Here is a 49,364-nt window from a genome sequence, read left to right on the forward strand (position 1 = left end):
CCCTAGACCCTAGACCCTAGACCCTAGACCCTAGACCCTAGACCCTAGACCCTAGACCCTAGACCCTAGACCCTAGACCCTAGACCCTAGACCCTAGACTCTAGACTCTAGTGCCTATACGCCTTTGACGCTTTCACCACGTTGTTCATTTCATCGACCAGCTCGTACAATTCGGGTTCAATGTCCTCGATGGTTGAGTTGGCTTTAAGCTGCGTCTCTATGGTATGGCAGAGGTTTTTTAGGCGCGGTACGCCACTGTAAGCACAGCTGCCATGTAACTTGTGAATAGACGACCATAAATCGATATCTTTGCCGTCTAAGGCTTCATTCACCAGCATTTCCACTTCGGGCATGAAATCGAGCAGCATTTGCAGCATGTCTTTCGCCAGATCTTCTTTTCCCGCGGCTTGTGCCAGTGCCAATTCCCAGTCCCAGCTGATATTTTGGTTCACTGCTACAGTCTGTTCAGGGGAGGGGGCTTCAGTGACATCAGCGGCAATGCCGCCTTCAGCTTCTGTTGGAATCGCTTCATGAGAACTCGTTGTCCACTTAGCCAGTATTTGTTGCAGGATGCGCTCTTCAATCGGCTTGGTGAGGTAATCATCCATCCCGGCATTGATCAACCGTTCACGTTCGCCGGCCATCGCATGGGCGGTAACGGCAATCACAGGTGTAGTGTGGTTCAGATCCGTTTTGTGGATCTCCTGACAAGCTGTTACACCATCCATTTCCGGCATTTGAATATCCATAAAGACTAAATCAAAGGCTTTCTGATGAGAGTACTCCACGGCCTTTCTACCGCCCGTTGCGGTAATCACCGTTTCTACCCGCTCACCCAGCAGTGCCGCGATGAGCTTCAGGTTCGCCGGATTATCATCAACCGCCATAACGGTCAGAGGCTCGATGGTTTGTGCCGGCTCTGGTAGCAGCGGTGCATCCAGCTCAAGTAGATCGTCTGGGCCACAGCTTAGCGCTTCAAACAGTTTACGGTGTGCCAGCGGCTTGCCTAAACAGGCCGAAACCCCGGCATTGATGAGGCGCTCAGACAATGCCAGCTCTGTGGTTGGCAGGCTGACTATCACCTTTTCTGTTATTTGTTCAGCTTTGAATACCCGGTCGAGTAATGTGGCAATGGGTGGCTGCTCGCCCGGCGTTAAGCACAATAGCGCAAAGTGGTGATGCTCGGTATCTTCCGGCATGCTCGAGCGGTAAGTCACTTGCATACCTGCGTTAATTAAGCGCTGTTGAACGACGGAGGCGGCCTGCATGTTCGGTTCGATTAACAGTAGTTTTTTACCGATAAGCGAAGAGGTATCAATCGGCTGAGAAACCGGCAGATCCGTTTTTTGCATTTTTAATGAGAACCAGAAGGTCGAGCCTTGGTGTAGTCGGCTGGTCAGGCGAATTTCACCGCCCATCTGGGTCACCAGTTTCTGGGTGATCACCAGGCCGAGTCCGGTACCGCCGTAACGGCGGGAAATGCTGGCGTCGGCCTGGCTGAATGCCTGGAATAACTGTGCCTGCTGGCGCTCAGAGATCCCGATACCCGTATCACGTACCATAAATTGCAGTTCGACATTTTCATCTTTATCGGTTTTCAGTTCGACCGAGACGTCAATATTACCGCGTTCGGTAAATTTAACGGCGTTACCGATGAGGTTAGTGATCACTTGCTGAATACGCAGCGGATCACCAATTAAGCCTGCGGGGATCCGGTTATCGATTTTCAACGTGAGTTCAAGCCCTTTTTCGTGCGCGCTTGGTGCCAGCAGGCGCATCACTTCATCCAGTGACTCGGTAAAATCAAACGGGATATTTTCCAGCAGTAACTTACCGGCTTCCAGCTTCGAGAAATCGAGGATGTCGTTGATGATAGTCAGCAGGTTATTTGCCGATTTTTCGATGGTTAGCAGGTAATCCTGCTGGCTCGAACTGAGGCGGGTTTTCAGCATCTGACGGGTAAAGCCGATAACACCATTTAGCGGCGTTCGCAGTTCGTGCGACATATTCGCCAGGAATTCGGACTTCACCCGCGCGGCCTCCTGGGCTCGCTTCTTGGCGATATCCAACTCAACGTTCTGGATTTCTAACTGCTCTAACGTTTCGCGCAGATCGGATGTTGCCTGATCGATGCTCTGCTGCATTTCAATGTGGTATTCAGACAGCGAGATCGCCATGGCATTGATACCATTTTTCAAGGTATCCAGTTCACCAAGCAGTTCACCTTCGATACGAATATCTAAGTGACCGCGCCGGATCCGATCGACCACACTGACCATGTGTGAGATCGGCCGGGTAACATCCTGCATTAAGCGGTAAGCAAACAGTGAAGATAGCGTTAATCCCAACAGTAGCACCATCAGTGCGGTGAAAACTTCCTGGTACTGCTGGAGGCGCAGGGTACTTAAGTCTAATTCGAGGGCGATGTACCCTAATGCCTGGCCCTGGGAATTCGACTGTGCGCCACTACCAAATAGACCTTCGGTTAAAATAGGGGCGCGCAGGATCAGCGCATTATCATTGAGCCGGGTATCGAGCAGCAACGGGATCGGTTGATCATCCGGATACATCAGGGTTTCAAAGTTACGATGAAAGTTCGAGGTGACAAATAATTGATTGCTGGCATCAAAGACGGCAATGCTGCGGATGATCTGGGAATGCTTACGGTGGGCATAACTGATCAGGCGACGAACCGCCTCCCGATTTTTATCGGTCATGCCATATTCAGTCGAAATTGCCAGCGGCTCAATGATACTGGCACCAGTAGAAATCAGCTGGTGTTCCAGATCCCGGTAGCGGCTCATCGTGAAAAAGGCGCTCAATAATAGGCCTATAATCAATGTCGGTGCTAATGTCAGGGTAAAGACCCTGGCACGAAGTCCATATTTGGTCATGGTTCTCTTAATTACAAGAATGCGATTCTGTGGGAGAATTGTCGTCCACCTGTGGCCTTTAGCTTAATGAAACTAGGGCTACTCGACAATCAACCAATGTCTTTTCAGTGAGTCAAAACACTATGGCACGCTTTTTTAAGCCTCAAAAACGTAAAATAACCGACACCAAGCATAAAGAAATTACAATCAGCCGATTAGATCACCTTGGCTCAGGTATTGGTCATATTAATGGTAAATCTGTCTTTGTTGATGGTTTATTGCCGGGTGAAAAAGCATTGGTTCAGTTTACTGAAGACAAAAAGCAGTATGCCCGTGCCAAAGTCATCAAGCGTCTTACCGATAGTCAGGCGCGTATTAAACCGCATTGCCCGATCTATGACCAGTGTGGTGGATGCAACTTACAACATTTATCCCATCCAGGACAGGTTGAGGCTAAGCAACAGGCGCTAACAGATCTAATGAGCAAGTTTGCCGTCACTGAGCAGCAAACATTTTCCCAGGTCGCTCCGATTGTTGGCAGTGAGCTGCATTACCGCCGCTGCTCCCGATTCAGTATTAAGCCGGGAGCGGGGAAATTGCAGTTTGGCTTTCGCAAGAAACAGAGCAAAGAGATTGTCGATGTTGAGCAATGTCCGGTGTTGGCGCAATCACTGAATGAACTTTTACCGCCATTACGCAGACTGTTAACTCAGTTGAAAGGGCAAAAGCACCTCGGGCATGTTGAACTGGTGGAAGCGGATAACGGGCGGGTGGTCTTAATTCGTCATTTAAAGCCGTTTTCTGACAAAGATATGACGTTAATTCGCCATTTCGCTCAAGAGCATAATGTTATTCTATTCTTAGCGCCGACATCGGATGACATCGAGCTTGTTCATGGTGATACGCCGTATTATGAACTGGAAGAACTTAAGCTGTATTTTTCACCAAAAGACTTTATTCAAGTTAACCGTGAAGTGAATAAAAAGATGGTTCGGCAAGCCGCCGATTGGCTGGATATTCAGCCAGATGATCGTGTACTGGATCTGTTTTGTGGGTTAGGCAATTTTAGTTTACCGCTGGCAAAACGAGCAAAAGCACTGGTTGGTGTTGAAGGTATCGAAGAAATGGTTCATCGTGCCACAGAGAATGCGATGTGCAACAAGCAGACTAATGCCGCCTTTTATCAGGCGAACCTGGATGATGATGTCACTAAGCTGCCATGGGCGCGTGAACCCTTTAATAAAATATTATTGGATCCGGCGCGTGCAGGTGCTGCGGGTGTGATGCAGCATGTAGTGAACCTTAAGCCTGAAAGGGTAGTATATGTATCATGTAATCCGGCTACGCTCGCGCGCGATAGTCAGGTATTACTGCAAAAAGGTTATCAGTTGGAACGCTTAGGAATGCTGGATATGTTTCCGCATACCGGACACCTGGAGTCAATGGCCTTGTTTAGCAAAAAGAGTCCGGCCACCCAAAAATAGTGTTTCCTTAACAGAGAAAAACAGGATTGAAAAATGGTCGCAGTTCGCGGTGCGCATTTAAAGGAAAATGATACATTTGAGCTTTCATCTTGGGTTGAGAGTTTGCAGCAAGACGCCAAGGTGTCAGGCCGCATTCAAAAAACCTATCAGCGATGTATCGATCTAACGACTGAGGAAGAGTCTGCGCCATTACTGCTATGGCGTGGCCGCGAAATGGTAGAGATCCTTGTTACCCTGAGTATGGACAGGGATACGCTGATTGCAGCGCTACTGTTCCCGCTGGTGGAAGCGGGCGTTTATGACCATGAGCAGGTCAAGGAAGATTACAACAGCACGATTTTGCAGATGGTGACTGGGGTCGAGCAAATGGCGGCAATCGGGCAGCTTAATGCGACCACTGAAGGTGCGGCGCAATCAGCGCAGGTTGATAATATCCGCCGCATGCTGTTATCGATGGTGGATGATTTCCGCTGCGTGGTGATCAAGCTGGCTGAGCGTATCTGTAACCTGCGTGAAGTAAAAGACGAGCCTGATGAGGTGCGTCGTGCAGCTGCACGTGAGTGTGCCAATATCTACTCGCCACTGGCTAACCGTCTGGGTATTGGTCAGCTTAAGTGGGAAATCGAAGATTACGCTTTCCGCTATCAGCATCCTGACACCTACAAGCAGATTGCCAAACAACTCTCTGAGCGCCGTATCGATCGCGAGCAATATATCGACTCTTTTGTCTCAGATCTTTCCGAATCAATGCAAGCTTACAACATTAAGGCTGAAGTGCATGGCCGCCCGAAGCACATCTACAGCATCTGGCGTAAAATGCAGAAGAAGAATCTGGCCTTCGATGAGCTGTTTGACGTACGTGCCGTGCGTATCATTGCAGATCAGCTCCAAGACTGTTATGCCGCATTAGGCGTGGTGCACACCAAGTATCGCCATCTGCCGAAAGAATTCGACGACTATGTCGCCAATCCGAAACCCAATGGCTATCAGTCGATTCATACCGTGGTACTGGGGCCTGAAGGCAAGACAATTGAAATTCAGATCCGTACCAAGCAAATGCATGAAGAGTCTGAACTCGGGGTTGCCGCGCACTGGAAATATAAAGAAGGCTCGTCTGGCGTTGCAAAATCATCCTATGACGAGAAGATTAACTGGCTACGTAAATTACTGGTGTGGCAGGAAGAAATGTCAGATTCCGGCGAAATGCTGGAAGAGTTACGCAGCCAGGTCTTTGATGACCGCGTTTATGCGTTTACGCCTAAAGGGGATGTGGTTGATTTGCCGCTTAATGCGACACCACTCGATTTCGCCTACCACATTCACTCGGAGGTCGGCCACCGTTGCATTGGTGCCAAGGTCGAAGGCCGGATTGTACCTTTCACCTATCACTTGCAAATGGGTGAGCAGGTCGAAATTATCACTCAGAAAGAGCCTAACCCGTCTCGTGATTGGTTGAACCCCAACCTTGGTTTTGTTACTTCAAGCCGTGCCCGCGCCAAAGTACATGCCTGGTTCCGCAAGCAAGATCGTGATAAGAATATGATTGCCGGGCGTGAAATGCTTGAAGTTGAACTGAACAAGGTCGGCGCAACATTAAAAGACGCTGAGGCATACGCATTAAAGCGCTTCAATGCTAAATCACTCGATGAGTTGTTTGCTGGTGTCGGCAGTGGCGATCTGCGTATTAATCAGGTTATTAACCATATCAACACCATGGTTAATAAGCCAACCGCAGAAGAAGAAGATCAGCAGCTGTTAGACAAACTGACAGAGGCGGGAACGAAAACCAGCACCAGTGCGAAAAAACCGCAACGTGATGCTGTTGTGGTTGAAGGGGTGGATAACCTGATGACCCACCTGGCTCGCTGTTGCCAGCCGATCCCGGGCGATGAAATCGTTGGTTTTGTTACCCAGGGCCGAGGTATTTCGGTGCACCGTAATGACTGTGAACAGCTGGAAGAACTTCGCCACCATATACCAGAGCGTATTATCCATACCGTATGGGGCGGGGGATTTGTCGGTAACTATAATATCACCGTGCGGGTGACCGCTTCTGAGCGCAATGGTTTGATCAAAGATCTGACCAATACCTTTGCCAATGAAAAAGCCAAAGTGGCCGGAGTGAAGAGCCGGATCGACTATAAGAAACAGATGTCGGTCATGGACTTTGATTTAGAGCTGACCGATCTTGACGTGTTGAGCAAGGTTCTGAAGCGGATCGAGCAGGTGAAAGATGTCGCTGAGGCTAAACGGCTGTATTAACGAGAACCTAGAACCTAGAATCTAGAAACTAGAAACTAGAAACGGGAAGCCATTGTGCTTCCCGTTTTTGTTTCTGGTAATCTGAGGCGAATAGGGTCTGTTTATCTTCCAACATAATTGCTGCTGGAAGATAAACAGACCCTAACCTAACCAATATTGATAGCGACGAATTATGAGTGATAACAAGCCGGCACCACTGGAAACCTTATTAGAAATCATGAAAACTTTGCGTGATCCAAACCAAGGATGCCCCTGGGATCTTAAACAGACCTTTGCTTCGATTGTGCCGCATACCATTGAAGAAGCTTATGAAGTCGCTGACGCGATTGAACAGCAAGACTGGAATGATGTGCGCGAAGAGCTGGGGGATTTATTGTTCCAGATTATTTTTTACAGCCAGATGGGTAAAGAGCAAGGGTTGTTTGATTTTAATGATGTGGTCAATGGCCTAAATGAAAAGCTGACCCGCCGTCATCCCCATGTGTTTGGTGAGACTGATTTTGCTGATGATGCGGCGATCAACGCTAACTGGGAAGCGGAAAAAGCCAAGGAGCGTGATGCGAAAGGCCAGGATAGCAGCGTACTAGCCAATATTCCGCTGGCACTGCCGGCGCTGAGTCGTGCTGATAAAATTCAGAAGCGTTGCGCAAAGCACGGTTTTGACTGGGATTCTGTGGGGCCGGTCGTTGATAAAGTGAAGGAAGAGCTTGATGAAGTGATGGATGAAGTCATTCAGGTGTCGGTTGATCACAATAAGGTTGAAGAAGAAATGGGGGATTTACTGTTTTCGGTGGTGAATTTGAGCCGTCATTTGCAGGTCAAACCCGAACAGGCACTGCAGCGAGCCAATAAAAAATTCGAGCGACGCTTTCGCGAAGTTGAAAAAAGTGTGCTAGAACAAGGAAAGCGCTTTGATGAATGTTCTCTGGAAATGCTTGATGCCGAGTGGGATAAAGTCAAGAAACGAGAGCGATAATGCACTGAAAATAGGTGCAACAGGCATGATCTTGACGTTTTATCATGGTTTTGGTGATGTGATTCAATGGGTTCACTTTTAAGCGATAAGCTTGTGCAATCGGTATAATTGATTTGAAACAAAAAAAAACGATGAATGCTGTGATAGTTTTCACGTTGTGGAATAAAATGTGTCTGGTATACTAATTTCCCGTCCAGATAGTTTTTAAATCCTCTATAACCAATCTTCCAGGTCAAACATGACAACGAATTACATTTTTGTTACGGGCGGGGTCGTATCCTCACTAGGTAAAGGTATTGCTGCAGCATCTCTGGCAGCTATTCTAGAAGCGCGTGGTCTTAAAGTGACCATGATGAAGCTAGACCCTTACATCAACGTTGATCCAGGCACAATGAGCCCGATCCAACACGGCGAAGTATTCGTTACGGAAGACGGTGCAGAGACCGATCTCGATTTAGGTCACTACGAGCGTTTCATTCGCACTAAAATGACCAAGCGTAATAACTTTACGGCTGGTCGTGTTTACGAAGAAGTGCTGCGTAAAGAGCGTCGCGGTGACTACCTTGGCGCAACCATTCAGGTGATCCCACACATCACGAACGAGATCAAAGATCGTGTGATTGCTGGCGCCGAAGGCCATGACATCGCTATCGTTGAAGTGGGCGGTACTGTTGGTGATATCGAATCTCTACCATTCATGGAAGCGATTCGTCAGCTCGCTGTACAGCAAGGTCGTGAACATACTATGTTCATGCACCTGACTTTGGTTCCTTACCTGGCTGCTGCTGGTGAAGTGAAAACTAAGCCGACTCAGCACTCAGTAAAAGAGCTGCTTTCTATCGGTATTCAGCCAGATATTTTAATCTGTCGTTCAGACCGTGTCATTCCGGCTAATGAGCGCGCTAAGATCGCACTGTTCTGTAACGTGCCGGAAAAAGCTGTAATTTCGATGAAAGACGTAGATTCAATCTACAAAATCCCTCAGCTAATCAAAGCACAAGGTCTTGATGATCTGGTATGTAAACGCTTTGGTATTACAGCCCCTGAAGCTGATTTGGCTGAGTGGGAACAGGTGATCTACGAAGAAGCGAACCCAACTGATGAAGTAACAATCGGTATGGTAGGTAAGTACATCGAACTGCCTGACGCTTACAAATCGGTTAACGAAGCACTGAAACACGCTGGCCTTAAAAACCGTCTGTCTGTGAAAATCAAGTATGTTGATTCACAAGACGTTGAATCTAGAGGCACAGAAGTGCTTGAAGGTCTGGATGCCATTCTGGTTCCTGGTGGCTTCGGTAGTCGTGGTGTTGAAGGTAAGATCCTCACAGCACAATATGCTCGTGAAAACAAAATTCCTTATCTGGGCATTTGCCTGGGTATGCAGGTAGCACTGATTGAATTCGCACGTAATGTTGCGGGTCTTAAAGATGCACACTCTACTGAATTTAACGCTGAAACTAAGAACCCGGTTGTTGGTCTAATCACCGAGTGGGTTGATAGCGAAGGTCAGGTAGAGAAGCGTACTGAGACATCTGATTTAGGCGGCACAATGCGCCTTGGTTCTCAGCTATGCCACCTGAAAAATGGTTCTAAAGTGCGTGAGCTTTACGGTAATGCGACGATTCATGAGCGTCACCGTCACCGCTATGAAGTGAATAACAATTTGCTTCCAAAACTAGAAAAAGCTGGATTGAAAATTTCTGGTCTGTCAGCAGACAAGAAATTAGTGGAAATTATTGAATTGCCTAACCACCCATGGTTTGTGGCTGCTCAATTCCACCCTGAGTTCACCTCAACTCCTCGCGATGGTCACCCTCTATTTGAAGGTTTCGTGAAGGCAGCAGGACAAAACCTGCGTGGTGAGCTTAAATAAGTAAGGATTACGGATAGCTGTAGAAATAAACCCCTACAGCTATTTTTTAGCTTTTAAATTGAAGATAAAGCAAGAGGAAACACAATGTCTAAGATCGTTAAAGTTCTAGGTCGTGAAATCATCGATTCACGTGGTAACCCAACAGTAGAAGCTGAAGTTCACCTAGAAGGCGGTTTCGTAGGTATGGCTGCTGCTCCATCTGGCGCATCAACTGGTTCTCGTGAAGCTCTTGAACTACGTGACGGCGACAAGTCTCGCTTCCTAGGTAAAGGCGTTCTTAAAGCTATCGAAGCTGTGAACGGTGCTATCGCTGAAGCTCTACTTGGTAAAGATGCAAAAGACCAAGCTGCTATTGATCAGGTAATGATCGACCTAGACGGTACTGAAAACAAGTCTAAGTTTGGTGCTAACGCAATCCTAGCTGTTTCTCTAGCAAACGCTAAAGCAGCTGCTGCAGCTAAAGGCATGCCTTTATACGAGCACATTGCAGAACTAAACGGTACTGCTGGTCAGTTCTCTATGCCTCTACCAATGATGAACATCATCAACGGTGGCGAGCACGCTGATAACAACGTTGATATCCAAGAGTTCATGATTCAGCCAGTTGGCGCGAAAACGCTTAAAGAAGCACTACGTATCGGCGCTGAAGTATTCCACAACCTTGCTAAAGTACTTAAGTCTAAAGGCCTAAGCACTGCAGTTGGTGATGAAGGTGGTTTCGCTCCTAACCTAGAATCTAACGCTGCTGCACTAGCTGCAATCAAAGAAGCTGTTGAAGCTGCAGGTTACGTGCTAGGTAAAGACGTTACTCTAGCAATGGACTGTGCTGCATCTGAGTTCTACGACAAAGAAGCTGGCAACTACAACATGAAAGGCGAAGGCAAAATCTTCACTTCTGAAGAGTTTAACTTCTACCTACAAGACCTTGCTAACCAATACCCAATCGTATCTATCGAAGACGGTCTTGACGAATCAGATTGGGATGGCTTCAAGCACCAGACTGAACTTCTAGGCGACAAGCTTCAAATCGTTGGTGACGATCTATTCGTTACAAACACGAAGATCCTTGCTGAAGGTATCGAGAAAGGCGTTGCTAACTCTATCCTTATCAAGTTCAACCAAATCGGTTCTCTTACAGAGACTCTAGCTGCAATCAAGATGGCTAAAGATGCTGGTTACACAGCTGTAATCTCTCACCGTTCTGGCGAGACTGAAGATGCAACTATCGCTGATCTAGCGGTAGGTACAGCTGCAGGTCAAATCAAGACTGGTTCTATGAGCCGTTCTGACCGTGTTGCTAAGTACAACCAGCTAATTCGTATCGAAGAAGCTCTAGGCGCGAAAGCACCTTTCAACGGTCTTAAAGAAGTTAAAGGTCAAGCTTAATTATTAAGCAATGACTTTGGGTGAACAACCCTTATTCTTCTGAAACCGCCTCTTTTGAGGCGGTTTTTTTATGTCTGAAGAACTTTTTACATCTGAATAACGCAGACTAAAAGCCTAACGCTAGTCACCAACTATGGTTTGTGGGATTATTACAAGTTAGATATTTTTAAAGAATATCCATTCCCCTGATTAGTTGCCCTTATGGGGGGGAGAGTAACGAGTGGAATGAATATTTACCTACATACGACTGGTATAACGTATTTAACGCGAAAGTGGGGACATGCATGCGTCTGTTAACCGTGCTGCTGCTGGCTGTTTTAGGTTGGCTACAATATGATTTCTGGCTCGGTAAAAATGGCCTGATGGATTATTTAGCAGTAGAAGGCAATGTAAAAATACAACAGAAAGCGAATGCTGAACTCGTACAGCGCAACCAGCAGATGTATGCTGAAATCCATGATCTTCACCGCGGTCAGGAAGCGGTAGAAGAGCGTGCAAGAAATGAACTTGGCATGATTAAGCCGAGTGAAACTTTTTTTCGCATTGTGGGTGAAAGCAGCCCAAATTTTTAACTCTTAACGAAACCTAGCCATGACCCAACAACTCACTGCCGTCGTACCTGCTGCCGGGGTTGGTAGCCGTATGGCAGCTGACCGGCCTAAGCAATATTTACACATTGCGGGTAAAACGATTTTAGAACACACCATCGATCGCCTGTTCAGCCATCCGGCGATTGAACGAATAATTATTGCGATCAGTAAAGGTGATCCCTACTTTCCTTCGTTGCCGCTCGCCAGCGATCCTCGCATTCAGGTGGTTGACGGCGGCGCAGAGCGAGCCGATTCAGTTTTTGCAGGATTGGCCGCTATTGAAGATAAGAACAGCTGGGTGCTGGTGCATGATGCTGCAAGGCCATGTGTACGGTTAGCGGATCTAGAGCGGCTGGTGACGGCTGCGCTGCAAAGCGAAGATGGTGCGATTTTGGCGGCACCTGTACGCGATACCATGAAGCGCGGCTGCCGGTTGCAAGCTAATAAACAGCAAAGTCATGATCTGCATAACAGCGGCCTGCAAGGTATCACTGAAACCGTCGATCGTGACAACCTCTGGCATGCACTCACCCCGCAGATGTTTAGAGTGAAGCAATTACGGGAGTCATTGCAACAAGCACTCAAAGAAGGTGCTGTCATTACCGACGAAGCGTCGGCGCTGGAATATTGTGGGTATACCCCACTGCTGGTTAAAGGGCGGGCCGATAACCTGAAAGTAACCCAGCCTGAAGATTTAGCCCTTGCCGGCTTTTATTTGGAACAACTGATTAAGGAACAGCCCTGATGCGAATTGGACACGGTTTTGATGTGCATAAGTTTGGTGGCGAAGGCCCGGTGATCATTGGTGGTGTCGCTATCCCTTATGAGCAGGGTTTAATTGCACATTCTGATGGTGACGTTGCTCTTCATGCTGTGTGTGATGCTTTGCTGGGTGCCATTGGTGCCGGGGATATTGGCCGCCATTTCCCGGATACCGATGCTGAGTGGAAAGGGGCTGATAGCCGTCTCTTACTGCGTGACGTCTACAGTAAAGTAAAAGCAAAAGGTTATCGGCTGGGTAATCTGGATGTCACTATCATTGCCCAGGCACCGAAAATGGCACCGCACATTGATGCGATGTGCCAGGCAATTGCCGACGTTCTGGAAACAGAAATTGAGAATATTAATGTTAAGGCGACAACCTCTGAACGTCTCGGTTTTACGGGGCGTAAAGAAGGTATTGCTTGTGAAGCTGTGGTCTTAATTCAAAAGGTATAACGATGTCTAATGTCATGGACAACTTTTGTTGGTTATATGAAAAACCAACGTGTCAGGGGCGGATCAAAGCTCAGCCTGAACACTTTGTCGTCAAAGAAAATTTAGGCTTTGATTTTGCCGGGCAAGGCGAACACTTTATGGTGAAGATCCGTAAGACGGGTGAAAACACTAAGTATGTGGTCAATGAACTGGCGAAAGCGTGCGGTGTCAAATCTCGTGATGTGAGCTGGGCCGGCCTCAAAGATCGTCATGCGGTGACGGAGCAGTGGTTAAGTGTTCACCTGCCCGGTAAGCCGGATCCTGATTTAACCCAGTTTGTGGCAGAGCATCCGGGGATTGAAGTATTAGAAACTACCCGTCACGATAAAAAATTGCGTCCGGGCGACTTAATCGGTAACTGGTTCCAGTTACGTTTGCTTGAGCTGGATAAGCCGGATGAACTAACCGCGAAATTAGAACAGGTTAAGCGCCATGGCGTGCCAAACTATTATGGTGAGCAGCGATTTGGCCATAGTGGTAATAACGTGGTGAAGGCGCGTAGCTGGGGCAATGACGAATTTCGAGTTCGTGACAAGAGCAAGCGCAGCTTTTACTTATCAGCGGCACGTTCTTGGCTATTTAACATGGTACTGTCCGCGCGTATTGAGCAGGGTAACGTTCACTCGCTGATGCTGGGTGATAGTTTGCAAAATACGGGTGAAGACAATTGCTTCCTGGCTGAAACGATTAGCCCTGAACTACAAACGGTCATTGATGAAGGGCGCGTAAATATTACGGCACCATTAGTGGGTGATAATGCCTTACCGACTCAGGCCGATGCTGAAGCATTTGAATTAGCGGTGATTGAGCAAGAGCCATTGCTGCTTAAACTGATCCGTGATAACCGTATGCGTCATGAGCGTCGTTCGTTGTTGTTAAAACCACAAGATATGGAATGGCAGTTTGATGGTAATGATCTCGTGTTGGGTTTTTCCCTGCCCGCGGGTTGTTTTGCAACCTCTGTGGTACGAGAGCTAATAATTGAGCTAGAGGATGGCGACCATGCGAATTTTAATCAGTAATGATGACGGCATTTTTGCTGAGGGTATCAATACACTTGCCTGTGTATTGAGTGAGCTGGGTGACGTTACCGTCGTCGCACCGGATCGAAATCGTTCCGGTGCTTCAAACTCTTTAACACTCGATAACCCGCTGCGTATCCGCAAAGAAGGACCAGGCAGGGTCTCTGTTGAAGGTACACCGACCGATTGTGTCCACTTTGCTCTGAATGAGTGGCTGGATCAGCGCCCGGATATCGTGGTGGCAGGCATTAACCACGGTGCCAACCTGGGTGATGATGTCTTGTATTCCGGTACGGTAGCGGCTGCTACTGAGGGACATTTCCTCGGTGTACCGGCAATCGCGGTATCACTGGTGGGTACTGTATACTTTGACACTGCGGCGCAGGTGGTCAAAGAGCTGGTCCGCAATTTGATTGATAAGCCATTGCTAAACAATCAGATTCTTAATATTAATGTTCCGGATGTTCCTTTGGCTGAGTTAACTGGTTGGCAAGTCACGCGATTGGGAGCGCGTCATCGTGCGGAGCAGATGGTCAGAGATGAGGATCCACGCGGTAAACCTCTTTACTGGCTTGGTCCTCCGGGAGCTGGCCAGGATGCGGGTCCCGGTACGGATTTTCATGCCATCGAGCAAAAATCGGTGTCGATTACCCCGCTGCAAGTTGATTTAACTGCCCATAATGCCATTGAAGGTGTTGAGCAATGGATGAAAGAAGTGGAGATCAAATAAGGATGCGCTATGTGGAAGAACGTCACCGCTTGGTGGCTTTGTTACGACGGCAGGGGATCCAAAATGAGCAAGTGCTGAATGCGATTGAAGCGGTTCCCAGAGAGCTGTTCGTTGATGAGGCATTTTCCCATAAAGCTTACGAAAATAATGCCTTACCCATTGGTAGCGGGCAGACGATTTCACAGCCTTATATCGTGGCTATAATGACGGAGTTACTGGATCTCAGCCCAAACTCCAGTGTGCTGGAAATTGGCACTGGCTCGGGATACCAGACGGCTGTCCTGGCGCACCTGGTTAATCATGTTTACTCCGTGGAGCGAATAAAAGCGCTGCAATGGCAGGCTAAGCGTCGCTTGAAACAGCTGGATCTTCATAATATTTCGACTAAGCATGGGGATGGTTGGCTGGGATGGCATAACAAAGGGCCTTTTGATGCCATTATTGTTACCGCAGCCGCAGAAACCATTCCTGCTGAATTACTTGAGCAGCTGGCTGATGGTGGCCGGTTAGTCATTCCTGTTGGTGATGAGTATCAGGTACTGAAACAGATCACCCGTACCGGTGATACATTCTCTTGTCTGGATATTGAAGCCGTTCGATTTGTCCCCCTGGTGGCAGGAGACTTAGTGTAAAGTCATGGAAGTGCGCGTGAGCAAAAATATATGGCCCCCTTTGTCAATAGCAGCCGCTTGTCTGTTGCTATTGTCTGCCTGCAGCAGTCACGCGCCTGCACCGGTTTCGAGTATCGGAAAAGATTATTCACAACTCGATCGCGGTAGTCACCGCGGCAGTTACTATGAAGTTAAAAAAGGCGATACCCTCTATTTTATTTCTTATGTAACGGGTCGGGAAGTGAAGGAGATCATTGCCCAGAATAAGATGTCATTTCCTTATACCATCTTCCCCGGGCAAAAACTTCAGCTATGGAAACCTAAGTATGTGGCACCGGAATATGGTCATGCCGGCACGGTTGCAGTTGTTAAACCCCCAGTAAAAACAACTAATAGCACTTCTAAGCCAAAACAAAAACCAAAGCCGAAGAGTAACCCTCCGGTGAAGCAGACAAATGCTGAGCAAAAAACAACCAATAAAAATGTTGATCAGGGTCGCACAAAGGAGTACTCTCAAAACACAAAAGACAACAAAGTTGTCACAAATAATACGAAGAATACCAACAAGGTGGCCCGGTGGGCATGGCCAAGCAAAGGTCCGATTATCGCAACCTTTTCCAGCTCTGATAATGGTAATAAAGGTATCGATATTTCAGGCCGGCGTGGACAGTCTGTGAATGCGTCAGCCGGAGGTAAAGTCGTATATGCCGGCAATGCGCTCAGGGGGTATGGCAACCTTGTGATCATTAAGCATAGTGATGATTATCTTAGTGCTTATGCGCACAATGATAAGGTATTAGTTAAAGAGCAACAGACAGTAAAAGCCGGGCAGAAGATTGCTTCGATGGGAAGCTCGGGAGCTAGCAGTGTCCGTTTGCACTTTGAAATTCGTTATAAAGGCAAATCCGTGGATCCTCTGAGGTATTTGCCGAAAAAGTAAAAATGACATAATGAAGTTGTATGTCTTGCTTAGTATTGCTAACTCGCCATCTGGGAGGCGCTATGAGTAGAAGCAACACAGCCACTAATATCGAAACTTTTAATTTTGATGAAGATATAGATTCAGACACCCCTGCTGTGGTTATAAAATCTGAATCTGTCGAAGATGTTAGTAACGAAGATGTCGATATTTCAAAATATGGGACGACGCAAAAAGCACTTGATGCGACGCAGCTCTATCTCGGAGAGATTGGCTTTTCTCCCCTGTTGACGGCCGAAGAAGAAGTGCTGTATGCCCGCCGGGCATTACGAGGGGATGAAGTCGCACGTAAACGCATGATTGAAAGCAACTTGCGTCTGGTGGTCAAAATTTCCCGTCGTTACAGTAATCGTGGTCTGGCTTTACTGGATTTAGTTGAAGAAGGAAATCTGGGGCTGATCCGAGCCGTAGAAAAATTCGATCCAGAACGAGGCTTCCGATTCTCAACCTATGCAACTTGGTGGATCCGTCAAACCATTGAACGCGCGATCATGAACCAGACCCGAACCATCCGCTTACCTATTCATGTTGTTAAAGAACTCAATGTGTACCTCCGAACTGCCCGTGAACTGGCGCAAAAACTGGATCATGAGCCGACGGCCGAAGACATCGCCTTTCAGCTGGAGAAACCGGTTGAGGATGTTAACCGAATGCTGCGTTTGAATGAGCGTGTTAGTTCGGTGGATAACCCTATCGGCGGTGATTCAGAAAAAGCGCTATTGGATATCATTCCTGATGAGAAAGGCGGCAGCCCTGAAACCTCTACTCAGGATGATGATATCAAAACCTCAATTGTCAGCTGGTTACAAGAGCTGAACCCTAAGCAGCGAGAAGTGTTAGCTCGTCGTTTTGGCCTGCTGGGCTATGAAGCATCCACATTGGAAGATGTTGGCCGTGAAATTGGTTTAACCCGTGAACGTGTCCGCCAGATCCAGGTTGAAGGTTTACGTCGACTGCGTGACATGCTGACCCATCAGGGCTTGAATATTGAATCTCTCTTTAATCAGGAGTTGTAATTTTCCACGACAGCTGTTGATTAAAAAAGGACGCCGAGGCGTCCTTTTTCTATGAATAGTGTCGAATAGAGTAGAGAGTAGCTAGGATCTAGGGGCTAGGATCTCTTTACTCGCCCCTAGCGACTTAAGGTTTTATAACAATGCTTTCAGGCGATACAGTTCATCTAACGCCTGACGCGGTGTCATTTCATCGGGGTTCAAGTTGGCTAATGCTTCTTCCGCTTCACTTGGTTCAGGGATCAACGTCAGCTGGTTTTCTTCTTTAGGTACTGCCGATGGTGAGTTTACCGCTTGCTGGTGGCCACTGGCTTCCAGTTGTTGCAACTTCACTTTTGCCCGTTTGATCACCGATTTGGGTACACCAGCCAAACTGGCGACAGCTAATCCGTAGGATTTGCTGGCTGCGCCTTCCTGAACGGCATGCATAAAGGCAATCTCATCACCATGCTCAACGGCATCTAAATGGACGTTGGCCAGCCCTGTAAGCAGTGACGGTAGCTCAGTTAGCTCAAAGTAATGCGTGGCAAATAGTGTCATGGCGGCAATTTTTTCTGCCAGCCATTCAGCACTGGCCCACGCCAGAGATAAGCCGTCATAAGTACTGGTACCGCGGCCTATTTCATCCATGAGTACCAGGCTGTTTGGGGTCGCATTATGCAAGATGTTGGCGGTCTCGGTCATTTCGACCATAAAGGTCGAACGGCCAGAGGCCAGATCGTCCGATGCACCAATACGGGTAAAAATGCGATCTAACGGACCAATCTTCACCGCTTCAGCAGGAACAAACGAACCCACGTGGGCCATCAATGCAATGAGTGCAGTCTGGCGCATGTAAGTTGATTTACCCCCCATGTTCGGGCCGGTAATGATCAACATCCGGCGATCCTGATGCAGTGAGATAGGATTCGCTATAAACGGTTCATTAAGCACCTGCTCAACCACCGGGTGGCGACCTGCGGTAATTTCAATGCCCGTTTCTGCCATTACCTGCGGGCGACAGTAATTGAGTGTATCGGCACGCTCAGCCAAGTTGGCCAGTACATCCAGTTCCGACAGGGCATTGGCTGCATTTTGTAGTTGCTCAAGGTGTGGCAGCAACAGATCAAACAGCTCCTCCCACAGTTTTTTCTCGTGCGCTAAAGCCTTTGATTTCGAGTTAAGTACTTTATCCTCATGCTCTTTTAGTTCTTGGATAATATAGCGTTCCGCATTTTTCAATGTTTGGCGACGAACATAATGGTCTGGGACTAAGTGGCTTTGGCCGCGGCTGACCTGAATGAAAAAACCGTGAACCCGATTATAGCCGACTTTCAGGCTATCAATCTTATGCTGTTCGCGTTCGCGCGTTTCTAAATCATCAAGGTATCTAGTGGCCCCGTCAGCCAGCTCCCGCCATTCATCCAGTTCGGCGTTATAACCGGGGGCTAATACGCCGCCGTCACGGATGATAACCGGCGGGTTTTCAATAATTGCATGCTCTAACAGTTCGCACAGTTCGTCCATTGGTGCGGCATCTTGCGCGAGTTCACCAATGCGGGGCTGTTCCATTTCAGCCAGTAGCTGACCTAATTCAGGTAAGTGCTGCAAAGCGGTGCGCATACGCGCCAAATCTCGCGGACGTGCTGAACGCAATGCGAGACGCGCTAAAATACGCTCTAAATCGCCCATATGACGTAGCACACCCGCAACATCGGTATACATGCCAGTGTCTTTGAATGTAGCAATGGCATCAAAACGATTATTCAGTTGCTGAGGATCACGGATTGGCTGATGTAGCCAACGTTTAAGTAAACGGCTGCCCATCGGGGTGGCAGTCTGATCGAGTACCGAAGCCAACGTATTGTCAAACCCTCCCGCCAGGTTCTGGGTCAGTTCCAGATTGCGACGGGTTGCTGCATCCAGGATTACGGCATGATCTTTTCGATCCAAGGTGATCGCTCGGATGTGAGGGAGTGCGGTGCGCTGGGTATCTTTGACATACTGCAGCAAGCAGCCCGCAGCACATAGGCCACGTTGGGCCTGCTCGACACCAAAACCGATTAAGTCACGGGTGCCAAATTGCATGGTTAGCTGCTGGCGCGCGGTATCGAGGTCAAATTCCCACACCGGGCGACGGCGGGTGCCTTTAATCGGCTCAACGATTTGTGGCTGAGCAAAGTCTTCCGGGTAGAGTAATTCGGCAGGGCTGGTGCGTTGTAGCTCTGCCTGCATGGCCTCTTCCGTATCCGGCTCTGAAAGCATGAAACGGCCAGAGGTGATATCCAGGGTGGCGTAACCAAAGCCCTGGCTGCTGTGGTAAATAGCGGCAATCAGGTTATCCTGGCGTTCATTCAGCAGGGCTTCATCACTGACCGTACCAGGTGTCACAATACGGACCACCTGGCGTTCAACCGGCCCTTTGCTGGTCGCCGGATCGCCAATTTGCTCACAAATCGCGACAGAAACCCCTTGCTGCACCAGTCTTGCCAGATACCCTTCCACAGCATGATAAGGCACACCAGCCATCGGAATAGGCTGGCCGTTGGAGGAGCCGCGTTTCGTCAGAGAAATATCGAGTAACTGAGACGCTTTTTTAGCATCATCAAAAAATAGTTCGTAGAAATCGCCCATACGATAGAACAACAGAATATCAGGGTTTTCAGCCTTAATTCGTAAAAATTGCTGCATCATTGGGGTGTGTGTTTCTAAACCTTTCACTGTCACGATATTGCCTGCTGTTGATGCCGGATTAACCTGCTGTTGATGCTGGGTCAAAAATTGCCGGGTTAAATTCTGATAGCTAAGGATACGTGAATCAGACAGGGTGGCAAAGTAGCAATCGAGATATGAATCGCGAGTGGCGAGGTTCAAGTTTCTCGATTCTGGCTTCTGGTCTCTCTATACTCGATTCTATTGTTAGAAAAGAGGGAAGCGATAAATGAAAAAAATACAGCAGCTTGCAGAGCGTTTGGGCGAAGCGTTAGAACGGAGAGGCTGGGTTGCGACAACGGCTGAATCATGTACCGGAGGTGGCGTGTCGACCGCCATCACCGATATTGCAGGCAGCTCCGGCTGGTTTGATCGCGCTTTTGTCACCTATAGCAATGAAGCCAAACAGCAAATGCTAGGGGTTCAGGCTGAAACACTGGCTGAGCACGGGGCCGTCAGTGAGGCCGTGGTCAGGGAAATGGCCTCAGGGGCACTGATAAATTCTAACGCTACGATCAGTGTGGCGATCAGCGGTATTGCCGGTCCTGGCGGCGGCACCGAAACCAAACCGGTGGGGACGGTCTGTTTCGCTTGGGCGGATAATACCGGATGGCTGCAGCTGGAGACCTGTTTGTTTGACGGCGATCGCAATGCCGTAAGGCAGCAAGCGATTGAAAAATCGTTATCTGGCATGCTGCAGCGCTTACAGGCTCTGGGCTAAGCAAATCTCCGGGGAACGAGGTACAGACAGCAAGATAAAAAATTTTCATACAGCGCTAGACACTGTATGAATAGACAGTATACTAACCCACATAAGTTTACTTCAGTATTTAATTTAAGCATCCGTTGGAGAGTCGAATGAACGACAACAAACAGAAGGCTCTTGCCGCAGCGTTAGGCCAGATTGAAAAACAATTTGGTAAAGGTTCAATTATGAGATTGGGCGATAACAAGACAATGGATATTGAAACTGTATCGACAGGTTCTTTATCTCTGGATATCGCCCTAGGTGCTGGTGGGTTGCCAATGGGTCGTATTGTCGAGATTTACGGTCCTGAATCATCAGGTAAAACAACCCTAACTCTAGAAGTTATTGCCTCCGCTCAGAGAGTCGGTAAAACATGTGCTTTCATTGATGCTGAACATGCTCTTGATCCTATCTATGCGCAGAAGTTAGGTGTAGATATTGACCAGTTATTGGTTTCTCAGCCGGATACGGGTGAGCAAGCATTAGAGATTGTAGATGCACTAGCACGTTCAGGTGCCGTTGATCTGATTGTTGTCGATTCTGTGGCTGCATTGACCCCGAAAGCCGAGATTGAAGGTGAAATGGGCGATAGCCATATGGGTTTGCAAGCTAGGATGTTGTCGCAAGCCATGCGAAAACTCACTGGTAATTTAAAGAATTCCAATTGCATGTGTATCTTCATCAACCAGATCCGAATGAAGATTGGTGTGATGTTTGGTAACCCAGAAACCACAACAGGTGGTAACGCCCTGAAATTCTACGCTTCTGTTCGTCTTGATATTCGCCGTACCGGCGCGATTAAAGACGGCGATGAAGTGGTGGGTAACGAAACGCGTATCAAAGTGGTTAAGAACAAGATTGCTGCACCGTTTAAGCAAGCAGAAACTCAAATCCTGTACGGTAAAGGCTTTAACCGTAATGGTGAGCTGATTGATTTGGGTGTGAAGAACAAGCTGGTAGAAAAAGCGGGTGCTTGGTATAGCTACAAAGGCAATAAGATCGGCCAGGGTAAAGCAAACTCATGCAAACACCTGGTTGAAAACCCAGCTATTGCAGAAGAAATTGAAAAGCTACTGCGTGAGATGTTATTAACACCGGCAACATTAGAATCTGCTGATAGTAAAGACGATGCAGTTGTAGAAGAGGCAGCTGTAGAAGAGAAAGAAGCGTTTTAATTGCCTTGAGCTAACTGATTGCTTTGAGTAACCATCTATCTTGAGTCGCCAGTTACCTTGAATAGCCGCCGCGCCAGCATGCGATTAAAATAACAAGAATATCAAAAACGGGCTTTGTACTAGGTACAAGGCCCGTTTTTTCATTTGGAGAATAGTCTGCATGAGAAATAAAACGTTGAAACAATCAGCCAAGGAAGCGGCGGTTGGTTACCTGTCACGACGGGATCATGCCGAAACTGAATTACGCCGAAAGCTGAAAACCCGCGGCTTTGAGGCTCAGGAAATCGATCAGGCGATCAACCATTGCCAGGAATATGACTGGCTTAATGATACCCGGTATGCTGCCATGATGATGCGTAGCGGTGTTACCAAAGGCTGGGGCGCATTGCGGATCAAACAAGAAATGAAAATGAAAGGTGTCGGGGAAGATGTTGTCAGTCATGCCATTGAAGAGTCCGATGTTGACTGGTACGAACACGGTAAAGAGGTCGCGCAGCGAAAATTTGGTGAAAAGGCAATCGATTCTCCGAAAGAAAAAGCACGTCGATTTCGCTTTCTACAGTATCGCGGCTTCGATTTTGACCAAATCAACTATGCTTTGGCTGCCACAGAGGAGTAATTTGCCTTAATTCTTAACATAACATTTCCCGTATCCGCCGTGGTTGTTTTACAATAGCCGCCAAAAAATTTATCTTAGTCCGATACTATCGCGTAAAGGCGATTTTTCTGGTTTCTATAAAAGCATATATTCAGGATTTCCCAATGTACATGAGCACTGATGAGATTCGCCGAGCGTTTCTAGCGTTTTTTGAGAGCAAAGGCCACCAAATCGTGGAGAGCTCTTCTCTTGTACCTGCGAACGACCCAACACTGTTGTTCACTAATGCAGGTATGAACCAATTTAAAGATACTTTTCTGGGTCTTGAAAAGCGCAGCTACACTCGAGCGACAACAGCTCAGCGCTGTGTACGTGCCGGTGGTAAGCACAATGACCTTGAGAACGTAGGTTTTACTGCCCGTCACCATACTTTTTTTGAAATGCTGGGTAACTTCAGTTTTGGTGATTACTTCAAGCAAGATGCGATTAAGTATGCTTGGGAGTTCTTAACGGAAGAGCTAAAACTGCCTCAGGATCGTCTATTGGTAACCATTTACGAAACTGATGACGAAGCGTTTGAGATCTGGAATAAACAAATGGGTATTCCAGCCGATCGTATTGTCCGTATCGGCGACAACAAAGGGGCACCGTACGCGTCAGATAACTTCTGGCAAATGGGCGATACGGGTCCATGTGGTCCTTGTACAGAAATTTTCTATGATCATGGTGAACATATCTGGGGTGGCCGTCCTGGCACACCTGAAGAAGATGGTGACCGTTTCATCGAGATCTGGAACAACGTATTCATGCAGTTCAACCGTCAGGCTGACGGCACGATGGAGCCGCTTCCAAAGCCTTCTGTTGATACGGGTATGGGTATCGAGCGTATTGCTGCAATTATGCAGGGTGTTCACTCTAACTACGAGATCGACATCTTCCAGACCCTAATTAAAAAATCAGCAGAAGTGATTGGTTATGACGATCTGTCTAATCAATCACTCCGCGTGGTTGCTGACCACATCCGTTCCTGTGCATTCCTGATTGTTGATGGTGTTATGCCATCAAATGAAAGCCGTGGTTACGTTCTGCGTCGTATTATTCGTCGTGCAGTACGTCACGGTAACAAGCTGGGTGCTAACGGCGCATTCTTCTACAAGCTGGTGGCTCCATTAGCTGAAATCATGGGCACCGCCGGTGAAGAACTGAAGAAGCAGCAAGCGATTGTTGAAAAAGTACTGAAAATCGAAGAAGAAAACTTTGGTCGCACACTTGACCGTGGTTTGACAATCTTGAATGACGCTTTAGATAGTTTAAGCGGCAAAGAGCTTGATGGTGAAACGGTGTTTAAACTGTATGACACCTACGGTTTCCCGGCAGATTTAACTAACGATGTTGCTCGTGAACGTGGCTTCACTATTGATGAAAATGGCTTTAACGATGCCATGGAAGCTCAGCGCCAGCGTGCGCGTGAAGCGGGTCAGTTTGGTGTCGATTACAACACAGCAATTAAAGTTGATGCTGATACTGAGTTCTGTGGTTATACCGCCACCGAAGGTCAAGGTAGCGTTATCGCGATTTACCGTGACGGTGAAGCTGTCGACAGTATCAATGCGGGTGATGATGCACTGATTATTCTCGATAACACTCCATTCTACGCCGAATCTGGCGGTCAGTGTGGTGATACTGGTGTTATGACTGCTGAAGGCGCACAGTTTAACGTTGCTGATACCCAGAAGTTTGGCGCTGCGATTGGTCATAAAGGCGCAATGGTTGAAGGTGCCCTGAAGGTTGGCGATAAGCTAACGGCGAACGTTGACGCACCACGCCGTGCGGCGATTAGCCTGAACCACTCAGCTACTCACTTATTACATGAAGCATTACGTAACTTGCTGGGTGATCATGTTGTTCAGAAAGGTTCTTTGGTGAAGCCGGAAGCATTGCGTTTCGACTTCTCAAACCTTGAAGCGGTGAAACCTGCGCAGCTGCGTGAAGTTGAGCGTGTGGTGAACGAGCAAATTCGTCTTAACCACAGCATTGATACCAACATCATGGATATTGAATCAGCCAAAGGAAAAGGTGCTATGGCACTGTTTGGCGAGAAATACGATGATGAAGTACGAGTACTCAGCATGGGCGACTACTCGACTGAGCTTTGTGGTGGTATTCACGCTAAGAATACCGGTGATATCGGCTTGTTCAAGATCACCTCTGAAGGTGGTATTGCGGCAGGTATCCGTCGTATTGAAGCGGTAACTGGCGCGGCGGCAATTGATGCATTGCATGCACAAGAAGCATTGCTTTCTGAAACGGCGGGCTTAGTGAAGTCAGACGCGGCATCGGTAGTGACTAAAGTCAGTGCGCTGGTTAGTCATAGCAAGCAATTGGAAAAAGAAATTCAGAAGCTGAAAGATAAGCTGGCTGCGCAAGAAAGTGCAGGCCTTATCAATAAGGCGCAAGAGATCAACGGCGTAAAAGTGCTGATCACTAAACTAGACGGTGCCGACAACAAAGCACTGCGTGGCATGGTTGATGAGCTAAAGAACCAGCTAGGTAGCGGTATTGTTGTACTGGGCAACGTCAGTGGTGACAAAGTTGGTTTAATCGCAGGTGTAACCAAAGATTTGATCGGCAAAGTGAAAGCCGGTGAGCTTGTCAATATGGTAGCCCAGCAAGTAGGTGGTAAAGGTGGCGGTCGTCCAGACATGGCACAGGCAGGTGGTACTGATGCAAGTGCTCTCCCTGCTGCGCTAGAGTCAGCACAGGCATGGATCGCTGAGCGCCTGTAAGGCGCTCTTTACCAAGATGTATGGTAACGGGGTATTAGCCCCAGGAAGGTGAAGTAAAGTGACGCAGAGTGCGCATAAGTCGCTGATAGTGCAAAAGTTTGGTGGTACATCAGTTGGGTCGATAGAACGTATCCAAGCTGTAGCCGAGCGGGTCATTAAAGCCAAAGAAGAAGGCAAGCAACTGGTTGTGGTTGTTTCTGCCATGTCTGGTGAGACTAACCGTCTCCTGGGCCTTGCACAGCAAGTAGATGCTGTGCCTGCAGCGAGAGAACTTGACGTTCTCATGTCAGCGGGTGAACAAGTCTCAATGGCTTTGCTCGCAATGATGTTGAATAAAATGGGGCATGCAGCGGTATCGTTAACCGGTTGGCAGGCGGGGATAAGAACCGACAGCCGATATAATGATGCGAACATTACCCATATTGACCCTAGTCATATTCAGCAATTGCTTGAGCAAGACCAGATTGTGATAGTCGCTGGCTTTCAAGGCATTACTGATGAAAGGGATATAACAACCCTAGGCCGCGGAGGTTCAGATACCACGGCTGTTGCACTGGCTGGCGCTTTAAACGCCGCAGAGTGTCAGATCTTTACCGACGTGGATGGCGTGTATACATGCGATCCGCGTTTAGTACCGCAAGCTCGTCGCCTTGATGCCGTTCATTTCGATGATATGACATCAATGGCGCGAAACGGTGCTAAAGTGCTACAATTACAGTCAGTTGAATATGCACGACAGCATGGTGTTCCACTTAGGGTGCTTTCTTCGTTTGAAGAAGGGGAGGGAACGCTAGTTAGTTTCGAACCCTCTGCTGCATCTGATGTCGTGGGGATAGCACTAAAAAATCAGCAGACACTGCTTGATGTTGATATGCCAGTCTCTAAATTACAGGAACAGCTTAACCTGTTCGGTATGCAGTGTTGGTGTAAGGCGGTCGCTGCGGGTTTAACACAAATCGTTACAGCAAATGAAGATTTGGCACGGCTAAACCTCGTGCTGGATAAAAAGATGCACCAGGTGGCAGCCGTTTCAACCCTATCGGTAGTCGGCGATAACGTGCAGGACAAAGCTGATCATGTTTGTGCTGCACTCGCGGAAGCTGGTGTTCTGGTTCGTCAGAAAAAACGATCTACTCATTGTCTTTCTCTGTTGATAAATGAGGATGATCATCAATTAGCTGTAGATGTCGTCCACAAAAGGTTTGTGGTTGAGCCAGAAAGTCTGGATAATCGACCACTTCTCGCTGTTTCTTGAGCAGTGAACGTTTACGAGCTTGTCACAGCAAACTCGTAAGCATTGTTGGATAATAAACGTTAAATTCTTATAAAACCGAGATAACTCAAGGAGCACAAATGCTAATTTTGACTCGTCGCGTAGGTGAGACGCTAATGATTGGTGACGAAGTAACTGTCACTGTATTGGGCGTTAAAGGTAATCAGGTTCGCATTGGTGTTAATGCACCAAAAGAAGTATCTGTTCACCGTGAAGAAATCTATATGCGAATTCAAGCGGAAAAAGAAGCTGGTACTCAAGGTACTGGTAACTACTAATTCGGAAAAGGTCGGCCATTCTCGCTGGCCTTTTTTGTGTCTGGAGAAATCCAGCCACGATTCATATTACAATCCTGATTTACTGAAAATACGCCAGACATTTCGGTGGTTACGTTGGTTTAGTTGTCGTATTGACTGTTAAGTATCCATGCGTGCTGTGATTGTCGTTTTTTGGCAATAAAGTGTTTGACTTATTTTGGCTTGGCAGTAATATGAGCCCCCGCAAGACGGTGAGGTGGCCGAGAGGCTGAAGGCGCTCCCCTGCTAAGGGAGTATACGGTTTATCCCGTATCGAGGGTTCGAATCCCTCCTTCACCGCCATTATTTTTTAATGGGATTGTGGAAAGAAACATCAGTGCACGCGTAGCTCAGCTGGATAGAGTACTTGGCTACGAACCAGGCGGTCGGAGGTTCGAATCCTCCCGCGTGCACCATTATTTATAAGCAATGACATTCTTCAGTTGTCGTTGTGGTAAAACAGAATTAGTGCACGCGTAGCTCAGCTGGATAGAGTACTTGGCTACGAACCAGGCGGTCGGAGGTTCGAATCCTCCCGCGTGCACCATCATTTAAAGCTCAGCTCCGGCTGGGCTTTTTTGTATCTGTACCTTTCTTATTCTCTATTCCTTCGGAATAATCCTCGTAATGCGCCCCTCAACTCCATTAGTGCTCAAATATACCCCATACACGACCAAGCTGTTGCGCTTAATGCTTAATGCTTAATGCTTAGTGCTTATGCGGTGTCTATGCGGGTCTATAAGTATACTTTTGCTTGGTGCTATACCAATGGGATGGTTATCAGGTCGATTCAGAGTCGTGCAGCCTGGTGAGAGCAAGCTGAGCTGATGAAGATATTGTCTCTATATCAAAGCAATTTGGAAGCACTGAATGGCCAGTTTGTTATACATTAAATCTATCTGTTTATAATAAATAACCATATAGTTGGCGAAAGNAACTATATGGTTGGTTTTTGTTTCTGGTTATCTACTAAGTTATTATTTATGAAGGATAAAATTTAAATGTCCCAACCAAGCTTCCGTTAACGTAAGCGTCAGCATGGTCTTGTTGAGGCTTGTTTTTTCTACGGTTTAAGCGCGGGTTTGCGGCGCAAGACTTAATAATAGATGGTTATATTTCAGGAAGTTGTATTGAATTGGCACCTTTATAGGTTTTTTTCCATTAAACAGGGAAAATGGGACGCAATCTTCATTAATAGGCGGTATTTTTATTAATCAATTTGACTTATTTTTGCATCTCGTGGTACTTGTTAACGCGCCAGTTCAGTTATAAAACCAATGAAAGGAAGCAAAAATGGCAGATTTAGAAAGTTTGCTATGGGAAGCCGCAACAATCATGCTTACCGGGATGTTTGTTGTATTTATATTTCTTAGCACACTGATCTTTTTGGTCCAGCTCTTGGCGAAAGTGGCCCCTGTTGATGCGTTACCCGCAGCTCAAAAGCCACAGCCAAGCGTTGCCTCACATCATAATGAGGTTCAACCTGACGTGATAGCGGCTATTTCCTCAGCCGTTTATCAGTATCGTCAGCGCAAAGCCTAAAATGATTTACAGGACAATTTTACTTACAAGGAGTTTGCGAACATGTCCAAGCCTTTAGCTATCACTGACGTCGTATTACGTGATGCACATCAGTCTCTGTTTGCCACCCGTATGCGTATCGAAGATATGTTGCCTATTGCACAGCAGTTAGACAATGTGGGTTATTGGTCCCTAGAGACCTGGGGCGGAGCCACATTCGATTCATGTATCCGTTTTTTAGGTGAAGACCCGTGGGAGCGCTTGCGAGCGCTGAAACAGGCAATGCCGAAAACACCGATGCAGATGCTGCTTCGTGGTCAGAATCTTCTGGGTTATCGCCACTATGGTGATGACGTGGTCGAAAAATTTGTTGAGCGTGCCCATGCCAATGGTATGGATGTGTTCCGTATCTTTGATGCAATGAATGATGTGCGTAACTTTAAAAAAGCGGTCACATCGGCTATCGATGTCGGCGCTCATGCCCAGGGTACCATTTCTTATACCACCAGCCCGGTTCATAACTTAGATACCTGGACCGATCTAGCGAAACGTCTGGAAGATCTTGGTTGTCACTCTATTTGTATCAAAGATATGTCTGGCCTGCTGAAGCCTTATGAAGCGGAAGAGCTGGTCAAACGTATCAAGGCATCGTGTGATGTCCCTCTGGCTCTGCATTGCCACGCGACAACAGGCCTGTCGGCAGCCACTGCAGTGAAAGCCGTTGAAGCCGGTCTGGATATTCTTGATACTGCGATTTCTTCGATGAGCCAGACCTATGGCCATACGCCGACTGAAACGGTCATCGCTATGCTCGAGGGAACAGAGCGTGATACCAACCTTGATTTGCAGCAGCTTGAGCCGATTGCAACCTACTTCCGCGACGTCCGTAAGAAGTACGCTAAATTTGAAGGCAGCCTGAAAGGGGTTGATGCGCGAATTCTGCGGGCTCAAGTGCCGGGCGGTATGCTGACTAACATGGAAGGCCAGCTTAAAGAGCAGGGCGCCGCTGATCGTTTTGATGAAGTACTGGAAGAGATCCCTCGCGTTCGTGAAGATTTAGGTTTTATTCCATTAGTTACCCCCACATCGCAGATCGTCGGTACGCAATCGGTATTGAACGTATTAACGGGCGAGCGCTATAAGAGCATCACCAAAGAGACTGCGGGTGTATTGAAAGGTGAATATGGCAAGACTCCGGCATCAGTAAATGCCGAGCTGCAGGCTCGTGTGCTTAACGGAGCCGAGCCGATCACTTGCCGACCAGCAGATCTGCTCACTGATGAGCTGGCGGCGTTGACTGACAAGCTGTTGGCGAAAGCGAAAACCGAGAATATTACGCTTGCTGAGCAGTCGGTTGATGATGTTCTGATCTATGCGTTATTCCCTCAGGTTGGTCTGAATTTCCTTAAAAACCGCAATAATCCAGATGCTTTTGAACCGGCGCCAGGCACTGAACCTGCGCCAGTACCAGCGGCAGCTCCGGTTGTTCAGGCTGGCGGCATCGAAGCTTACAGTGTGAAAGTGAATGGTCAGGTATATGACGTAGAGGTGGGCCCTAGTGGTCAGCTATCTTCTGTCACATCAGCGGCAGCAACTGCACCTGCAGCAGCGCCGGTAAGCAGTGCCCCCGTGGAGAGCGCTGAAGCCATATCTGCACCGCTTGCCGGAAATATCTTTAAGGTTGTCGTTCAGCCCGGTCATTTAGTGGCTGAAGGTGATGTACTGGTGATTCTGGAAGCGATGAAGATGGAAACTGAAATCCGCGCTGCGCGTGGTGGGGTGATCCAAGAGCTTCATGTCAAAGAAGGTGATTCTGTTTCAGTCGGTTCGCCGATTCTAAGCCTAGCGTAAGAGGGTTCCATGGACGGTTTATTAAAACTCTGGGGCGAGACCGGGATTGCCAATTTTGAGTTCGGCCAGATTGTCATGATTCTGGTTGGCTGCGGTCTGCTTTTCTTGGCGATACGTAAGGGCTTTGAGCCCTTGCTGTTGCTGCCTATCGGTTTTGGTGCCATTTTGGCCAATATTCCTAATGCGGGTTTTACCGAACCGGGCGGCTTGCTGTATTACATCTACCATATCGGGATTGAAACCGGGGTCTTCCCGTTATTGATCTTTATGGGGGTCGGTGCGATGACCGACTTCGGTGCCTTGATTGCAAACCCTAAGACGTTACTGTTAGGGGCTGCGGCTCAGTTTGGTATCTTTTTCACCCTGTTTGGTGCGATCTTGCTAAACCTCGTACCTGGGATGGAATTTACCCTGGCTGATGCGTCGTCGATTGCGATTATAGGTGGTGCCGATGGCCCAACCGCGATCTTCCTGGCTAGCCGTTTATCACCGGATCTACTGGGCGCGATTGCGGTGGCAGCATACAGCTACATGGCATTGGTGCCGATCATTCAGCCTCCGATCATGAAAGCGCTGACGACACCGGAAGAGCGTCAGATCCAGATGCAGCAGCTGCGTCATGTCAGTAAAGCCGAAAAGATCCTGTTCCCAATGGCGGTATTGGTGATGACAATTCTGTTCTTGCCTTCGGCATCGCCCTTGGTTGGGATGTTCTGCCTCGGTAACCTGATGCGTGAATCCGGTGTGGTTGATCGTCTGTCCAATACGGTACAGAACGAATTGATCAACATCGTGACGATTATGCTAGGTCTGGGAGTAGGGTCGAAACTGGAAGCGGATAAATTCCTCCAGATGGAAACCTTAGGGATCCTGGTGCTCGGTGCCGTTGCGTTCAGTATCGGTACCGGCGGCGGTGTATTGATGGCGAAATTGCTTAACCGCTTCAGTAAAGAAGATATCAACCCACTGATTGGTGCGGCGGGTGTCTCGGCGGTTCCGATGGCGGCACGGGTGGTGAATAAAGTCGGTTTAGAAGCGAACCCGCATAACTTCCTGCTGATGCATGCTATGGGACCGAATGTGGCCGGGGTACTGGGCTCTGCGGTAGCGGCCGGTATTTTACTGGCGTTGGTTGGCTAAACTTAGCGCTGATCACAGCACTTAGAAACAAATAGAAACGGGTAGCCACGTGCTACCCGTTTTTTTTATTGCTATTGTTATATACCTAAACCACCTGAAGATGCTGGATCTCGTATCGTTAGGGGCTTTGGGTGTATATTGTTTATCGTCCTTATGTACAGCCCATCCTAAATCGCATCAGGTGTTTGATGACAGCTCATATCTTGAACGACTAACGTGACCAATAACGAAAAGGAATAAAGATGAAGTCCTATCAACAGCTTGCGATTTCTCAGTTTGGCGACCCCTCGGTGCTCACTTTGCAAGCCGCTTCTACGCCATCGCTGGCGGCTGATCAGGTGTTGGTGAAAGTGGCTTATGCCGGCGTTAACCCTATCGATGCCAAAACCCGGGCCGGGCTTGGCTGGGCCGCTCAGCAGAACAAAGATAACCTGCCCTGGGTACCAGGCTATGATATTGCCGGCAAGATTGTTGAAGTCGGCGACAATGTTGGGTCACTGGTTGTCGGTGAACTTGTTGCCGGGTTTATTGGCTTTCCTCTTCAGGGCGGTGGTTATAGCGAATATGTGGTTGCCGACGCAGAAGTATTGAGTAAAGTGCCTGCGCAAATTGCTCTGATGCAGGCGGCCGCATTGCCTTTGGCTGGGCAAACGGCCTGGCAGGCGTTAGAAAAAGCGAAAGTATCTTCCGGTGATCGGGTCCTCATTCTGGCTGGTGCCGGAGGTGTGGGTCATATCGCGGTCCAGCTGGCGGTCGCAAAAGGCGCCGAGGTTGTTGCGAGTTGCTCGGCGGCAAATGTGGAATTTGTCTCAGGCCTTGGCGCTACTGCAATTGATTATCATCGCGGGAGGCTTGAACAACAGATTGAACCGGTCGATGTGCTGATTGATTTGATGGGCGGAGATGTTGGTTGTGCGGCATTGGCGTGTGTTAAAGACGGTGGCCGGGTAGTAACAATACCGACGATCACAGCAGAGCAGGTTTGCCAGCAAGCGCTGCAACTTGGCTTGCAGGCTGAGGGAATGCTGGTGGCACCGAATGTTGCGCAAAATAATACAATGCTTAAGATGCTGGCACAGGGTAAGTTGCAGTTACATATTGCGGCACAATTCCCTTTGGCTGAGGGTGCCAGTGCGCATCAGCAGATTGAAAGTGGTCGTACTCGCGGAAAAATTGTTTTATCGATGGAAGATCAGTAACGGTTGCGGTAAAGAGACGTTTCCCTGTTCCAGGGCCAGTTTATCTTTCAACATTGCCGCGATGATGTTGAAAGATAAACAGGCCTAATATAAGAAAATACAAATGCTAGATTTATTAAATGGTGATTCAGCACTATTGATGCAGTTCACCACCGGTTTTCTGAGTGCCACCTTATTGCCTGGCGGTTCAGAAGCGAACCTGATCGCGACCTTGAAGCTTGGGGATAACGCTGCATGGCTTGTTGTTTTGGTAGCAACGCTGGGAAATACGCTCGGCGGTATGACTAACTACTGGTTAGGGCGGTTATTACCCGATAAAACTTCTGAGCAAAAACATGGTCGTAAAGCTATAGAGTGGCTGAAAAAATATGGTTACTGGACCCTCTTCTTTAGTTGGTTACCCGTGATTGGGGACCCGTTATGTTTAGCCGCCGGATGGCTGCGTATGCGTCATTGGCTAAGTTTCTTTATCATCATGCTTGGCAAAGCTTTACGTTACAGTGTGCTAGCCATGGTGGTTCAAGGTTTATTATAAGGAATGCGTAAGTGCAAAAGTGGATTCTAAGTGTCACCCTGCTGTCGATAGTTGGCTGTAGTGGTCAGATGGGGCAAACCAATGAAGCCCCTGTGCTGCCTGAGGGCATAACGTTCGTTGAACAAGTAACAGCCACCAAAGGTGAGACTGTTATTCCTTACCGTAAATATACACTTGCTAACGGATTAACCGTTGTTCTTCATGAAGATAACTCTGATCCATTAGTGCATGTCGATATGACGTATCACGTAGGCTCTGCCCGTGAAGAGCAAAGCAAATCCGGTTTTGCACATTTCTTTGAGCATATGATGTTCCAGGGCTCAGAACATGTCGGTGATCAGGAACACTTTCGTCTGATCACCGAAGCTGGCGGTACCTTAAATGGTACAACAAACCGGGATCGCACCAATTATTTTGAAACGGTTCCGGCGAACCAGCTGGAGAAAATGTTGTGGTTAGAGTCAGACCGGATGGGTTTTTTGCTTGAGGCTGTCTCACAGCGCAAATTCGAGATCCAGCGTTCGACGGTGAAGAATGAACGAGCCCAGCGCTATGAAAACCGCCCTTATGGCCTGGTTCATGAGCGTATTGGCGAAGCCCTATACCCTCAATCCCACCCGTATTCCTGGCAGACTATTGGTTATGTTGAAGATTTAGATCGTGTTGATGTTAATGATCTCAAAGCGTTCTTCTTGCGCTGGTACGGCCCAAACAATGCCACGCTAACGATTGGCGGCGATATCGATAAAGCGCAGACGCTGGCGTGGGTGAATAAGTACTTTGGCTCAATTCCCCGCGGTCCTGAAGTGATCAATGCGGCGAAATACCCCGTGACGTTGAATGCGACTCGCTACCTCACCCTGGAAGATAAAGTGCAGCAACCCATGCTGATGATGGCATGGCCAACGTCGTATAACGGCGCGGAAGATGAAGCGTCGCTGGATATGCTGGCGAAAGTGATCGGCGGGGGTAAGAACAGCCTGCTGTATCAGGATCTGGTCAAAACCGGTGATGTTGTTGATGCGGGGGCATACCATGATTGTGCCGAGCTTAGCTGTACTATGTACGTTTATGCCATTGGCGAGAGTGGCAGCAAAGGCAACTTAAAGGATGTGCACGGCAAAGTTGTCTCGATTCTTGATGGTCTTGAACAGCGTGGGGTCAATGAAAAAGAACTGAGTGAGCTGAAAGGCATGGTGGAAGCCAATGCGATTTTCGGTTTGCAGAGTGTGAGCGGCAAAGTGTCGCAACTTGCCGCGTACGAAACGTTCTATGGCAACCCTAACCATTTAGGTGTTGAACTGCAGCGTTTGCGTGATGTCACCACTGACAGCATGGAAGCGGCATATATGCAATACCTGAACGGTAACCCGAACGTCACGTTAAGTGTGGTGCCTAAAGGTAAAACAGCATTGGCCGCGGCGAAGCCAAATTATACTCCGCTGCCACGTGTTATCCCTGAATATCAGAAAGTCACCGATGATCAGCTAGCAGTGAGAGAGTCGGTTGATCATTTTGACCGTTCAGTGATGCCACAGCCTTCTCAGCCTGTTGAGGCAGTCATGCCGCGCTTGTATCAGTTTGAACTGGCGAACGGAATTAATGTACTGGGAACCAAATACAATGAAACGCCAACGGTAGAGTTGCAGTTAGTGATCCCTGCCGGACGCCGCTTTGAACCAGAGGATAAAACCGGGTTAGCTAAGCTGACTGCGGCAATGATGGGGGAGGCGACCGAGCGATCAACCGCAGAAGAGTTATCTTCGCGTCTGGATATGTTAGGCAGTACCGTCAGTTTTAGTGCCGGTTTGTACAGCACGACGGTTTCGGTGACATCATTAGAGAAGAACCTGGCGCAGACTCTGGCTATCATGGAAGAGCGTTTATTTCAGCCTGCGTTTAACCCGGCAGACTTCGAACGCTTGAAAGCACAGGCTATCGAGGGGGCGGTGTATGAACATCAGCGTCCTGATTGGTTAGCGAGCCAGGCAACACGAGAAGTACTGTTTGGCGGCACATTGTTCAGCCGTCCGCCGGAAGGAACGAAAGCATCACTGGCTAGTATCACCTTAGAGGATGTTAAGCGCTTTTATGCCCGCAACTACACCCCAAACGGGACGGATGTCGTGGTTGTGGGTGATGTGGCTGAGTCGACGCTGAGCCAGCAGTTAGACTTCCTGACAACGTGGCAAGGCAGCGCGGAACCGGTATTTAATCCGCAAGCCCTCCCAACGCTGGCGAAGCAGGCCATTTGGATGGTGGACAAGCCAGGCGCGCCGCAAACGGTGATCCGTCTGGTTCGTCAGGGACTGCCGTATGATGCAACCGGTGAGCTGTACGAAACTCAGCTGGCTAACTTTAACCTGGCAGGTAACTTCAATAGCCGTATTAACCTAAACCTTCGCGAAGATAAGGGGTATACCTATGGTGCTGGTGGCTACCAGACTGGTGGCAAAGAAGTGGGCTTATCGGTGTACTATGCCCAGGTACGAGCTGACGCCAGCTTAGCGTCATTAGAAGAGTTCCTGGCTGAATTGAAGAAAATGAGTACCGAAGGGGTAACGGATGAAGAAGTGAACTTTATGCGCCTGGCTGTCGGTCAGAAAGATGCGCTCAACTATGAAACCCCCGGGAAAAAGGCGCAACTGTTAGGCCAGATCCTGACCTACTCGCTACCGGAAAATTTCGTGGAACAGCGTAACGAAATTGTTGCTTCTATTAGCAAAGAACGACTCAATGAGCTGGCCGCGAAATGGTTTAAGCCGGAAGATTACCAGGTAATTGTCGTGGGTGATGTCAAATCATTGCGACCGCAATTTGAAACACTGGGAATACCAATCAAAACGATTCAGCCTCAGATGTAATCCGGCAGAGCCTGTCATTTTTCTCGCCGACGTTGCTATAACGTCGGTTTTTTCCCTGTATATTGAAGGGTTATTTTTTACAGGTGGTAAAAGTGTTTCACTATAAAAGTCGTGGCAATCATTGATAATAATGATTACCCTATTTTCCAAATTACGATAATTAACGAGAATGACCTTGATGGATTTTTCACAAAGGTTACAGCAGATTTCCGCTAATCCTGAAGCATTAACTCAGATTGGTCGAGGCTTAGAGCGGGAAGCGCTACGTATTACGACTCAAGGTGATTTGTCTGCTCAACCCCACCCTGCCGGTTTGGGATCAGCATTAACCAATAAATGGGTCACCACCGATTTTGCCGAGTCACTGTTAGAGTTTATTACTCCGGTCTCGCAAGATGTTGATCACTTATTGACTCAGCTGAGTGACATCCATCAGTTTACCTACAGCCAGATGGGGGACGAGCGCCTGTGGCCGATGTCGATGCCCTGTTTTGTCGGTAAAGAAGATGATATCACCCTGGCGCAGTATGGCAGCTCGAATACCGGGCGAATGAAAACCCTCTACCGTGAAGGCCTGAAACACCGTTATGGCAGTGTCATGCAGGTTATTTCAGGCGTGCATTTCAATTTTTCGTTTCCTGATTCATTCTGGCAACAGCTGTTTGGCGAGCAAAGTGAACAAGCACGTCAGGATTCGGTTTCTGAGGCTTATTTTGGCCTGATCCGTAACTATTACCGTTTTGGCTGGCTGATCCCTTACCTGTTCGGCGCATCACCGGCGCTGTGTGGTTCATTCCTGAAAGATCACGGCTCGCCATCAGATTTTGAAAAACTGGGTAACGGCACTTATTATTTGCCGAATGCGACCGCGTTACGGTTAAGTGATCTGGGCTATACCAATAATGCGCAAAGTTCGCTGAAAATCAGTTTTAATGGCTTGGATCAATACCTTGATGGTCTGAATCAGGCGATTCGCACTCCATCCGATGACTACGCGAATATTGGCGTGAAAGTTGAGGGTGAGTACCGCCAGCTGAATAGTAATGTCCTGCAGATCGAAAATGAGCTGTATGCCCCCATTCGTCCGAAACGTGTGGCAAAAAATGATGAAAAACCATCAGAAGCCCTTAGCCGGGCTGGGGTTGAATATATCGAAGTACGTTCATTGGATGTTAACCCGTTCAGCCCGATTGGTATCACGGAAGATCAGGTCCGCTTCCTTGATATGTTCCTGACCTGGGCAGTGTTGTCACCTTCAGCCCAAATGGATGATGCTGAGCTGGCTTGCTGGCGGGATAACTGGAATCGCGTCGTCCTTGATGGCCGTAATCCTGAGTTAATGCTGAAAATTGGCTGTAATGGTGAACGTCTGTTGGCTAAAGAGTGGGGATTACGCGTATTTGCTGAGCTGGAAGATGTTGCTAAGGCGATGGATAATGCGGCGGGTAATGATAACTACCAGCAGACGTATCAGCGTTTGAAAGAATGGGTTATTCATCCTGAGTTGACGATATCTGCGCAGTTACTGGCACAAATCAAACAGCATGAAGGCATTGGTGCCGTTGGTAAAGAATTGGCGACATCGCATGCAGATGAACTCAAGGGGCGGGAGTTTACCTTCTATAGCAAGAGTGAGTTTGAGCAGGAAGTTCAGGCATCCGTTAAAAACCAGCAACTCATTGAGCAAAGTGATAACGTGTCATTCGATGCGTATTTAGAAGATTACTTTGCTGATTTGAAATAGCGGCGAACTAAATTGTGACAGAGGTAGGCTTCTATCGTTTATGTCATAAATTTAGGCTGATTTGACAGGCTTTTTTGCGTAAGGTCGATCGAGAAAAAATTGGGCAGCAGCCTTGCTGCCCATAAACAATTTCGCAGGGATGACGACACAATAACTGCCCGTCTTTTATTATGACCGCGATAAACACATTTGGTTCAACCCGAGACCAAACTGACAAAGGATGTGTACTACTCCGCGTTTTACCGACCGTTTGAAGATACATTAAACAGCTGAAAATAGTGGTTATTACATTGAAATTATTTTGGTACATATTCCATTGAGTGAAAATATGTTTTTGGCTGCGCGCGTAGTTATGCTTTCCGGTTTAGTGTTGGTGATGAGCGGTTGTGCGACCCCACCTCCTAAAGATCAATCGAACGTTTGCAATATTTTTCGTGAAAACCCTGATTGGTATGAAGATGCCATCGATATGCAACAAGAGTGGGGGACACCGATTAATGTTGCGATGGCTTTCGTCAAACAAGAAAGTAGCTTTCGACATGATGCTCGTCCCCCCAAAGACTATGTACTTGGTTTTATTCCCTGGGGCCGGGTGAGTAGTGCTTATGGCTATGCTCAGGCGCAGGATCCTGCCTGGCAAGACTACCAAAAAGCGACCGGTAATGGTGGCTCCCGAACCGATTTTGGCGATTCGCTGATGTTTGTGGGTTGGTATACCCATGAAACTCAGCGTCAGCTAGGGCTGTCTAAATGGGATGCCAATGGCCAGTACCTTGCTTACCACGAAGGACGGGGTGGCTATCAACGAGGCACCTATAAGAGTAAGCCGACACTGATAAAAGTCTCTCGTAAAGTGGAGCAACAGGCAAAAAATTATGGTTGGCAATTGAAGCAATGCCGACAGGAGCTGGATGATAATCGTAGCTGGTGGCCGTTTTAAGACGGTGGCCATCATTGCCGATATGGACATTAGCGCCATACTTAAAAACAACGGGTATAGGTAACGTGAGAGAAACTCATGGGCAAAGGAGAAGGAAGTAATGCCGTTATTAGATAGTTTTACCGTCGATCACACTCGGATGCATGCGCCAGCGGTACGCGTGGCGAAAACCATGCAGACGCCGAAAGGCGATACCATCACTGTTTTTGACTTACGTTTCTGCCGTCCTAATATGGATATTTTGAGTGAGCGAGGCATTCATACTCTCGAACACCTGTATGCCGGTTTCATGCGTAACCACCTCAATTCCGATCAGGTAGAAATCATTGATATCTCACCAATGGGGTGTCGCACCGGTTTCTACATGAGCCTGATCGGTACGCCCAGTGAGCAGGATGTTGCGGTGAGCTGGCGTGAGGCGATGGAAGATGTACTGAAGGTTGAATCGCAAGAGAAGATCCCTGAACTGAATGAATACCAGTGTGGGACTTATAACATGCACTCGCTGGATGAGGCGAAAGCGATCGCCAAAAATATTCTGTCACAGGGGATCGATGTCAATAAGAACGATGAGTTGGCATTACCGGAGTCGATGCTACAAGAGCTTAGCGTGAAGTAATACCAATCGGTACAATGGCTAAAGCGCACAGAATGGAAGACAAAAAAAGCCGGCAATCAATGCCGGCTTTTTGTTAAGAGACGTATTCTGCCCTGAAACTTATCCTGTTTTCTTCAGCAGGGTAGGCAGTACTTTTACCAGTTTGATCATATTCCCGGAGACTTCCATGATTTTCATTTGACGGCCGGAAACTTCAATACTGATCTGGCTATCAGGGATATCTTCTAAATGCTCTAAGATCAAACCATTGAGGGTACGCGGACCATCAGTCGGAAGATCCCAGTTCAGGCTCTTATTCAGATCGCGAATATTGGCGCTGCCTTCAATCAGTAAACTGCCATCTGCCTGTGGGGTAATTTCTTCGGCAAGGGTAGGAGATATGGAGGTCGTAAATTCGCCGACAATTTCTTCCAGAATATCTTCTAAGGTGATCAACCCCTGGATGTCGCCATATTCATCGACAATCAGACCGATACGTTCTTTGTTGCGCTGAAACTTCAGTAACTGGATGTTCAGTGGTGTGCCTTCCGGAATGAAATACACTTCATCGGCAGCCCGTAGCAGGTTAGCTTTACTGAATTCGTTTTTTTCCATCATCAGGCGATAGGCTTCACGAACACGCAGCATACCGACCACTTCATCGATGGTATCGCGATACAGCACAATGCGTCCATGGGCAGAATGGATCAGTTGTCGGGTGATGGATTTCCAGTCGTCATTAATATTGATGGCTGCAATGTCACTGCGCGGGATCATCAGATCTTCGACGGTGACGTTTTCCAAATCTAAAATAGACAACAACATATCTTGGTGGCGGCGAGGAATAAGGCCGCCCGCTTCGTCCACAACGGTACGTAACTCTTCAGAGCTAAGCTTCGAATCATTCATATTGTCGACTTTTAAACCCATCAACAGCATGAAGCTATTGGTAATGCCGTTTACGAACCACACTAACGGGTAAAGCAGTTTCATCAGAATATTGAGAATAATACTGCTGGCATAAGAGACGCGCTCGGGGTAAATCGCGGCAAGGGTTTTCGGGGTCACTTCAGCAAAGACGAGTACCACCAGGGTTAAGGCACCTGTCGCAATGGCAACGCCCAAATCACCATAAAGTCGCATACCAATAATCGTGGCAATAGCAGAAGCCAGAATGTTGACCAGGTTATTCCCGATCAAGATAAGGCCGATGAGGCGGTCGGGGCGAGACAGCAACTTTTCTACCCGCTTGGCCCCGCGGTGGCCTTGATTAGCGAGATGCCGCAGCTTATAGCGGTTGAGCGACATCATGCCAGTTTCAGAACCGGAGAAATATCCGGAAATGACGAGTAGTAACACCAGAAGGGAGAATAATACTCCCGTGGATATGTCGTCCAAAAATCTAGTTCCTTAACGTGTCTGTTACAATATAGTTGTACTCATTTGAGTATGAGTGTCAATGAGAAGTTAGTTGTAACGAGGTGTTTTTATCCGCCGATAATGATCTCTTTAACAAAACGACTGCCAAAGTAGGCAAGGGTAAGTAAAAAAGCACCTACCATGCTGAACCAGACGACCCTGCGGCCGCGCCAGCCGCGATGGTAGTGGCCCCAAAGCAAAGTACTGTAGACCCCCCAGGCCAACAGTGACAACACCGCTTTATGGGTTTTCCCCTGGGCCAGCATGTCCTGAATAAAGATCAAGCCAGTTATCAAGGTCACCGTTAGTAATGTATTGCCAACCAGAATGATCTTGAAAAGCTGCCTTTCGACCATCATTAAAGGAGGAATGTTCGGATTAATCTGCAGGCTTTTTTTGGTTTTTAATTTATGATCTAACCAAGCGAGTTGAATCGCATATAAGGTTGCGATCATTAAGGTAGAATATGAGAACAAGGCCAGAGAAATATGCAGCAAGACTTGCGGCTGGGCTTCTAAATGGGTAATAAAGGCACCAGGTAACAGCGTAGCTGCCGATAAGTTAATTGCGGCAAAGCTATATATGATAGGGAGCAGAAACCATACGCGCATACGTAACATCGCAAATGTCGTTAACGTTGCGATGATCAGGCTGATCAGCGACGCGACATTCAGTATGCTCAGGTTCTGGCCCGGGCCACCCAGTATTAAATCTTTTAACAGCAGAATATGTAACGCAATCGCCACTAAGGCTGAAAAAAAGACCGGCTTGATTTTAATACCATTACTATTGGTTAAGCCTGGAACAACCAGACCCAAAGCGAGAAAATAAAAGCAAGCGGCCATTAAGGCAATCAACATATCCATAGTAAACTGGTAACTAGTTAAGATGGTTAGAAGCCGCAATTATACCCTGCTCAAACAAGAGTCGCTATCTATACATGAAAGCAGATGCAGGATTGCGGTATACTAGCCATATCACCCACATATAATCTATGTGAAGCAGTACTAATATTAGTTGCGTAACGAGCGAGTAGCACATGTTCGAAAATTTAACGGAGCGTTTATCGCGAACGCTTAAGAATGTCAGCGGCCGTGGTCGCCTAACGGACGACAACATCAAAGATACGCTGCGTGAAGTACGCATGGCGTTACTCGAAGCTGATGTTGCGCTTCCGGTTGTACGTGAATTCGTCAAGCGCGTAAAAGAGCGTGCTGTCGGTACGGAAGTCTCAAAAAGTCTGACCCCGGGTCAGGAGTTCATCAAAATCGTTCAGGCTGAGCTTGAGCTGGTTATGGGTGAATCCAATGAAGCGCTGAATCTGGCTTGTCAGCCGCCAGCGGTTATCTTGATGGCTGGTCTGCAAGGGGCGGGTAAAACCACCAGTGTAGGTAAGTTAGGTAAAGTACTTAAAGAGCGTGAGAAGAAAAAGGTTCTGGTTGTTTCTGCCGATGTTTACCGCCCGGCGGCGATCAAACAGCTAGAAACACTGGCCAGCGATGTTGGTATCGATTTCTTCCCGTCTTCAGCCGATCAAAAGCCGGTTGATATTGCTAAAGCCGCGCTTGAGCACGGTAAGCTGAAATTTTATGACGTGGTGATTGTCGATACCGCAGGCCGCCTGCATATCGATGAAGAAATGATGGGCGAGATCAAAGACGTTCATCAGGCTATCAACCCTATCGAAACCCTGTTTGTGGTTGATGCCATGACCGGTCAGGATGCTGCCAATACCGCGAAAGCGTTTGGCGAAGCATTGCCGTTGACCGGTGTGATCTTGACCAAGGTTGATGGTGATGCCCGTGGTGGTGCGGCGTTATCTGTTCGCCATATTACCGGTAAGCCGATTAAATTCTTGGGTGTCGGTGAAAAAACTGACGCACTAGAACCGTTCCACCCGAACCGTGTTGCATCACGTATCTTAGGTATGGGTGACGTACTGTCACTTATCGAAGATCTAGAGCGTAATGTTGACAAGAGTAAAGCTGAAGAGCTTGCGAAGAAGTTTAAAGAGAAGAAAGGTTTTGATCTTGAAGACTTCCGCGACCAGCTTCAGCAGATGAAGAACATGGGCGGCATGATGGGCATGATGGATAAACTGCCCGGCATGTCTCAGTTGCCTGATAATGTAAAAGATCAGGTTGATGACCGGATGTTCCTGCAAATGGAAGCTATTATTAATTCCATGACCAAAGGCGAGCGTGCGCGTCCTGATATTATTAAAGGCTCACGCAAGAAGCGTATTGCGATGGGCTCCGGTACCCAGGTGCAAGACGTTAACCGCATGCTGAAACAATTTACCCAGATGCAAAAGATGATGAAGAAAATGCAAAAGGGTGGAATGAAGAACATGATGCGTAATATGAAGGGAATGATGCCGGGTGGTGGCATGTTCCCAGGGCGTTAAGATCTTCATTTTTATAGGATTTACTCTTTTATTTCTATTTGGTTGGTGAAAAAATAGCTAAAGCTGTTGCATTCACCCGCTCAAAGAGTAAAATTCCGAGGCTTTATTTTTTGGCACGGGCCCCGTTTTTTTTAGACGGGGCCGATTTTATTTACAGTAATGCAAAACTAAAGAGGACGATATGGTTACCATTCGTTTGGCACGTCACGGCGCTAAGAAGCGTCCATTTTACCAAATCGTTGTTGCTGATTCTCGTTGCGCACGCGACGGTCGTAACATCGAAAAAATCGGTTTCTTCAACCCGCTAGCTAAGGGTCAGGAAGAGCGTCTACGTCTAGACCTTGACCGTGTAAATCACTGGGTTGGTCTAGGCGCAACTGTGTCTGACCGCGCAGCTAAGCTAATCAAAGACGCTTCTAAAGCAGCTTAATTAGCTATATCAGGTAGAGATAGAGAACTATGAGCTCACAAAACCAAGACTTAGTTGTTGTCGGTAAACTGGGTGCCACCTACGGTATCAAGGGTTGGCTCAAGGTTTTTTCCTACACTGAACAGTCTGAAAGTATTTTCTCCTATCAACCTTGGCTTATTAAAGTGAAAGGTGAATGGAAGCCAATCCAGATTGAATCCTGGAAAAAGCATGGTCAGGGCATGGTGGCTAAGTTAGAGGGCCTGGACATCCGCGAGGATGCACAACTGTTCACTAACGCTGAAGTCGCTGTACATGCCGATCAACTACCCGCACTGTCAGGAGAAGAATTCTACTGGCGTGAATTGTATGGCATGTCTGTTTTCACTACCGAAGGTTACGACCTGGGTAAAGTAACAGATATCCTGGAAACAGGGTCAAACGATGTATTAGTTGTGAAAGCTAACCTGAAAGATGCTTTTGGACAAAAGGAACGACTAATTCCGTTCCTCGATGAGCAGGTCATCAAGTCGATTGATCGCACTGCTCAGCGGATCGAAGTTGACTGGGATCCTGGATTTTAACCTCTGGTAATATAGCGAGCGAACACATGTGGGTTGGTGTGATCAGCCTTTTTCCTGAAATGTTCGGTGCCATTACCAATTTTGGGGTAACAGGTCAGGCGGTAAAAAAAGGCCTTTTATCTGTCGAAACGTGGAATCCCCGTGATTTTACGCACGACAAACACCGTACGGTAGATGATCGACCATACGGTGGCGGACCTGGTATGTTAATGATGGTGCAGCCCTTGCGCGATGCCATTCATACTGCCAAGCAGTCTGCTAAAGGTAAGGCTAAAGTGATTTATCTTTCACCTCAGGGTCGTAAGCTTGATCAAGCGGGCGTTGAGGAACTGGCACAAAATGAGAACTTGATTCTTATCTGTGGCCGTTATGAAGGGGTAGATGAGCGCATTATCCAGCAAGAAGTAGACGAAGAATGGTCTATTGGGGATTTTGTGCTGACTGGGGGTGAGCTGCCAGCCATGACCTTAGTTGATGCAGTGGTTCGGTTTGTGCCGGGCGTACTGGGTGACTTTGCGTCAGCAGAAGAAGATTCTTTTGCAAATGGTTTGTTAGATTGTCCACATTACACGCGTCCCGATGTGTTAGACAGGCAGGAGGTACCTAAGGTACTGATGTCGGGTAACCATAAGGATATTAGTCGCTGGCGATTGAAACAATCGCTGGGCCGTACTTGGCTTAGAAGACCAGAGCTCCTGGAAAACCTAGCTCTGACTGACGATCAGGAATTCTTGCTCGCGGAATTTATTCGCGAATATAAAGCAAGCAATTAATTAATTTAGTATCAGTTTATTCTAGGGTATACCAATGAGTAACATCATCAAGCAGCTCGAAGACGAGCAACTTAAACAAGACCTACCAACTTTTGCACCTGGTGACACTGTTGTCGTTCAGGTTAAAGTAAAAGAAGGTGACCGTGAGCGTCTACAGGCGTTCGAAGGCGTGGTTATCGCTAAGCGTAACCGTGGTCTACATTCTGCATTCACTGTTCGTAAGATCTCTAACGGTGAAGGCGTTGAGCGTGCGTTCCAAACTCACTCTCCAGTAGTTGATAGCATTACTGTTAAGCGTCGTGGTCTAGTACGTCGTGCCAAACTGTACTACCTACGTGAGCGTTCTGGTAAAGCAGCACGTATCAAAGAGAAACTTGTTCGCAAGTAATCTTAAACGTATGACGTTTATTGAAAAAGCCCACCGAAAGGTGGGCTTTTTTTTATGGTGATGAAAGCGATCCTAGGCCCTAGGAAAATAAGGTTCTGGGAAATAACGAAAAGATTCGACATGTTGAAGCTGAAAAATCAGACTTCTCCCAGAATCCCAGAATCCCAGAATCCCAGAATCCCAGAATCCCAGAATCCCAGAATCCCAGAATCCCAGAATCCCAGAATCCCAGAATCCCAGAATCCCAGAATCCCAGAACCCAGTTCAAACGTGACCGAAAATAGGACCGCTTTTTGTAATAAAAAAACCAGCCCCGAAGGACTGGTTCAAAATAAGCGAAAAAGCTTAGGGGCAAGAGCGGTTATGCGGTTTCCAGCTTGCCTTTGGTTTCATCTTCATCAGCAAGGTCGGTTTCACCTTTGCCTTTTGATTTCTTAATCACAAGTGTCATTATAGCCAGGGCCGCGATAACGCCGGTAACCGTTGAAGCCACTATTGGTAGGCCGAAACCCAGTTGGCTGTTATTCAGAATGAAGGTGATACATACCGTGGTCATGAACAACGCAGGAACGGTTGCCACCCAGTGCAGCTTGTTGTGACGCAGCAGGTAAGCAGAAGCTGTCCACAGCATCATGACCGCCGTTGACTGGTTCGCAAAACCGAAATAGCGCCAGATAATACCGAAATCAACCTGAGTCAGGATACCGCCGAGAACAAACAGAGGCAGTGCCATTAGCAGGCGGTTACGCAGCGATTTCTGTTCCATGTTGAAGTATTCAGCCAGGATAAGGCGGCTTGAGCGGAATGCGGTGTCGCCCGAGGTGATCGGCAGGATAACCACACCAAGGAAAGCAATGACACCGCCAAATACACCGAGCAGCCCGATAGATGAATTGTAAACTACGCTGCCCGGACCACCGTTGGAAATGGCTTCAGACAGTGACTCAACAGAGCCGAAGAAAGACAGGGCAAGTGCACACCAGATCAGCGCGATAATCCCTTCACCAATCATTGCGCCGTAAAAAACAAAACGACCGTTCTTTTCATTTTCCATGCAACGTGCCATCAGAGGAGACTGAGTCGCGTGGAAACCCGAAATAGCACCGCAAGCGATAGTGATAAATAGTGCAGGCCATAGTGGCAGATCGTTCGGGTTCATGTTGGTGAACATCTGGCTCATTTCGTAATCGCCAAGTAGTGTGTGCTCACTGGAGAAGGCGATAGCAGTGATAAGGCCGACAGACATGAAGATCAGCAGGGCACCAAACAGCGGGTAGAAACGACCAATGATTTTATCAACCGGTACAATCGTTGCGATGATGTAGTAAGCAAAGATAATCACCACCATGGTTGTCATCGACAGACCCATACCGGTTTGCTCGTTAACCAGATTCGTGATCATGCCAGCAGGTGCCGATACGAAGACCACACCCACCAATAGCAACAGTACGATAGCAAAAATATTCATAAAGTGTTTTGCACCGTTGCCCAGGTAGCGACCGGTAATTGTCGGTACTGAAGCGCCGTCGTTGCGTATTGATAGCATGCCTGAGAAGTAATCGTGTACTGCACCGGCAAAGATGCAGCCCAAAACAATCCATAGCATTGCGGCCGGACCGTATAAGGCACCCATGATCGGACCGAAGATTGGCCCGACACCGGCAATATTCAGCAGCTGTACCAGGTAGACTTTTTTGTTTGACATTGGCACGTAGTCAACGCCGTCTTGTTTACTGTAAGCCGGTGTCTGGCGTTTTTCATTTATACCAAATACTTTTTCAATAAAAGCACCGTAGATAAAGTAACCACCTACCAGTGCAGCCACGCAGAGTAAGAACCAAGTCATAATATTATCTCGCTGTGATGTTTTGGGTTTGTTTACTGCTGTCATCTTAAAGCGCTCAGGCACAGATGCACGGGGTAATACAGCGAGCGGTTATATGGCTGGGCGAGTGGTCGATGGGGCGTTTAAGTGGTTTCACTTAGTCAGCTAACGTTCAGGTTTCTTACCGTTGAGATAAAAAAACAAAAAAGGGATAAACCTTTAATCTGTTTATGATCAATTGATTACTGGCTGATTGGGTTTTATGGGTTGGTTAGCTTAATCCATAACGATCTTTGAGTTCTTTCAGGTAGCGGCGACTGACAGGAACCTGATGGCCATGCAAAGTGGTAATTTCTGCCAGTCCATTTTCCAGCAATTTGATCTCGCGGATCGCTTGCGGATGGATCAGGTACTGGCGATGGCAACGGATCAACGGGGTTTTTTCTTCTAATATCTTTAAGGTCAGCTGGGTTGTTGCCGTGGTTTCAGTACTGACAATATGCACTCCAGACAGATCTGAATAAGCAAGCTCAATTTCAGCAGGGCGGAGCAGCAAAATACGGTTATGGCCTGTGCAGGGGATAAGTTCCAGCATCTCAGTCAGTAAAGGTGAGTAGTCTTTGACTTCACATTCTCGCTTTAACCGATGAATGGTTTTGTTTAAACGGGCCACTTCAACCGGCTTGAGCAGATAATCGAAGGCATTGTCTTCGAAGGCTCTGAGGGCATATTCATCGTAGGCGGTGACAAAAACCACCTTCGGCATGGTCTCGGGATCGAGCATGCTGAGCATTTCAATTCCGGTGATTTGCGGCATTTGAATATCGAGAAAAATCACATCAGGTTTCAGTGCATTGATTTTTTTGAGTCCTTCAATGGCGTTGTTGCAATTGCCGATAACCTCAATGTCGCCAGTATCATGCAGCAAGTCGATTAACTCTTCTCGCGCATACCGTTCATCGTCAATGACTAATGCCTTAATCATGTTGTTTTTTCCCATTGCTATGTTGCCTCTCCATTGGCACGGTGCTGCTTTCTATTGGTCTCGTCTCTTCTGCGGATAGCGCATTATCTGCAGGTAGAGCAATGGTCGCCTTTGTCCATGCATTTCGCTGGCAGGTCATGGTCACTCCGTATTGCTCACCAAACATATTTTTCAGTCGCTTATCGACAATTTTCATTCCCAGCCCGCTCTCTTCGCTGTCTGAACGATAGTTGCCGGCATTGTCTTCCACGGCCAAAATGATCTGTCCGTTTTCTGAATAGCCTCGAATAATAATTTTACCATTTTCCAGCAGTGACGAGGTGCCGTGTTTAATCGCGTTTTCAACCAGAGGCTGAAGGGTAAAGGTGGGTAATTTTACGGTCAATAACTCAGGCTCAACGGCTATTTCAACATTAAGGCGATCAGAAAAACGTGCCAGTTCAATTTCTAAATAGGAGTGAACATGGTGCAGCTCTTCTTCTATGGTAACGGTTTCGATGTTCTGTTTTAAATTACGCCGGAAAAACTGCGCTAAATGCCGGATCAGATCCCGTGCTTTATCCGGGTCTCGGCGTATTACGGCATTAATGGTATTGAGTGCATTGAACAAGAAATGCGGGTTAACCTGGGCTTGCAGCAGGCGTAATTCAGCCTGAGTCAGCAGGGTTTGCTGTTGAATATAACGTCCCGTTAATATTTGATTCGACAAAAGTTTTGCAATCCCTTCACCGAGTGTCAGATTGACGGTAGAAAATAGCTTACGCTTAGGCTCATAGAGTTTAATCGTGCCCAGCACATCGTTGTTTCCTCCCATCAACGGGATCACCAGCGCTGAGCCCAATGGGCATTTTTCATGCAGTGAACAGCGATAAGGCATCTCATAACCATCAGCATAGACCAGTTCACCGTTATCAATGGCGCGGCGGGTGTAACCTGAAGAGATTGGGGTGCCTGGCAGGTGGTGGTCATCACCGATACCGATAAAGGCGAGAATTTTATCCCGATCTGTGATGGCAACAGCGCCGACGCCGGTTTCTTCATAGACAATTCGGGCTATCTGTTTGGTGTTTTCCTGGTTGAATCCCTGGCTGAGAATACCCACCGAACGTTGGGCAATTTTTAATGCCAGGCTTGAAAAGGCTGCAGAGTATTTTTCATAGATAGTTTTACGATCCCGAATGATACTCATAAAGAACGCGGCCCCGAGCGAGTTGGCAATAACCATTGGCAAGGCGATAGCACTGACGAGATGCAGCGCCTTATCATAGGGTTCGGCCACGATCAGAATAATAAACATCTGGATGATTTCAGCAACTAAGGTGATGGTAAACACCACAAAAGGTTTATACAGCTGATCAACCTGACCGCGCCGGACATAGTAACTGTGTAATAAACCGCCTAGTACCCCTTCGGTTGTTGTTGAAATGGCACAGGCAACATCAGTAAAACCGCCCATGCTATACCGGTGTAATCCGCCGGTCAGACCAACCGCAAAGCCAACGATTGGCCCGCCCAGCAAGCCCCCCCATAACGGCGCCAATGGCTCGGGTATTGGC

Annotated in this window: 39 protein-coding genes, 3 tRNA genes and 1 pseudogene; 36 read left to right on the forward strand and 7 right to left on the reverse strand. The window is 47.8% G+C overall.

Annotation, left to right across the window (positions count from 1 at the left end):
- Positions 1-107: 107 nt before the first annotated feature.
- Complete coding sequence (gene barA, locus L4D76_RS00005; RefSeq protein WP_428438897.1) at positions 108-2,894, reverse strand: two-component sensor histidine kinase BarA; 2,787 nt, start codon at positions 2,892-2,894, stop codon at positions 108-110.
- Positions 2,895-3,016: 122 nt separating this feature from the next.
- Here barA and rlmD point away from each other — a divergent pair, with 122 nt between their 5' ends.
- The 13 genes from rlmD (at position 3,017) to rpoS (ending at position 17,062) form a co-directional block, all read left to right on the forward strand.
- On the forward strand, positions 3,017-4,357 hold the full coding sequence (gene rlmD / locus L4D76_RS00010) for a 23S rRNA (uracil(1939)-C(5))-methyltransferase RlmD (protein ID WP_428438898.1): 1,341 nt from the start codon (positions 3,017-3,019) through the stop codon (positions 4,355-4,357).
- A gap of 33 nt (positions 4,358-4,390) precedes the next feature.
- Positions 4,391-6,619 (forward strand): GTP diphosphokinase, encoded by a 2,229-nt coding sequence (gene relA, locus L4D76_RS00015; protein WP_428438899.1) that lies wholly within the window; start codon positions 4,391-4,393, stop codon positions 6,617-6,619.
- 172 nt (positions 6,620-6,791) lie between these two features.
- On the forward strand, positions 6,792-7,595 hold the full coding sequence (gene mazG, locus L4D76_RS00020) for a nucleoside triphosphate pyrophosphohydrolase (RefSeq protein WP_428438900.1): 804 nt from the start codon (positions 6,792-6,794) through the stop codon (positions 7,593-7,595).
- A gap of 238 nt (positions 7,596-7,833) precedes the next feature.
- Positions 7,834-9,471 (forward strand): CTP synthase, encoded by a 1,638-nt coding sequence (gene pyrG / locus L4D76_RS00025; protein WP_428438901.1) that lies wholly within the window; start codon positions 7,834-7,836, stop codon positions 9,469-9,471.
- An 84-nt stretch (positions 9,472-9,555) separates the two neighbouring features.
- Positions 9,556-10,857 (forward strand): phosphopyruvate hydratase, encoded by a 1,302-nt coding sequence (gene eno, locus L4D76_RS00030; protein ID WP_428438902.1) that lies wholly within the window; start codon positions 9,556-9,558, stop codon positions 10,855-10,857.
- 284 nt (positions 10,858-11,141) lie between these two features.
- Positions 11,142-11,429 (forward strand): cell division protein FtsB, encoded by a 288-nt coding sequence (gene ftsB / locus L4D76_RS00035; protein ID WP_428438903.1) that lies wholly within the window; start codon positions 11,142-11,144, stop codon positions 11,427-11,429.
- 19 nt (positions 11,430-11,448) lie between these two features.
- Complete coding sequence (gene ispD, locus L4D76_RS00040) at positions 11,449-12,192, forward strand: 2-C-methyl-D-erythritol 4-phosphate cytidylyltransferase (RefSeq protein WP_428438904.1); 744 nt, start codon at positions 11,449-11,451, stop codon at positions 12,190-12,192.
- Positions 12,192-12,665, forward strand: a complete 474-nt coding sequence (gene ispF / locus L4D76_RS00045; protein ID WP_428438905.1) for a 2-C-methyl-D-erythritol 2,4-cyclodiphosphate synthase — start codon at positions 12,192-12,194, stop codon at positions 12,663-12,665. The genes ispD and ispF overlap by 1 nt, the downstream gene beginning before the upstream one ends.
- Positions 12,666-12,667: 2 nt before the next feature.
- Positions 12,668-13,726 (forward strand): tRNA pseudouridine(13) synthase TruD, encoded by a 1,059-nt coding sequence (gene truD / locus L4D76_RS00050; protein ID WP_428438906.1) that lies wholly within the window; start codon positions 12,668-12,670, stop codon positions 13,724-13,726.
- The gene (surE, locus tag L4D76_RS00055; RefSeq protein WP_428438907.1) at positions 13,707-14,456 is read left to right on the forward strand and encodes a 5'/3'-nucleotidase SurE; all 750 of its coding nucleotides are present in this window, start codon (positions 13,707-13,709) and stop codon (positions 14,454-14,456) included. Before truD ends, surE begins: the two co-directional genes overlap by 20 nt.
- A 2-nt stretch (positions 14,457-14,458) precedes the next feature.
- Positions 14,459-15,088: a protein-L-isoaspartate(D-aspartate) O-methyltransferase gene (locus L4D76_RS00060; RefSeq protein WP_428438933.1), complete on the forward strand. Its 630-nt coding sequence runs from the start codon at positions 14,459-14,461 to the stop codon at positions 15,086-15,088.
- A 4-nt stretch (positions 15,089-15,092) separates the two neighbouring features.
- Positions 15,093-16,007, forward strand: a complete 915-nt coding sequence (locus L4D76_RS00065; RefSeq protein ID WP_428438908.1) for a peptidoglycan DD-metalloendopeptidase family protein — start codon at positions 15,093-15,095, stop codon at positions 16,005-16,007.
- Between the two features lie 62 nt (positions 16,008-16,069).
- A complete protein-coding gene (gene rpoS, locus L4D76_RS00070; RefSeq protein ID WP_428438909.1) occupies positions 16,070-17,062 on the forward strand; it encodes an RNA polymerase sigma factor RpoS in 993 nt (330 codons plus the stop codon).
- A 132-nt stretch (positions 17,063-17,194) separates the two neighbouring features.
- On the opposite strand, the gene mutS is transcribed toward rpoS, so the two are convergent.
- The gene (mutS, locus tag L4D76_RS00075) at positions 17,195-19,732 is read right to left on the reverse strand and encodes a DNA mismatch repair protein MutS (RefSeq protein ID WP_428438934.1); all 2,538 of its coding nucleotides are present in this window, start codon (positions 19,730-19,732) and stop codon (positions 17,195-17,197) included.
- 247 nt (positions 19,733-19,979) lie between these two features.
- Here mutS and pncC point away from each other — a divergent pair, with 247 nt between their 5' ends.
- The 18 genes from pncC (at position 19,980) to luxS (ending at position 39,039) form a co-directional block, all read left to right on the forward strand.
- A complete protein-coding gene (gene pncC / locus L4D76_RS00080; RefSeq protein WP_428438910.1) occupies positions 19,980-20,471 on the forward strand; it encodes a nicotinamide-nucleotide amidase in 492 nt (163 codons plus the stop codon).
- Between the two features lie 137 nt (positions 20,472-20,608).
- Positions 20,609-21,673: a recombinase RecA gene (gene recA / locus L4D76_RS00085; RefSeq protein WP_428438911.1), complete on the forward strand. Its 1,065-nt coding sequence runs from the start codon at positions 20,609-20,611 to the stop codon at positions 21,671-21,673.
- A 160-nt stretch (positions 21,674-21,833) separates the two neighbouring features.
- Positions 21,834-22,292: a recombination regulator RecX gene (gene recX, locus L4D76_RS00090; protein ID WP_428438912.1), complete on the forward strand. Its 459-nt coding sequence runs from the start codon at positions 21,834-21,836 to the stop codon at positions 22,290-22,292.
- A gap of 143 nt (positions 22,293-22,435) precedes the next feature.
- Positions 22,436-25,057 (forward strand): alanine--tRNA ligase, encoded by a 2,622-nt coding sequence (gene alaS, locus L4D76_RS00095; RefSeq protein ID WP_428438913.1) that lies wholly within the window; start codon positions 22,436-22,438, stop codon positions 25,055-25,057.
- Positions 25,058-25,115: 58 nt separating this feature from the next.
- Positions 25,116-26,312 (forward strand): aspartate kinase, encoded by a 1,197-nt coding sequence (locus tag L4D76_RS00100; RefSeq protein WP_428438914.1) that lies wholly within the window; start codon positions 25,116-25,118, stop codon positions 26,310-26,312.
- 98 nt (positions 26,313-26,410) lie between these two features.
- Positions 26,411-26,608, forward strand: a complete 198-nt coding sequence (gene csrA / locus L4D76_RS00105) for a carbon storage regulator CsrA (RefSeq protein WP_428438915.1) — start codon at positions 26,411-26,413, stop codon at positions 26,606-26,608.
- Positions 26,609-26,837: 229 nt separating this feature from the next.
- A tRNA-Ser gene (locus tag L4D76_RS00110) sits at positions 26,838-26,929 on the forward strand.
- Between the two features lie 36 nt (positions 26,930-26,965).
- Positions 26,966-27,042 (forward strand) — tRNA-Arg (locus tag L4D76_RS00115).
- A 54-nt stretch (positions 27,043-27,096) separates the two neighbouring features.
- Positions 27,097-27,173: transfer RNA gene (locus L4D76_RS00120), tRNA-Arg, on the forward strand.
- A 746-nt stretch (positions 27,174-27,919) separates the two neighbouring features.
- Positions 27,920-28,168, forward strand: a complete 249-nt coding sequence (locus L4D76_RS00125; protein WP_428438916.1) for an oxaloacetate decarboxylase subunit gamma — start codon at positions 27,920-27,922, stop codon at positions 28,166-28,168.
- Positions 28,169-28,210: 42 nt separating this feature from the next.
- Positions 28,211-29,998, forward strand: coding sequence for a sodium-extruding oxaloacetate decarboxylase subunit alpha (gene oadA / locus L4D76_RS00130; RefSeq protein ID WP_428438917.1), 1,788 nt, complete (start codon positions 28,211-28,213; stop codon positions 29,996-29,998).
- Between the two features lie 9 nt (positions 29,999-30,007).
- Positions 30,008-31,138, forward strand: a complete 1,131-nt coding sequence (locus tag L4D76_RS00135) for a sodium ion-translocating decarboxylase subunit beta (RefSeq protein ID WP_428438918.1) — start codon at positions 30,008-30,010, stop codon at positions 31,136-31,138.
- A gap of 242 nt (positions 31,139-31,380) precedes the next feature.
- The gene (locus tag L4D76_RS00140) at positions 31,381-32,337 is read left to right on the forward strand and encodes an NADP-dependent oxidoreductase (protein WP_428438919.1); all 957 of its coding nucleotides are present in this window, start codon (positions 31,381-31,383) and stop codon (positions 32,335-32,337) included.
- A 103-nt stretch (positions 32,338-32,440) separates the two neighbouring features.
- On the forward strand, positions 32,441-32,872 hold the full coding sequence (locus tag L4D76_RS00145) for a YqaA family protein (protein ID WP_428438920.1): 432 nt from the start codon (positions 32,441-32,443) through the stop codon (positions 32,870-32,872).
- Positions 32,873-32,883: 11 nt separating this feature from the next.
- The gene (locus L4D76_RS00150; RefSeq protein WP_428438921.1) at positions 32,884-35,736 is read left to right on the forward strand and encodes a M16 family metallopeptidase; all 2,853 of its coding nucleotides are present in this window, start codon (positions 32,884-32,886) and stop codon (positions 35,734-35,736) included.
- A 178-nt stretch (positions 35,737-35,914) separates the two neighbouring features.
- Positions 35,915-37,480, forward strand: a complete 1,566-nt coding sequence (gene gshA / locus L4D76_RS00155; protein ID WP_428438922.1) for a glutamate--cysteine ligase — start codon at positions 35,915-35,917, stop codon at positions 37,478-37,480.
- A gap of 328 nt (positions 37,481-37,808) precedes the next feature.
- The gene (locus tag L4D76_RS00160; protein WP_428438923.1) at positions 37,809-38,420 is read left to right on the forward strand and encodes a transglycosylase SLT domain-containing protein; all 612 of its coding nucleotides are present in this window, start codon (positions 37,809-37,811) and stop codon (positions 38,418-38,420) included.
- Between the two features lie 100 nt (positions 38,421-38,520).
- Positions 38,521-39,039 (forward strand): S-ribosylhomocysteine lyase, encoded by a 519-nt coding sequence (luxS, locus tag L4D76_RS00165; protein WP_428438924.1) that lies wholly within the window; start codon positions 38,521-38,523, stop codon positions 39,037-39,039.
- 99 nt (positions 39,040-39,138) lie between these two features.
- On the opposite strand, the gene L4D76_RS00170 is transcribed toward luxS, so the two are convergent.
- Positions 39,139-40,416, reverse strand: a complete 1,278-nt coding sequence (locus L4D76_RS00170; protein WP_428438925.1) for an HlyC/CorC family transporter — start codon at positions 40,414-40,416, stop codon at positions 39,139-39,141.
- An 89-nt stretch (positions 40,417-40,505) separates the two neighbouring features.
- Positions 40,506-41,303, reverse strand: a complete 798-nt coding sequence (locus tag L4D76_RS00175; protein ID WP_428438926.1) for a cytochrome C assembly family protein — start codon at positions 41,301-41,303, stop codon at positions 40,506-40,508.
- 173 nt (positions 41,304-41,476) lie between these two features.
- Between L4D76_RS00175 and ffh the strand changes: the two genes are divergently transcribed.
- The 5 genes from ffh to rplS all read left to right on the forward strand — a co-directional run bounded on the left by ffh (position 41,477) and on the right by rplS (position 44,998).
- The gene (gene ffh / locus L4D76_RS00180) at positions 41,477-42,844 is read left to right on the forward strand and encodes a signal recognition particle protein (protein WP_428438927.1); all 1,368 of its coding nucleotides are present in this window, start codon (positions 41,477-41,479) and stop codon (positions 42,842-42,844) included.
- Positions 42,845-43,025: 181 nt separating this feature from the next.
- Positions 43,026-43,274 (forward strand): 30S ribosomal protein S16, encoded by a 249-nt coding sequence (rpsP, locus tag L4D76_RS00185; protein ID WP_428438928.1) that lies wholly within the window; start codon positions 43,026-43,028, stop codon positions 43,272-43,274.
- 29 nt (positions 43,275-43,303) lie between these two features.
- Positions 43,304-43,837: a ribosome maturation factor RimM gene (rimM, locus tag L4D76_RS00190; RefSeq protein ID WP_428438929.1), complete on the forward strand. Its 534-nt coding sequence runs from the start codon at positions 43,304-43,306 to the stop codon at positions 43,835-43,837.
- Positions 43,838-43,863: 26 nt separating this feature from the next.
- A complete protein-coding gene (gene trmD / locus L4D76_RS00195) occupies positions 43,864-44,610 on the forward strand; it encodes a tRNA (guanosine(37)-N1)-methyltransferase TrmD (RefSeq protein ID WP_428438930.1) in 747 nt (248 codons plus the stop codon).
- A 34-nt stretch (positions 44,611-44,644) separates the two neighbouring features.
- Entirely contained in the window at positions 44,645-44,998 is a 354-nt protein-coding gene (gene rplS / locus L4D76_RS00200; protein ID WP_107257073.1) for a 50S ribosomal protein L19, read from the forward strand.
- 361 nt (positions 44,999-45,359) lie between these two features.
- Here the strand turns inward: rplS and L4D76_RS00205 are convergent, their stop codons facing one another.
- The 3 genes and pseudogenes from L4D76_RS00205 to L4D76_RS00215 form a co-directional block, all read right to left on the reverse strand.
- Positions 45,360-46,844, reverse strand: a complete 1,485-nt coding sequence (locus L4D76_RS00205; RefSeq protein WP_428438931.1) for a carbon starvation CstA family protein — start codon at positions 46,842-46,844, stop codon at positions 45,360-45,362.
- 250 nt (positions 46,845-47,094) lie between these two features.
- Positions 47,095-47,808, reverse strand: coding sequence for a two-component system response regulator BtsR (btsR, locus tag L4D76_RS00210; protein WP_428438932.1), 714 nt, complete (start codon positions 47,806-47,808; stop codon positions 47,095-47,097).
- Positions 47,801-49,364: pseudogene (locus L4D76_RS00215) on the reverse strand (LytS/YhcK type 5TM receptor domain-containing protein); the annotation flags it as partial. The pseudogene L4D76_RS00215 and the gene btsR, both read right to left, overlap by 8 nt.

Origin of the sequence: Photobacterium sagamiensis (assembly GCF_050337085.1) — a bacterium.
Lineage (GTDB): Bacteria > Pseudomonadota > Gammaproteobacteria > Enterobacterales > Vibrionaceae > Photobacterium > Photobacterium sagamiensis.

Bases quoted from the DNA above. Each gene is read 5' to 3' on its own strand.
- barA (WP_428438897.1), bottom strand. From the start codon at position 2,894: ATGACCAAATATGGACTTCGTGCCAGGGTCTTTACCCTGACATTAGCA.
- surE (WP_428438907.1), top strand. From the start codon at position 13,707: ATGCGAATTTTAATCAGTAATGATGACGGCATTTTTGCTGAGGGTATC.
- truD (WP_428438906.1), top strand. From the start codon at position 12,668: ATGTCTAATGTCATGGACAACTTTTGTTGGTTATATGAAAAACCAACG.
- ispD (WP_428438904.1), top strand. From the start codon at position 11,449: ATGACCCAACAACTCACTGCCGTCGTACCTGCTGCCGGGGTTGGTAGC.
- csrA (WP_428438915.1), top strand. From the start codon at position 26,411: ATGCTAATTTTGACTCGTCGCGTAGGTGAGACGCTAATGATTGGTGAC.
- L4D76_RS00135 (WP_428438918.1), top strand. From the start codon at position 30,008: ATGGACGGTTTATTAAAACTCTGGGGCGAGACCGGGATTGCCAATTTT.
- pncC (WP_428438910.1), top strand. From the start codon at position 19,980: ATGAAAAAAATACAGCAGCTTGCAGAGCGTTTGGGCGAAGCGTTAGAA.
- rimM (WP_428438929.1), top strand. From the start codon at position 43,304: ATGAGCTCACAAAACCAAGACTTAGTTGTTGTCGGTAAACTGGGTGCC.
- L4D76_RS00140 (WP_428438919.1), top strand. From the start codon at position 31,381: ATGAAGTCCTATCAACAGCTTGCGATTTCTCAGTTTGGCGACCCCTCG.
- luxS (WP_428438924.1), top strand. From the start codon at position 38,521: ATGCCGTTATTAGATAGTTTTACCGTCGATCACACTCGGATGCATGCG.
- L4D76_RS00145 (WP_428438920.1), top strand. From the start codon at position 32,441: ATGCTAGATTTATTAAATGGTGATTCAGCACTATTGATGCAGTTCACC.
- mutS (WP_428438934.1), bottom strand. From the start codon at position 19,732: ATGATGCAGCAATTTTTACGAATTAAGGCTGAAAACCCTGATATTCTG.
- L4D76_RS00065 (WP_428438908.1), top strand. From the start codon at position 15,093: ATGGAAGTGCGCGTGAGCAAAAATATATGGCCCCCTTTGTCAATAGCA.
- pyrG (WP_428438901.1), top strand. From the start codon at position 7,834: ATGACAACGAATTACATTTTTGTTACGGGCGGGGTCGTATCCTCACTA.
- rpoS (WP_428438909.1), top strand. From the start codon at position 16,070: ATGAGTAGAAGCAACACAGCCACTAATATCGAAACTTTTAATTTTGAT.
- mazG (WP_428438900.1), top strand. From the start codon at position 6,792: ATGAGTGATAACAAGCCGGCACCACTGGAAACCTTATTAGAAATCATG.
- gshA (WP_428438922.1), top strand. From the start codon at position 35,915: ATGGATTTTTCACAAAGGTTACAGCAGATTTCCGCTAATCCTGAAGCA.
- L4D76_RS00160 (WP_428438923.1), top strand. From the start codon at position 37,809: ATGTTTTTGGCTGCGCGCGTAGTTATGCTTTCCGGTTTAGTGTTGGTG.
- trmD (WP_428438930.1), top strand. From the start codon at position 43,864: ATGTGGGTTGGTGTGATCAGCCTTTTTCCTGAAATGTTCGGTGCCATT.
- ftsB (WP_428438903.1), top strand. From the start codon at position 11,142: ATGCGTCTGTTAACCGTGCTGCTGCTGGCTGTTTTAGGTTGGCTACAA.
- L4D76_RS00175 (WP_428438926.1), bottom strand. From the start codon at position 41,303: ATGGATATGTTGATTGCCTTAATGGCCGCTTGCTTTTATTTTCTCGCT.
- L4D76_RS00060 (WP_428438933.1), top strand. From the start codon at position 14,459: ATGCGCTATGTGGAAGAACGTCACCGCTTGGTGGCTTTGTTACGACGG.
- L4D76_RS00125 (WP_428438916.1), top strand. From the start codon at position 27,920: ATGGCAGATTTAGAAAGTTTGCTATGGGAAGCCGCAACAATCATGCTT.
- rplS (WP_107257073.1), top strand. From the start codon at position 44,645: ATGAGTAACATCATCAAGCAGCTCGAAGACGAGCAACTTAAACAAGAC.
- alaS (WP_428438913.1), top strand. From the start codon at position 22,436: ATGTACATGAGCACTGATGAGATTCGCCGAGCGTTTCTAGCGTTTTTT.
- L4D76_RS00205 (WP_428438931.1), bottom strand. From the start codon at position 46,844: ATGACTTGGTTCTTACTCTGCGTGGCTGCACTGGTAGGTGGTTACTTT.
- rpsP (WP_428438928.1), top strand. From the start codon at position 43,026: ATGGTTACCATTCGTTTGGCACGTCACGGCGCTAAGAAGCGTCCATTT.
- recA (WP_428438911.1), top strand. From the start codon at position 20,609: ATGAACGACAACAAACAGAAGGCTCTTGCCGCAGCGTTAGGCCAGATT.
- rlmD (WP_428438898.1), top strand. From the start codon at position 3,017: ATGGCACGCTTTTTTAAGCCTCAAAAACGTAAAATAACCGACACCAAG.
- oadA (WP_428438917.1), top strand. From the start codon at position 28,211: ATGTCCAAGCCTTTAGCTATCACTGACGTCGTATTACGTGATGCACAT.
- relA (WP_428438899.1), top strand. From the start codon at position 4,391: ATGGTCGCAGTTCGCGGTGCGCATTTAAAGGAAAATGATACATTTGAG.
- recX (WP_428438912.1), top strand. From the start codon at position 21,834: ATGAGAAATAAAACGTTGAAACAATCAGCCAAGGAAGCGGCGGTTGGT.
- ffh (WP_428438927.1), top strand. From the start codon at position 41,477: ATGTTCGAAAATTTAACGGAGCGTTTATCGCGAACGCTTAAGAATGTC.
- btsR (WP_428438932.1), bottom strand. From the start codon at position 47,808: ATGATTAAGGCATTAGTCATTGACGATGAACGGTATGCGCGAGAAGAG.
- ispF (WP_428438905.1), top strand. From the start codon at position 12,192: ATGCGAATTGGACACGGTTTTGATGTGCATAAGTTTGGTGGCGAAGGC.
- eno (WP_428438902.1), top strand. From the start codon at position 9,556: ATGTCTAAGATCGTTAAAGTTCTAGGTCGTGAAATCATCGATTCACGT.